The following is a 55664-nucleotide window of genomic DNA, read 5'->3' on the forward strand; positions in this document are numbered from 1 at the left end:
TCCATGATCCACATCTTCGCGATCAGGTGCTGGCTGAATTGAGTCCAGACCCTAGTGTCGCAAAATGCCCGACCTCAGACTTCAGGGGATATCGGGGCTTGTTTGCCGGGCATGGATAGTCTGCGTTGAACTTACTTACCCCTAACCTGCGGATATCACCTCGCTATTGTGACCGACAGCCGTATCGTCTGCATTCCGTTAAGTGTTTGGCTGGGATGGTAGGATTCGAACCTACGGTACACTGTACCAAAAACAGTTGCCTTACCACTTGGCTACATCCCAACGTGACGCGGTAATTAAGCCGCTCGGCGTCAACGTGCAAGACCCGTTTTTGACAAAAATCGCGCAACACGGCGACATTCGGGACTCGCGATCAAATATTCAATCGGCCAGCGCGCCCGAAATTATAACATATCCGCTGTCACATCCACCAGTATCGCGCCCGCGCGCGCGCCTGCTTGCACGGCTTCATGGGCCGCTGCTGTTTCAGGCAAGGTGAAAACCCTTTCGACTGGGCACTGAAGGGCGTTGTCGGCGAGTGCCGCATGAAGGTGGGTAATGGCGCTCTGCCGCTCAGCCGGCGACAAAAGGTATATCAGTACGATGTCGATTGTCACGGCTTTGAAGAGCAGGGGGTAAAAGGGCAGCTTAGGCGTCATGTTCAGCGCTGATCCATAAGCGGCAATGGTGCCGTTTGGCGCGATGACCGTCGTGTCCGTCTCGATATTGGACCCGAATTCGACCTCGACAATCCGGTCTACTGCCTGTCCTTGGTTCGCGGCCAATACCAGTTGGGCAAGATCGGCGGCGCTGTAGTCCAGAACGGCATCAGCACCGGCGGCCTCACACCTTGCAATGCCGTCACCGCGCGCGGTGGCGATGACGCGGGCACCCGCCCATTTGGCCAACTGGATGGCGAGATAGCCAACCGTACCCGCGCCGCCCTGGATCAAAAGTGTTTTGCCGGACACGTCTCCGCCCGCAAGGACCACATGCGCCGCCGTGAGGCCCGGAATGCCCAAGACGGCACCAGTCTCAAAGCTCGCGGTTCCGGGCAATCGCACCGCCTGGTGTTCCGGCAGCGTGATTTGCGTGGCCGCCGTGCCAAACGCGCGCTGCCACTGACCGTTCCAGATCCACACGCGGTCGCCGATGCGGGAGGGGTCCACCCCGGCCCCCACGGACGTGATGACGCCTGACCCATCGCTGTGCGGGATGATCTGCGGGTAGGCCGGCTTGGTGACGCCGGGGCGGGTACCTGCGCGGGCCTTGACGTCGGAAGGGTTCACACCAGAATAAACCAGATCCACACGGACTTCGCCCGCCGCGGGATCAGGGATGTCGAGTTCCGTCAATGTCAGCACATCTTGTGCCGCGCCAAAGCGGTCATAGGTGATTGCCTTCATCGTGAACTTCCTTTGTGTTTGTGGTGGATCGCGGCTACCCTACCGCGGCATCGCGGGATTTCCAGAGGCGATGCGTTCGGTCTTGCCGGGGGGAGACACCATGCGAGCATTGCGCACGCCAGATGCGAGGTTTGCCGACTTGTCGGATTTTCCGTTCGAACCCAGGTATCTCAGCATTGACGACACGTTGGGGGGGGCCTTGCGGATGCACTACCTCGATGAAGGCCCTGGAGGTGTCGGCCCCATCCTCGCACTGCACGGAGAGCCGACATGGAGCTATCTTTACCGCCATATGATCCCGGTTTTCACCGCTGCGGGCCACAGGGTGGTTGCACCCGATCTCATCGGGTTCGGCAGATCGGACAAACCGGCAGCACGGGAGGACTATACCTATCAGCGCCATGTTGAATGGATGTCGGACGCCCTTGAGCAGATGGATCTGCACGACGTCACAATGGTGTGCCAGGACTGGGGCGGGTTGATCGGATTGCGTGTGCTGGCCGCGATGCCACATCGGTTTTCAAGGATGGTCTTGGCAAACACGGCGCTGCCAACGGGTGATCACTCGATGGGGTCCGCCTTTGAAAACTGGCGTGAATACTCACAATCCGTGCCTGAATTCCGGGCCGGCAGAATCGTTCATGGCGGTACCGTGACAAAACTGACAGAGGCGGAAGTTGCCGCCTATGATGCACCGTTCCCTGACGAGACATATCAGGCAGGTGCGCGGGCGTTTCCGATGCTGGTGCCCGATCAGCCCGACGACCCGGCGTCAGCGGCGAACCGCGCCGCCTGGGAGATTTTGCGCGGGCTTGAGCTGCCCGTGCTGACAGTCTTCGGGGCCGAAGACAGAATCATGGCTGGTATAGACAAAGTCTTTCAAAAAGAGTTTCCCGGGGCTGCAGGGCAGCCGCATAAGGTGCTGCCGGGTGCGGGGCATTTCCTGCAAGAAGATGTGGGCCTGGAACTGGCGCAACTCGTCAATGAATTCATCGCACAATCCTAGGGGCGGTGCGCGACGGCCGGTGTCAGTCGCGTATTTCGTCGCCGGAAACACCCCATAGCCGCGATTTGGGCGCCCAGCCGCGATACCCGCCGGATTTCAACTGACACCATTCAGGGCCGCATTTACCAAGGCGCGCGATAACCCCGAGTTCCAGCGCCGCCGTGACCGGTGCTTCGGGATCAGGACGCATATGCAACGACAGCATGTCCTGCTCTACAATGACGGTGCGCACCCCTGACAGAAGCGAATAGTGAACCCATCCGCCCTGACCATCGCGATCCTGAACCCGCCGCCAGTGGCCGTGTTCGGCGGTGATCTGCAATGGCATATCGCGGTGTTTGAAAACCCAGTCGATCCGATGTGTCAGCGAGGGGCCGCGCCGAACGTTTCCCTCGGCGGCCTTCATCGACACGTACCGGGGCAGGGGCAGATGTGTGACAGGGCCCTTGTCGCGCGCAACACCCGTGACGGGTATCAACGCAAGAAAAATGGCACCGGCGAGGGCCGAAATAAGAAACTTTGTCATGACATCGCCTGTTACTCGTATTTTGCTCTTTTGAAGGCCCGAGGTTCTTGTGCCCCGTCGCCTTCTCCGCCACCATGCCACAAAACAGATCGTTGCGCCAAGTCCGGGGAGGCTCAAAATGTCAAAGCCAAAGCTGAGTGTTGTCGTTACGCGACGGTTACCCGAGGCCGTTGAAACCCGGTTGACCGAGCTCTTCAATGTCGCATTGCGCGCAGATGACACGCCGATGACCCGGGCTGAATTATCAGAGGCCATCAAGACGGCAGATGTGCTGGTTCCGACCCTGACCGATGACATCGATTCCGCGCTGATTGGTCAGGCCGGTGATCGATTGAAGCTTATCGCGAACTACGGCGCAGGGGTGGACCACATCGACGTGGCGACCGCCCGGCAGCGCGGCATTCTGGTCTCCAACACACCGGGGGTGCTGACCGATGACACGGCCGATATGACCATGGCCCTGTTGCTGGCGGTGCTGCGCCGTATCCCCGAAGGCTTGTCGGTGATGCAGAATGATACATGGGAGGGCTGGGCGCCAACGGCCCTTCTTGGCGGTCGAGTGGGTGGACGCAGGCTCGGCATTCTCGGGATGGGGCGCATCGGGCAGGCGGTCGCGCGACGGGCCGCGGCCTTCGGAATGCAGGTGCACTACCACAACAGGCGGCGGCTGCGGCCGGAAACCGAGGAAGAGCTTGAGGCCACCTACTGGGAGAGCCTCGACCAGATGGTCGCCCGGATGGACGTGATTTCCGTGAACTGCCCGGCAACCCCGTCGACCTTCCATCTGATGAACGCCCGGAGACTGAAGTTGATGAAACCCGAGGCGGTCATCGTGAACACATCGCGCGGCGAAGTGATTGATGAAAATGCGCTGACACGCATGCTTCGCGCAAACGAAATCGCCGGCGCGGGCCTTGATGTCTACGAACATGGCACTCAGGTAAACCCGCGGCTGCGGGAACTGAGCAATGTCGTTCTGCTGCCGCACATGGGGTCCGCCACGCGCGAAGGGCGTTTGGAAATGGGCGAGAAAGTCATCATTAATATCAAGACGTTCGACGACGGCCACAGGCCACCGGATCAGGTTGTTCCTTCTATGCTTTGACATCCCTCTCAACAGATCGGAGATAAAATGCGTATCTTTCTCACTGGACTGACTCTTCTGGCCGCCACGGCGGTTCACGCTCAACAAGCGGCCGACGCAGTAGCGCCCGAAGCCGCGACGCAGGGCGCCTTCGAGGCGATCTCGCCCGATGTTGCCGCTGCTCTGGCGGCCAAGTTCGCCGGTACACCGGTGCAGGCTCAAGACTGGATGGTCGCGGCGGCGAACCCCTGGGCGGTTCAGGCGGGCGCTGATGCGCTGGCAAGCGGCGGCTCCGCCGCTGATGCGCTTGTGGCTGTGCAGGCGATGCTGGGCTTGGTTGAACCGCAGTCTTCCGGGCTCGGCGGCGGGGCGTTTCTGGTCTATTATGATGCGGCCTCGGGCACGTTAACGACGCTGGACGGGCGGGAAACCGCACCGCTCGCCGCGACCCCGCGATTGTTTCAGGATGGTGAGGGAGAACCGCTGGGCTTTTTCGATGCTGTTGTCGGGGGTCTGTCGGTTGGCACGCCGGGCACGCCTGCCTTGATGGAAGATGCGCATATCCGGTGGGGGAAACTGCCGTGGCGCGACCTGCTGGCACCGGCCATCGAGCGGGCCGAGGCGGGCTTCGAGGTCTCGCCGCGTCTGGCGGGACTGATCGAAGCGGATGCGGAGCGTCTGGGGCGCTTTCCCGCGACCGCCGCGTATTTCATGCCCGGGGGCACGCCGCTTGCCGCTGGTGATTTGCTGACCAACCAACCTTATGCCGACACGCTTTCGATGATCGCCGAGCAGGGCGCGAATGCTTTTTACACCGGCGATATCGCGTCCGATATCGTTGCGACAGTCCGCGGGGCGGAGGGCAACCCGGGCGTACTGTCAACCGTTGACCTGAGCATTTACACCGTGAAGGAGCGCGCGCCCGTCTGCGTCCTCTACCGGGCGCATAATGTCTGCGGCATGGGGCCGCCATCGTCGGGGGCTTTGACGCTTGGCCAAATCCTGGGGAAGCTCGACAACTATGATCTGAGCGCCGGGCCAAATGACCCGGAGGTGCGTCGCCTGATCGGAGATGCCTCGCGCCTGGCCTTTGCTGATCGCGGGCGCTACATGGCCGACAGCGATTTTGTGCCTGTACCCACCAAGGGTCTTGTCGCCCCGGACTATCTGGCGGAACGCGCCAAGCTGCTGGCAGGCGATGATGCGTTGCCCGAGGTCGCGCCGGGCACGCCGGCCTTTGACCATGCGCTGATCTGGGCCGATGATCAGTCGATTGAACTGCCCTCAACGTCTCACTTCGTCATCGTGGATGCGCAAGGCAACGTGGCCTCCATGACCACGACCATCGAAAACGGGTTTGGCAGCCGCCTGATGGTGCGGGGTTTCCTGCTGAACAACGAATTGACCGATTTTTCCTTCCGCTCGCATGTGGATGGCGTGCCCGTTGCTAACCGGGTGGAACCGGGCAAGCGCCCGCGGTCGTCGATGGCGCCCAGCATCGTCATGAAGGACGGTGCGCCGGTGCTGGCGATCGGCAGCCCGGGCGGTAGCCGCATCATCGGCTATGTCGCACAGAGCATCATCGCCTATCTCGACTGGGGCATGGACGTCCAGCAGGCCGTATCCGTGCCGCATGCAGTGAACCGTTTCGGCACATACGATGTCGAAGAAGGCACGTCAGCAGAAGGTCTGACCGAGGCATTGACCGCGATGGGTTTCGAGGTGGGCAGCCGCGCGCTGACCTCGGGTCTGCACGCGATCTCCATCGGGGACAGCCTGACCGGCGGGGCAGACCCACGGCGGGAAGGTATTGCGCTCGGCAAATAGCTTGGCGCATTCGGGGAGAGAGCAGATGGTGAAACACGCAGGCCTGCCGCGCAACGAGACGGGCATTGAAACGGTTGTCGGCGTGCTGAAGCAGCAGTTCGGCGAAAGGTTCCAGACAGGTGCGGCCATCCGCGAGCAACACGGACACACCACGACCTGGATCGAAAACCAACCGCCCGACGCAGTTGTTTTCCCCGCATCCGCTCAGGAAGTTTCGGACATTGTGACGGTGTGTGCCCGGCACAATGTGCCGGTGATACCCTATGGCACCGGTACCTCGCTAGAAGGCCACGTGAATGCACCGGCCGGAGGCATCTGCGTGGACATCAGCCAAATGGATAAGGTGGTCGAGGTCAATCAGGGCGATCTTGATTGCCGCGTGCAGCCCGGGGTCACACGCGAAGCGCTGAACACGCATCTGCGCGATCAGGGCCTGTTCTTTCCGATTGACCCGGGTGCAAACGCGTCCCTCGGCGGTATGACGGCCACCAATGCCTCCGGCACCAACGCGGTGCGTTACGGCACGATGAAGGACAACGTTCTGGCAGTTGAGGCGGTGATGGCAGACGGCAGGATCATCCGCACCGGGACGCGCGCCCGGAAATCCTCGGCCGGGTATGATCTGACGCGGCTGTTGGTCGGATCCGAAGGTACGTTGTGCGTTCTCACCGAAATCACCCTGCAGCTTCAGGGCATACCCGAGGCGATCAGCTCCGCCAGTTGTTCCTTCCCCTCGGTCGATGCGGCCTGCCAGACAGTCATGTCCGTCATCCAGTACGGGCTGCCTGTGGCGCGTATTGAGCTTCTGGACGATACCACCGTCAAAGCGATAAACGCCTACTCGAAACTGAGCCTGCCGGAGACGCCGCTGTTGTTACTGGAGTTTCACGGCACCGACGCCAGCGTCCTTGAACAGGCGGAGATATTCGGCGCGCTGTCCGAGGAGCATGGCGGGATCGGCTATCAGGCCACATCGACCACCGAGGAACGCAATACGCTCTGGCAGGCGCGCCACGATGCCTATTGGGCCATGCTGCAATACCGGCCCGGGGCGCAGGGTATCGCCACCGATGTGTGCGTGCCCATTTCGCGGCTGGCGGATTGCGTCGGCGCGGCGCAGAAAAAGGCGGCGGAACTGGGCCTTGTCGCCCCGATCGTCGGGCACGCGGGGGACGGCAATTTCCATGTATCCCCGCTTGTTAATATGGCGGATCCGGAGGAAGTAACCAAGGCGGGCGCGTTCATCGGATGGCTGAACGATCTGGCGATTTCAATGGACGGTACCTGCACCGGAGAGCACGGAATTGGCCAGGGCAAGCGCCCTTACCTGGTCAGGGAACTGGGGGAGGCGACGACCGTCATGGCGGCGATCAAGGCTGCGCTGGACCCGCAAAACATCATGAACCCCGGCAAAATTCTCGAGTAACGGCGGACAGTCCCCACCCTTGACAGAACCGCGGGCCGGGCGCTCGGGTGGGGCAAGGATATGCGCCGCTTTGGCCTGGCCGGCAGGGTGGGTGTCAGACCACCCGCGCCAGTATGTCGCTTTCCCGCCATGACCGGTCGGGCGCGTTTTGCGCAGTCTGGCATCAGCGGCTAATGCTATCTCAACAGATCGTCACGGAGCCAGTGTCATGAAAACCCAAGTCAAAGCCCTCGTTGTCGGCGGTGGTGCCGTCGGGACCTCCATTGCCTATCACCTCGCACGGGCGGGCTGGGACGATGTGATGCTGCTGGAGCGTGACGAGCTGACCTCGGGCTCCACCTGGCATGCAGCCGGGTTGCTGCCCTATTTCAACATGTCTTATGCGACCACGCACATCCATGACTATTCCATCCGGTTCTACAAAACGCTGGAGGCGGAAACCGGCCTGAATGCCGGTTTCGCCGTGGTCGGCAACCTGCGCATGGCGCAGACCGATGAACGTATGGACGAATACATGCTCTATGCCTCCACGGCCGAGACATGCGGCGTGCCATATGAATGGATGACACCCGATGAGATCAAGGCCAAATGGCCATTGATCCGCACCGACGACCTTAAGGGCGCGCTCTATCACCAGACCGACGGCTACATTAACCCCGCCGATGTCACAATGGCGATGGCCAAGGGGGCACGGCAGCGTGGGGTGATGATCGAACGCAAATGGCAGGCGGATGCGTTCCACTGGAACGGCACTCACTGGGAAGTGACAGCCACCAAGATGGCGGAGAAAGGCGGCAACCTCGTGCCGACCGACGAGCAGGTCGTGATCACCGCGGAACATGTGGTGACTGCCTCGGGCAACCATGCGCAGCGCACCGCCCGTATGCTGGGGATCAAGATGCCCGCCATCCCGGTCGAACATCAGTTTATCGTGATGGATCAGGACCCCGAGTTGGTGAAGTTCCGCGCCGAGGGCAATGTGGAGCACCCCGTTGTGCGTGATGCCGATGCGCAATCCTACGTACGCGAGGAGCGCGGCGGCTGGATTCTCGGTGTCTATGAAAAAGGCGCGCCCGCGCGGTTCGAATACGGTGTGCCGGACAGTTTCCGCGCCGATCTCTTTCAGCTCGATCTGGAGCGGATCGAAGATCAATACATGGCGATGAACCACCGCATCCCGTCTTGTGAGGATTGCGGGCTGAAAGACGATTTCAACGGCCCGATCTGCTACACGCCGGACGGCAATCCGCTGGTGGGCCCGGCGCCGGGGCTGACAAATATGTGGCTGGCCGAAGGGTTCTCCTTCGGGATCACGGCGGCGGGGGGAACGGGGTATTACCTCGCGCAGATGATGGTTGAAGGCGAGGCGGAGATCGACATGGCCTCGCTCGACCCCAAGCGCTACGGCGACTGGATGACCACGGAGTTTGCCGCGCGCAAGAACGAGGAAGCCTATAACCACGTTTATATTCTGCACCACCCCGATGAAGAACGCCCGGCGTGCCGCCCCTTGCGAACATCGCCGGCCTATGACCGGCAGGCGGCCCGGGGCGCGCAGTTCGGCTGGGTGAACGGCTGGGAGCGTCCGAATTACTATGCACCGCAGGGCTTCAACGATCACGACAGCCGCTCTTTCCGTCGTGGCGGCTGGTGGCAATACGCTGTCGAAGAAGCACGGGCGATCCGCGAGGGCGTGGGCCTCATTGACGCCACTGCCTTCACTAAGCACCGGATCAGTGGACCCGGGGCGACGGCCTTTCTGGATTGGTTTACAACCAACAAGTTGCCAAAAGTCGGGCGCATCAATCTGACCTATGCGCTGACCAGCCACGGGACGACGCGAACGGAATACACCATCGTGCGGCGGGCCGAGGACGATTACTACCTCGTGTCCGCAGGTGCATGGCACGCCTATGATCAGGACTACCTTTTCAAAACCATCGTGGACAAGGAAGAGGAATTTGGCCGGATCAACGCGCAGGATGTGACGACGCAATGGGGCGTTTTTGCCATTGCCGGTCCGAAATCGCGCGATGTTCTGCAATCGGTGATCAAGGACGCAGACCCGGCCACGGCCCTGTCGAACAAGCGGTTCCCATGGCTGTCGGCCCGCCAGATCGAGCTGGGGATGTGTCCGGTAACCGCGATCCGCGTGGCTTATACCGGCGAATTGGGATGGGAGTTGCATCACCCGATCGAGATGCAGAACTATCTCTTTGATCTGCTGGAAAAGGCGGGTGAACCACATGGCATGAAGCTGGTGGGCGCGCGGGCGCAAAACTGGCTGCGGCAGGAGAAATCCTACCGCGCCTTCGGTACCGAGCTTGGCCGGGACGCGACGCCGCTCGAAGCCGATCTGCCGCGCTTTGTCGATCTGTCCAAGGAGTTTCACGGCAAAGACCGGATGCAGGCAACCGGCGTTCGGTCGCAATGCGTCACCCTGTTGATCGATGGGCCGGATGACGCCGATCCGTGGGGCCGCGAGGCGTTGTATGATGGCGATGCGCGTGTCGGGCGTCTGACCTCGGGCGGCTATTCCGTGGCCTTTGGCAAGAGCATCGGCATGGGGTACGTGACACCTGATCTGGCCGTTCCGGGTACGCCGCTAAAGGTCAAGATGTTTGATCAGCTCTGGGATGCGCAAGTTGTCGAAGACAGCCCCTATGATCCTAAAAACGAGCGCATCCGGGTGGATGGCCAGGGCACCTGAGCTAGGCCCGGGACGCTATCAAGGCGAGGTTATTGGCCGGCATCTCGATCCGTTCGATCAACTTGGCACCGGCCGATGCCAGCCAGTCGACGACCTCCTCGTCGTTCTTGTAGCCGATCTCCGGATCGGCCGCGCGCAGGTCCGCGTCAAACCGCATATCCCCCGGGCTGGTCAGGTCACCACTGCGTTTGAATGGTCCGTAGAGGATGACTCTGCCCCGTGGCACCAGCGCGCCAACGGCCTCTGCTATAAGGGTTTTTGCCGGCTCTGAGCCAATCAGATGCAGCAGGTTGACGAGGATTATCAGGTCCTTGCCTGACAGGCTGTCACGCCACCCGGCCTGCGTGGCATCCAGCATCCGAGCGGGGGCTACGTTTTGCAGTGCGGCGTCGCGCACGTAGGCATCGATGCTGGCAATCCGCGCCGGATCAACGTCGGTAGGCTGCCAGATCAGATCGGGCAGAGCCTGTGCAAACGCAGTGACATGTTGACCGGTACCGCTGGCTATTTCCAACGCATGGCCGGACCGGGGCGCATGGCTGCTGAGCAAACGGGTCAAGGCTTCGGCATTGCGTGCAGCTGCGGGGGCATGCAGTTTTACGCCATCGGCGGGCTGCGCGACGCTGGCGGTATCGGGAAGGCGCGTCGTCATCGCAACCGGTCGGGTGTCAGGGCAGCCACGACGCTGGCATCCACGTTCGGCGGGTTGCCCAGAACCAGATCCGCCACCAGCTGCGATGCGCCGGGGGCGGTCTGAAACCCGTATCCACCCTGACCCGCGCACCAGACAAACTCCGGCACCTCGGGATCACGTCCCAGAACCAGCGTTCTGTCGGGGGCAAAGCTGCGCAAGCCCGCCCAGCTCGATTGCAGCCGGGCCACGGGTTCTGTGACCATTTCTTCATAGAGAGCGAGGCCCTGCGCCAGTGTCAGGTCTTCGGCCCAGGCGTCATGAGGCTCCACCGGGTCTTCATCCGCCGGCGAGACAAGCAAAAACCCGGCGTCCGGCTTGGCATACCATGTTTCATTAACGCCAAAGAAAATCGGCCATGATCGGATGTCATGGGCGCCCGGTGCGGGAATGCGCGCGATGGAGCGCCGGTGCGGGACAATGCTCATGGGCCTGATGCCCGCCATGCCCGCGACGGTATCTGCCCATGCGCCAGCTGCATTGATGAGTGTGGGGGCATGAAACCGGCGATCGCCGCAGGTGACCTCCCATTCGCCGTCTGCGTGCGAAATCTGCTCAACGCGCTGCCCGGTCTCGACCGTGCCGCCGGAGGCCCGCACCATGCGCGCGAAATCCTGCAATAACCGGTCCGTGTCAATGTCGTGCGCGTCCGCGTGATAGGCGGCAAAGGCAAGCTTTTGTGGATCCAGAACAGGCACAAAATCCATGGCTTCCGCCGGCGTGATCGCCGTGGCGCCCAGCGTCGCCGTATCTCTCTCAAAATCTGCGCGTTCATGTGCCTGCGCGACGATCATCAAGCCGCGCGGACTGAGGTACCCACCATCCTGAAGGTAGCCGACGCTGGCGCGGTTCAGGGCTTGAACACTGGGCGCACCGTAGTTCTGTTCGATCAGCGCGGCAGAGCGTCCGGATGCGTGGTAGCCCAACGACGTCTCGGCCTCCAGAACCACGATGCGGGCGTGGTCTGACAGGCGCGCTGCGGCGGACAGACCGGCAATCCCGCCGCCAATGATGATGATGTCGGTCATGCCTGTTCTTCGATACGGTCCGTCGCCGGTGGAGGTGTCGGGCTCAGCGCAGACAGACGTGCATAGAGATCCGGGCTCATCTCGAAATCCTGTGCGGCGATCGAGGGGGCGAGTTGCTTTGCCGACCGGGCAGAGATGATCGGTGTCGGCCCCATCGGATGGGCGGCTACCCAGGCGACGGCCAGCGTCGCCGCATCAATGCCAAGCTCTGTCGCGACGACGCTCAGCCCTTCGGCTGCCGCATGCATCCAGTCCAGACCATACCGCGCTGCATAGCGGTCATCTTCTGTCAGCCGTCCGCCCTGTCCGGCAGCATATTTTCCGGTCAGCAGACCGCCACCCAACGGCGAATACGGCGCGCAGGCTACGTCCATATCCGCACACATCGGCAGAATTTCAACTTCTGCCTGACGTTTCACGAGGTTGTACATCGGCTGCAGGATATCAACTGTCATATCAAATTTCGCGGCTATACCGATGGCTTTAACCACTTGCCATGCCGCGAAATTCGACACCCCGATGTAGCGAATCCGGCCTTGCTGCTTCAACTCCGCCAGCGCCTCCATGCTTTCGTGCAGGTCGGTGTCCGGATCGAAACGGTGCATGTAGAGGATATCGACAACATCGAGGCCCAGACGTTGTTGTGATATCGCAAAGGACTCTTGAATATTCCGTTTGGAGCCGCCGCCGGTATAGGCCGCCTTTGTCGCGATGATCAGCCGGTCACGCTGGTCCTGCAGGAAAGACCCCAGCAGAGTTTCGGACGCGCCCTCATTGTAGACATAGGCAGTGTCGAAATGCGTGATCCCGCCTGCTATCGCGGCGTCAAACATCGCGCGCGAGGCCGTTTCATCGGCGCGCCCGCCAAATTGCATGGTGCCAAAAGCGAGGCGGCTTGCGGGGGTTCCATCCGGACTGGTCAGTATTCTGGTCATACCGTCAGAAGTGGCACGCAGCGCGACGCCATGCAATATTCAATACGGGGCGATAGAGGAAACGGGCTGACTATGATCATTGCAGACAAAACGGGACTGGTGGGAACGGCACGGGATGCATCCGGCCCAGGGTGGCGCAGCCTTCGATTGCTGGTCAAATCCGATGGCATGGGGTTTTCGATGACCGAAACCAAGGTGCTGCCCGGGGCTGTTCTGACACTGCAATACAAGAACCACATCGAGGCATGTTACTGCATCGGAGGGTCGGGTACGGTCACCGAACTGGACAATGGTGCTGTCCACCGGATCGTCCCCGGCGTGCTTTATGCACCGGATGCGCATGACCGCCACGAAGTCCGCAATGATGGCGTGGACCCGCTCCATCTGATCTGCGTGTTTTTGCCTGCGTTGCAGGGCGACGAAGTGCATGGGCCCGATGGCAGCTATGCCTCTGCGTGATGCCGCGTGGTTTCGGGTCTGACGTTCAAGACGAACCATATGACCTTGTCCCGGCTCATCTCGCAGGGGAAAAGGCGACCGCCGCGCGATAGCGCATAGTAATTGAAGCTGATGTAGTCAGCTCCGCCGAGTTCCTCGGCCACGAGCTTGGTTGACCTTCCACCGCTAAACCGGGTTTTTGTTACGATATAGGGTGAGCCGTTCAGATGCGCGCGAAACGTGCCCCACGGGAGATTGTCCAAGGCAGTGCCGAAATCCGCAAGCTCTGTTCGTGTCACGTCTTCTGGCCGATTTTCGGCTCGGTTCCGGCGCGTATCCGCGCGATATTGGTCTTGTGGCGCCAGAATATGATCAGGGTCAGCAAGGCGCCCAGAATCAGGGCATCCGAGGCGCCCAGAAGCAGCATCAGGAAGGTCGAAGCAGCCGCCGCGAACAGTGCGCCCATGGATGAAATGCGCGTCAGAAGCGCCCCGATGAGCCAGGCAATACAGCAGCCGACCCCAACCGGGAAACTCAGCGCCAGCACAATGCCGAGAAAGGTGGCCACTCCCTTGCCGCCGGCAAATCGCAGCCAGATCGGGTAGCAATGCCCCAGCATCGCCATCAGACCGGCGATCTGTGCGGTATCCTCACCGCCCATGGACCTCGCCAGCAAAACCGCCGCTGCCCCCTTGCCACCATCCAGCAGCAGTGTCAGCGCGGCGGCGGTTTTGTTTCCGGTGCGCAGAACATTCGTTGCGCCGATATTCCCCGAACCGATCTGGCGCAGGTTACCAAGGCCCATCACATGTGCGAGCACCATGCCGAAGGGAATGGACCCGAGAAGATAGCCAACCAGCCCCCAGAGGGCGAGCACGGCGGCGGAGTGTTCAATGATCGGCATCAGGTCCTCTCGTACACGCAGGTTCCGGCGACATATGTGGCCAGTACCTTGCCTTGCATGCGCGCCCCGTCAAAGGGTGTATTTCGGGATTTTGAGCATAGTGTGGCGCGGTCCATCAGGAAGGGGGCGTCCGGATCGAAAAGCACAAGATCGGCAGGGCTGCCGATCGTCAGGCGACCACTGTCCAGCCCGAGACGTTTCGCAGGGTTCAGGGACAAGGCACGCCAGATCGTGGGTAATTGGATCAGGCCCGCATGATAAAGCCGCATCGCTGCGGGCAGCAGGGTTTCAAGTGCCACGGCACCGGAGGCCGCTTCTTCGAAGGGCAGGCGCTTGCTCTCTTCATCCTGCGGCGTGTGCATCGACGAGATGATGTCAATAAGGCCGGATCGTACCGCCTCGGCCACGGCCAACCTGTCCTGTTCATCACGCAGCGGCGGCTTGAGCTTGAAAAACGTGCGGTAGTCGGCAATGTCCAGTGCGTTCAGCGTCAGATGGTGGATCGACGTCCCGGCGGTCACATCAAGCCCATTCGCCTTTGCCCGCTCCAGGGCGGGAAGCGCGCGGGCGCAGGTGATCTGATCCGCGTGGTAGCGCGCACCGGTCATTTCGATCAGGGCGATGTCACGATCCAGCGCCATCCGTTCGGCCATGGGCGATACGGACGGCAATCCGCGCAGCGAGGCGAATTTTCCCGACGTTGCAGCGGCCCCTTTGCTGAGGCCGGGATCCTGCGGGTGTGCAACAACCAATGCCCCAAGGCTGCGCGCATATGTCAGCGCACGCGAAAACACCTTGGTGTCGGTCACCACGCGGTCGCAATCGGTAAAGGCCACCGCGCCCGCATCCATGAGAAACCCGATCTCGGTCATTTCGCGGCCCTCCCGCCCCTTCGTCAGGGCGGCCATGGGCAGGACATTGACCGGGGCAACCTCGTTGGCGCGCCGGGTGACGAATTCCAGCGTCTCGGGGCTGTCGATGGCCGGTTCGGTGTCGGGACGCGTCACCATGGTTGTGATACCACCCGTTGCCGCGGCAAGACCGGCCGACCGGTAGCTCTCCTTATGCCGTTCGCCGGGTTCGCAGACCTTGACACCCAGATCGACGATGCCCGGCGCGAGATACTTGAGATGACAGTCGATCACCCGCCCGGATGTCAGCCGCGGCGCATCCTTTGGCAGGCGCTTGGTAATGCGCCCGTCTTCGACCACGAGGCCTCCGACCGCGATCTCATCCGTTTCGGGATCGACAAGGCGCGCATTCAGAAATGTCAGTTTCGTCATGGCCGCATGCTCCGCGCAAGAATTTCCGTCAGATCGCAAGGCACACAGAGAGCGTTCATGCGCCCACCCACAGCATCAGACCGACGACGCCAAAGGCCACGATCAATGCAATGAGTGCGATGCGCCCGGACATCCTGGGGTCTTTGGGGTCGTTCATGCTTTCAAAGCCTTATGGATCATGCCAGCAACCACCAAACGGCCAGCGCAACAAGACCGATCAGACCCAGTATGACCATCGCACTTCCGGCCGGACCGCGCGGTGGCACGGGTGGGTCTGATGCTGCCACGCCGCTGTAGGGTTTGGCGCTGTCCGCGGTGATCGGAGTGACATCATCGCTGGGTCTGGCCTCTGTATACGTGCCGATGAGTGTCAGCTCCGGGCTCGGGGTCAAGGTCGTTTCAGCGCCGGCGAAACTGTCGGAAAACAGCAAAAGGACGTATCCGTCCAACCCGTCGAGTTTGCCGCGGTCCGCCGCCAGTTGCTCGTCCCCGACAGCGTACCCCTCTCCCAGGTACCCGCTCAGGCCCACTCCGGTCAGGTCGGAGACGGGAAAGATTTCGGTGCTCGAGGTATTCAGGTGCGGGCTGTTCAAAAGCTGTCGGGCCACGTCGGGCTTTGGCTGTGTCTTGAGCGTGTCGGCAACTTCGCCGGGTGGCAGGTTTACGGCGAAAACGCGAATCTTACTGCGTTCGTTTGCCTTGATGATCACATCGCTCATGCAACTGTCTCCTGCGTTTGAGGCAGCCTGCCATCACCGGCGCGTTTTTCGGTATCCCCGCCAGATATGATGCGCAAGCCAGATGATCGGTTGCGGCCTCGCAGCCCGTGCCAGGCACCGCTCATGCCGCGCCTCGCGTCAGTCGCAGGTTCTGCGCCAGAAGATCCATCGCCGCCATCCGCACTGCAACACCCATTTCCACCTGATCCTGGATGACGCTGCGATTGATGTCATCGGCCAGCGTGCCGTCGATCTCAACACCGCGGTTCATCGGGCCCGGGTGCATGACAATGGCGTCGGGCTTGGCGGATCTGAGCTTGTCCTCATCAAGACCGTAGCGGTGGTAATACTCACGCTCCGAAGGGATGAAGCCGCCGTCCATACGCTCCTTTTGCAGGCGCAACATCATCACCACATCCACGTCTTTGAGACCCTCCTGCATATCGTCGAACACCTCCACGCCGAATTCGGCGATGCCGGCGGGCATCAGCGTGGGCGGCCCGATCAGGCGCAGACGGTTTTCCATTTTTCCCAGCAGCAGGATGTTCGACCGGGCCACGCGGCTATGCGCAATATCGCCGCAGATCGCGACCGAGAGCCTGTGCAACCGCCCCTTGGCGCGGCGAATCGTAAGCGCATCCAGAAGCGCCTGTGTTGGATGCTCGTGACGTCCGTCGCCCGCATTGAGAACCGCGCAATTGACCTTTTGCGCCAGCAGATCCACCGCGCCGGAATGTGGATGACGCACGACGAGCAGGTCGGGGTGCATGGCGTTGAGTGTCAGCGCCGTGTCGATCAGCGTTTCGCCTTTTTTCACGGAGCTGGCCTGCATCGCCATGTTCATGACATCCGCGCCCAGTCTCTTGCCGGCAATCTCAAAGCTTGCCTGCGTGCGCGTGGAATTCTCGAAGAACATGTTGATCTGCGTGAGCCCGACAAGCGCATCTGCGTGCTTGTCCGGCAATCTGTTCAGCGTGACATATTGATCCGCCAGATCCAGCAACGTCGTGATCTCGTCGGGGCGCAGTGCCTCGATACCAAGCAGGTGGCGGTGCGGGAACGTCATGGGCGGCAACCTATCGTGATTTCTCACCTTATAGGGAGGGGTTGCGGGACGGGCAAGCCGGGCGTTCATGCGCAACAGCTGTTCAGTTCCGGCAAACGGAGGCGTAAAGTGCCGCCATGGAATCAGCTCAGTATCATCAGGCGCTTGCGCTGCTGGACTGGCAGATCGAACTTGGCGCGACCGAGGCGATCTGCGACGCGCCCGTGAACTGCTATGATCTGCCCGATACGCTGGCCAAACCCAAACCGCCGGAGACGCGAAACGCACCCGCCGCGCAGACGACCCCTGCCGCACAGACTGACCCGGTTGCGGAGGCGGGCCGGCTGGCCGAAGCCGCGCAGGATCTTGATGGATTGCGCGCCGCTCTGGACGGGTTCGAGCACTGCGAGCTGAAACGGGGCGCACGCAATCTGGTGTTTTCAGACGGTTTTCCCGGAGCACCTGTGATGATCATCGGCGAAGCGCCGGGCCGGGACGAAGACCGCGAGGGCCGCCCTTTCGTCGGACGCGCCGGGCAGTTGCTGGACAAGATGCTGGCGGCCATCGACATGGGGCGCGACCGCGCAGATGCGCCCGTCTACATCACCAATGTCCTGCCATGGCGGCCCCCGCAGAACCGCGACCCTCACCCTGATGAGATTGCGATGATGCGCCCGTTTCTGGAGCGGCACATCGCGCTGGCCAATCCCCAAGCCATTGTGGTCATGGGTAATATCAGCGCGCAGGCACTGCTGGGCAAGCGCGGCATCACCCGGTTGCGAGGCACGTGGACCGAGTGTTTTGGACGGCCTGCGCTGCCGATGTTCCACCCGGCGTACCTGTTGCGGCAACCAGCGGCAAAACGGGAGGCATGGGCCGACCTGCTCAGCCTCAAGGCGCGGCTAAGCGATGGTTGATCCCATTGTCCTTGCGGCCTTCGTGCCCGCCGCGCTGGCCCTGAATTTCACGCCGGGGGCTGACATGATGTTCTGTCTGGGGCAGGGGGTCCGGTCGGGACCTCATGCAGCCTGGGCTGCCAGTGCGGGGATTTCGCTGGGCAGTATGATCCATGTGCTGATGGCGGGGGCGGGGTTGAGCGCGCTGGTTGCCTCCGTTCCCTTCGCTTTCGACGTCATCAGGTGGGTTGGTGTGGGCTACCTTCTTTGGCTTGCATTTCACGCAATGCGTGCATCCGGCAGGCCGCCGCGGGGCGATCCGGCGCCCCGAGGTCATGCGTTTCGTGCGGGCCTGTTGGTCAATCTGACAAATCCCAAGGTCATTCTTTTCGTCTTGGCCTTCGTGCCGCAATTCGTGGTGCCCGAGGCGGGTCCCGTCTGGGCGCAGTTTGCGATCTTCGGTGCAATTATCGCGGGCTGTGGGTTTATTGTGAACGGCGTCGTTGGCGTTTTCGCAGGCTCGATCGGTCCCAGACTGGCACGAGGCAGCAGGGTTCTGGATTGGTTGACCGCCGGAATTTTCGCAGCCCTTGCCGGTCGGCTGGCCCTATTGGAGAAAGCATAAAATGAGCCGCATCGACACGACGAAAGATTTTGTTCCCGTCCGCATCGCTATCCTGACGGTCTCGGACAGCCGGAGCCTGTCGGAGGATAAATCCGGCGATGTGCTGGTTGCGCGCCTGCTCGAAGCGGGTCACGAGCTGGCAGATCGCCGCCTTTTGCCGGATGAGCGAGATCAGATAGCCGACCAGCTGCGCACGTGGTGCGAGGATTCAGGGGTTGACGTTGTGATTTCCACGGGAGGTACCGGCCTGACCGGGCGTGACGTCACGGTCGAGGCGCATCGCGATGTGTACGAAAAGGAAATCGACGCCTTTGGCACTGTCTTCACCATGGTTTCCATGCAGAAAATCGGCACCAGCGCGGTGCAGAGCCGCGCAACCGGCGGCGTGGCCAATGGCACGTATCTGTTTGCGCTGCCGGGCAGTCCCGGTGCCTGCAAGGATGCGTGGGACGACATCCTGGCGCGGCAACTTGATTACCGGCACAGACCCTGCAATTTCGTCGAGATACTGCCGCGTTTGGATGAACATCAGCGACGGAAATAGCTTCGGGATGCGTAACACCCTTGTGGGTTGGTATTTTTTCCCGCCAGGCTAGGATATAGTCACCGGGTAACAAGCCTTTAGGATAAATGTGTAATGCGGTTCTTGCGGCAAAGCATGATCGGATTGTTTCTGGCAGCAGTCACGCTCGGCCTGCTGGTCTATGCCGGGCAACTGGTGGGCGTGGCGGTTCAGGACCGGCTGAACGCCGAAGCGGTTGTGCCGCCAGCCAGAGAGCGGGTGTTCGCGGTCAATGTCCGCATGGCCGAAGAACAGACGATCACGCCGCTGCTGGAGGTTTTTGGCGAGGTCGCATCGCGGCGGACGCTGGAACTGCGCGCAGCTGTCGGCGGGCGCGTGGTCGAGCTTGCCCCCAATTTCGAAGATGGCGGTGCAGTGCGCCGCGGTGATGTTCTTGTGCGCATCGATCCAGCGGATATGCAGTCTGCGCTGGACCGGCTGACGGCCGATCTGGCCGATGCAGAAGCCGAGGTTCGCGACGCCGCCAGAGCGCGTGATCTGGCCCGGGACGAAGAGGCGGCGGCCGAAGATCAGGTCGCCTTGCGCCAAAAAGCCTACCGGCGACAGGTGGATCTGGCTGCGCGCGGGGTGGGCACCGCTGCCGCAGTCGAGGTCTCCGAACTGGAAACCGCGGCAGCCCGCGCCACCGTTCTGGCGCGCAGGCAGGCCGTCACGCAGGCAGAGGCGCGTATTGATCAGGCCGCAACCCGCCTGTCCAGAGCACAGATCGCGCTGGCCGAGGCCCAACGCAATCTTGAGGATGCGACATTGGAAGCCCCGTTCGATGGCACGCTGAGCGAAACCGCGGTGGTCGAAGGGCGGTTGGTATCGGCGAACGAGCGTCTGGCGGATTTGATCGACCCCCATGATCTGGAAGTATCGTTCCGCCTGTCCACAGCGCAATATGCGCGATTGCTTGATGCGGGCGGCGACCTGATAAAGGCTCCGGTCACGGCGACGCTGGATGTCACGGGTGTTGATCTGGCGGCGACGGGAACGCTTAGCCGGGTCAGTGCTGCTGCGGGTGAAGGCCAGACCGGCCGCCTGGTTTTTGCCCGCCTGACGGACGCGCCGGGGTTTCGGCCCGGTGATTTCGTGACCGTGCAGGTGCGTGAACCGCCGCTGGAAAATGTGGTGCAACTGCCGGCCTCCTCTCTGGATGCCCAGGGCGAGGTTCTGCTGCTCACCGGCGACGACCGGCTGGAGGCACTCGATGTCACGCTGTTGCGGCGCCAGGGGGATGATGTTCTGGTGCGCGGCGACGGATTGGCGGGGCGGGAGGTTGTCACCACCAGAACCCCGCTGCTGGGTCCGGGCATCGCGGTGCGTCCGCTGCGGACCGAGCCGCAAAGCCGGGCGACGATCCCCGATATGCTTGAATTGAGCGAAGAACGCCGCGCGCGGCTGGTGGCCTTCGTGCAAAACAACGACCGGATGCCGGAAGACGCCAAGGAAAAGGTTCTGGCACAATTGGCCGAACGCGAAGTGCCGGCCAAAATGGTGGCACGCATCGAAAGCCGGATGGGAGGATAGCGGCAATGGCGCGGCGAATTCCCGGTGCGGCTGGCGGCGTTCTGTCCTATTTCACGCGCCATCGTACCATCGCCAATCTGCTGTTCGTGCTGCTGGTGATCGCCGGGGTCGCGGCGATCCCGAATATGCGGACCCAGTTTTTTCCCGATGTGATCCTCGATAGGGTGACCGTGACGACGGAATGGGACGAGGCCGGGCCGGAAGATGTTGACCGCGCCATCGTTCAGGTGCTGGAACCGGCCTTGCTGGTTGTGGAGGGTGTTGAAAGCTCTGCCTCCAATGCGCGCGAGGGCCGGGCCGTCATCACCCTGAATTTTGAGCCCAACTGGGACATGGCGCGTGCCGCCGATGATGTTCAGGACGCGGTCGACGCGATCACCGAATTGCCCGAAGGGGCGGACGAGCCGCGTGTGCGCCGGTCCGTATGGCGGGACCGGGTGACCGATGTGGTGATCACCGGCCCGGTGACGCCACAGCAATTGGCCCTGTTTGCCGATGAGTTCGTGACACGGCTGTTTGCGGCTGGCGTCACACGCACCAGAATTCGCGGTGTCGCAGCCCCCCGCACAGTGGTCGAGGTCTCATCCGCCCGGCTGATCGCCAATGATGTCAGCATGGCGGAGATCGCCGCTGCCATCGCCGCCGAAGCCGATACCGACCCCGCAGGGGATGTAACCGGGGCAAACGCAAGGGTGCGCACGGGCACGGAGAAACGCGAGCCCGATCAGATAGCCGGTATCGTCCTGCGGTCCGAACCCAATGGCGCGAAGCTGACCATTGGCGATCTGGCGGTCGTGACGCGGGAAGGGGCGGATCGCAACCGCAGTTACCTCGTGGGCGAAAACCCGGCGATTTCAATACGTGTCGACCGGTCTGTCAAAGGTGATGCAATCGGCATTCAGGAAACGGTTGAAGAGGTTGCCGCCGAGCTTCAGGCGACCCTGCCGGAAGGCGTTTCCGTCGAACTGATCCGAACGCGCGCGGCCGCGATCACCGGGCGGCTGGACATATTGATCGACAACGGCCTGATCGGCCTGGGGCTGGTTCTGAGTCTGCTCTTCCTGTTCCTGAATGCCCGGACGGCTTTCTGGGTGGCTGCTGGTATTCCTGCTGCGATGATGGGGGCGATTGCGTTGATGTACGCCGCCGGTCTCACCATCAACATGATATCCCTCTTCGGTCTCATCATCACCTTAGGCATCGTCGTGGATGATGCCATCGTGGTGGGCGAACACGCCGATCACCGGGCGCGCAGGTTCAATGAAACGCCCTACGTCGCGGCCGAAAATGCCGCGCGCCGCATGGCGATGCCGGTTTTCGCCGCCACCCTGACAACGGTGATCGCCTTTTTTGGCCTTGTGGCCATCGGCGGACGATTTGGATTGCTGATCCGGGATATTCCCCTGACCGTGATCGCCGTGCTGATCGCGTCACTCATTGAGTGTTTTCTCATTCTGCCCAATCACATGGCCCATGCGCTGGCCGCGCAGGCGAAGGAGCGGTGGTACGACTGGCCGAGCCGCCAGGTCAACCGGGGCTTCCGCTGGGTGCGTGAAAACCTGTTTCGGCCTCTCATGGCCGGTGTCATCACCGCCCGCTACGTCGTGCTGGCGGGCGTTGTCGTAATCCTGGCCAGTCAGATCGCCATCTTCGTGCGGGGCGACGTGCAATGGCGATTCTTCAATGCCCCGGAACGCGGCTCGGTCACGGGCAACTTTGCCATGGCTGAAGGTGCGTCGCGACAGGACACCCTGGAAATGACGCGTGAACTGCAACGCGCCACAGAAGCGCTCGCGGCGGAGTACGAGGCACGTTTCGGCACCAACCCGGTGGAATATGTTCTGTCGGAGATTGGCGGAAATGCCGGGCGCGGTCTGGACGGGGCGGACACCAAGGACAAGGATCTGCTCGGCGCCATCTCGATTGAACTGATCGACGCGGACCTGCGTCCCTATTCCAGTTTCGCCTTTGTCGGCGACCTGCGCGACAGTGTCGTCAACCATCCTCTGGCCGAGACGGTCTCTTTTCGCGGGTGGCGCTCAGGCCCGGGGGGCGATGCTTTGAGTGTTCAGCTTTACGGCGGTGATACCGACACCCTGAAGGCCGCGAGCATGGATTTGCAGGACGCGCTGCTGCTTTATCCCGAAGTATCCGCCGTGCAGGACAATCTGGCGTATGACAAGGAAGAGCTGATCCTGGATCTGACTGCGCAAGGTCAGGCTCTGGGGTTCACGATAGGTGAGCTGGGGCGTGTTTTAAGAAACCGGCTTGGTGGGATTGAGGCCGCGACGTACCCCGATGGCCCCCGCAGTGCGACAATCGACGTGGTCCTGCCCGAGGGCGAACTCACGGCTGATTTCCTGGACCGCACGCAGATGCGCACGCCGGAAGGAAACTACGTGCCGCTGGCCGATATCGTGAGCGTCAAGCGGCGCATCGGTTTCAGTACGGTGCGTCGTGAAAACGGCATCAGGACCATCACGGTCTCGGGCGACATTTCGGAAGACAATCCGGCGCGTGCAGCGGAGATTCAAAAGACGCTGGAAGAGGAGATATTGCCCCGCATCGCCAGTGAACGACAGGTGGAGTGGCGTTTGTCCGGCCTGTCGGAACAGGAGAGCACATTTCTGAATGACGCGATGACAGGCCTTGTTCTGTGTCTGACCGGTATTTACCTTGTGCTGGCATGGGTGTTCGGCAGTTGGACGCGCCCCATGGTGGTTATGGCGATCATTCCCTTTGGTCTGGTCGGCACCATCTACGGCCACGTGCTGTGGGACGTGCCGCTGAGCATGTTCACGGTGGTTGGATTGCTGGGCATGACCGGCATCATCATCAACGATTCCATCGTTCTGATCACCACAATCGACGAATACGCCGAAGAGCGCGGCCTGATCCCCTCCATCATCGATGGCACGTCCGACAGGTTGCGGCCTGTCATGCTGACCACGATGACGACCGTTCTGGGCATGGCGCCGCTTTTGTACGAAAGCAGCCGTCAGGCGCAGTTTCTGAAACCCACGGTGATCACGCTGGTCTACGGGCTTGCCTTTGGTATGATTCTGGTCCTCCTGGTGGTGCCGGCCCTAGTTGCCGCCCAGCATGATATCGCGCGCCAGATGGCGGCAATGCGCCGTGGCCTCAAAGCGCCGGTGCCCGGTGTCAGATGGGGCTTTGCCGGCCTGTGGGTGCTGATCCTCTCTTGGGGGCTGTTCACACTCGGGTGGGCGATATGGTTTGGCACTTTGCCGGACGCCCTTGCGACGATTTTCCCGATGGTGTCACAGGTGACCCCCACGCTGGCCGCCCTGATGTTGTTTATCGCCGGTGCAGGTGCCGTGGCTGCCATCGCGTATGCCATGGCCGCCAGTGCGCTTTACCTGCGCCGACGGAAAACGCTTGTTTAACCTGGTGTGCATCCCCGGATGTCAATCGCGTGGTTCTGTCCCAGCACGGTCAGCCGGATGGCCGAGCGGTCAAGCGCGATGGGGCCGCCATTGATGTGGACCATTTCGGACGTGGCGATCACCTCTTGCCCGGCGCGATGTGTCTGTGCTTCGCTCACCCAGATCTCGCCCGCGCCGGGTTCGATGATCATCACCTCGTTGCCCCCTGCCGAGGGCGCGGTCACCCGCGCCTCGATCCGCAGGCCGTCCTCGGTGGGTTCAACACGGCAGGTTGCCGCCGTCACGCCCGCCTCGCGGGCAGAATAGGGGCGCTGCGCCAGTGAGGCCGCAATTGCGGGGGTCGGCTTGGCGCTGCCGTCACCCAATAGCTCATCAAAGCTGACGCGATGCGGCACGCAGATGTCTGCGCAGATGCCGATATCCAGTACAAGTCTGAGGCGCACCGGCTGATCCGGGGTCTTTGGGGCCAGTGTCAGTGGAATGACAAGCTCGTTCGCATATCCGATGGATCGCATGCCGTTTTGATCAAAGATGGAGGGCGTCGGCCAGGATATGGCGACAGAATGGAGGTTTCTGGAACCGGACCAGTCGAACCTTGGCGGGATACCGGCGTCGCCGGGCGCGCGCCAGTACGTCTTCCAGCCCGGTTCCAGCGTGAGCCGCACCGCGGCGACACGCGATCCGTCGGCCTGAACCCAGCCCGGCAACAGCTCGGCGGTTACCGGCACGTCAAAGGCGTCCCGTGCCAGACCCGGCAGGGAGAAGATGAGAACGAAGGCGATAGCAAGAACAGCACGTATCATACCCTTTGATATGAGTGAGTGCAGGTGAAATGCCAAGTCACGATCAGGTCAGCCATGTTTCGCTAGAACAGTCGTCATGCCCCTTGCGCCGGAAGTTGCACCACGCCATTCTAAGGCTATGACACCTGCATCTTCCGATACCGGAACCTATGATTTGAATGGCAAATTGCTGGTGGCAATGCCGTCGATGGGTGATGCGCGGTTCGAACGCGCGGTCATTCTGCTGTGTGCATATTCCGACAAGGGCGCAATGGGTCTGATCCTGAACAAGCCGAGCGTTGATGTGCGCATGAGCGACGTTTTGGATCAGCTGGAAATCCAGCCATCCGAAAGTGCAGCCGCGATGCCGGTGCATTTCGGCGGACCGGTTGAGACCGGTCGCGGGTTCGTCCTGCATTCCAGCGACTACGAATCCAGCCTGCACACGCTGTCGGTGCCCGGCGGGTTCGGTATGACGGCGACATTGGACATTCTCGAAGAAATAGCCTGTGACAAGGGGCCTGATTGTGCACTGATGATGCTGGGCTACGCGGGCTGGGGGCCCGGACAACTTGAAAACGAGATCGTCAAGAACGGGTGGCTGACGACGGATGCAAATCCCAAGCTGGTGTTTTCCACACCCGCAAAATCCAAATGGTCCGAAGCCGTCCGCAGTCTGGGCATCGACCCGTTGGGCCTGTCCCCCACGGCCGGGCACGCCTGAGCGGAAGCAATAGCGCGTAATGCGCTCCTTACGACGTCGCCGAACTGCCGCGGGGGGCCGCGGCGCGAGCCAGCCTGTCATTGATCGCGCGGCCCAGTCCCGTTGTGGGAATGGGGGCAACTGCAATGGGCAGGCCTTTGGCATCCAGCACATGAAGGCAGCCGAAAAGCCGCGCCGCCGCCTCATGCAGATCTGCGGTGGCGGACAGGTTAAGATCACATGCCATCGCGCCAAAACCCAGAAAGGACTCTCCGGGAAGCGCGGTTTCGGCATTCATGCGCAACGCCGCCCTGGGCGCATAGTGGGAGGCCAGCTGACCCGGTGCCGTGACGGTATCCGGATCACCGGTGGGTGTCGCTGCTGTTGCAAGACGCGTGCCAAGGGCCGCTTCGATGGCTTCGACGGGCAGCCCCCCGGCCCTGAGCAGGGTGGGGGTGTCCGCCAAACCGATGATCGTGCTTTCAAGTCCGACTGAACAGGGCCCGTCGTCCAGCACCGCGGCAACCTGCGCGCCCAAACCGTCGATGACATGGCGGGCGATTGTCGGGCTGATCCGGCCCGACGGGTTTGCTGAGGGCGCGGCCACGGGCCCTCCGAAAGCTTCCAGCAACGCCTGTGCCGAGGCGTGCGCCGGAACCCGCAGGGCGACGGTCGCCAGTCCCGCCGTGACCAGTGACGAAAGACCATGACCGGTTCGCAGGGGCAGGACCAACGTCATCGGGCCGGGCCAGAAAGCCTGCGCCAGACGGTCCGCAGTGTCCGACCAGATGACATAGCGCTGCGCCATGTCGACAGAGGGCACATGCACGATCAGCGGGTTGAAACTGGGGCGGCCCTTGGCTGTATAAATCGCGGCGACAGCTTGACCATTGCAGGCGTCGGCACCAAGCCCGTATACAGTTTCGGTAGGAAAGGCGACGAGCCGACCCTCGGCCAGCAGCGCGGCGGCTTTCGCAATGCCCACGGTGTCGGGGGACAGGATCAATGGGGCAGTCAACGCATCGCACTCCGTGACGCCGCGTTTCGATTGCCGGGCGCGGCGATGCGGCTCATGAATAAGAAGGTAGACCCTTATAGGGTGCTGCCGGTATTGCCAAGGCGACGACCGCCTCGTTGGAGACCAAACGATGACCTATCACGCGCCCGTAGATGATTTTGCCTTCCTGTTTGACCATGTTGTCGATTTTGCCCAATTGCGTGGGACATCGCGGTTTGAAGACGCCACCGACGATGTCACACGCGCGATCCTGACGGAGGCGGGCAAGCTTTGCGACGAGGTGATGGCACCCTTACAACGCCCCGGCGATCTGCATCCCGCCCATCTGGAAAACGGCGTTGTGCGTACCTCACCCGGGTATGATGCGGGTTTCAAGGCGATTGCGGAAGGCGGCTGGATCGGCATGTCTGCCGATCCCGAGTACGGTGGCATGGGGCTGCCCATGACGCTGACATCGGCTGTCAACGAGATGATGAGCGGTGCGTGCCTGTCGCTGCAACTGGCGCCGCTGATGAGCCAGGGGCAGATCGAAGCACTGGAACATCACGCCAGCGATACCATCAAGGCGTTGTACCTGCCCAAGCTGATCTCGGGCGATTGGACCGGCACGATGAACCTGACCGAGCCGCAGGCCGGATCGGACGTGGGGGCATTGTCGTCGAAAGCCGAGGATAATGGCGACGGTACCTATGCCGTGTCCGGTCAGAAGATCTACATCAGCTGGGGGGATCATGACCTGGCCGAGAACGTGTGCCACCTCGTTCTGGCGCGCCTTCCCGGAGCGCCCGCCGGGACAAAGGGCATCAGCCTGTTCCTGGTGCCGAAGTTCCTGCCAAACGCGGATGGAACGCTTGGCGCGGCCAACGGGGTGAAAGTGGTCAGCCTGGAACACAAGATGGGCCTGCACGGGTCTCCGACCGCGGTGATGCAATACGACAGGGCGACCGGCTGGCTGGTTGGGGCCGAGCAAGGCGGCATGGCGGCAATGTTCACGATGATGAACAACGCGCGCCTTGGGGTCGGCGGGCAGGGGATCGGCGTTGCCGAAGCCGCCTATCAGCATGCGTTGGCATATGCGCAGGACCGCAAACAGGGGCGCACGGCACTGCAGAACGGCACCGGCACAATTCTGGATCATGCAGATGTACGGCGGATGCTGATGACGATGAAGGCGGATACATTCGCGGCGCGCGCCATCGCCCTGAGCTGCGCGATGGCCATCGACATGGCGCGGGCGAGCGGCAATGACGAGTGGCGCGCAAGGGCCGCTTTCCTGACCCCGATCGCCAAGGCTTTCGGCACCGACACCGGCATCGCAACGGCGGAGATGGGCATCCAGGTTCACGGCGGGATGGGGTTCATCGAAGAAACCGGTGCTGCGCAATTCAGCAGGGATGTCCGTGTTACCGCGATCTACGAAGGCACCAACGGTATTCAGGCGATGGACCTTGTGGCGCGTAAAATGATGGATGGCGGCGAGGCCGCCGCGCGTCTGCTGGATGAAATCGAGACACTCGCGGAATCGGCGCGGGGCACTCTGCCCGATCTGGCGGAACCCGTTTGGCAAGCCTCCGAAAGCCTGCGCGAAGTCACCGAATGGCTGACCGCGCAACCCGATATGAACGATCGTTTTTCAGGAGCGGTGCCCTACCTGCGTGCCTTTGCGCGCGTATTGGGCGGATACATGCATCTCAAGGCAGCCTTGTCGGATCAAGACGGGGCGCGAGAGAAGCTTGCACGGTTTTACATAAAGAGGCTGCTGCCGGAGCATGTCGGGCTCTTGGCGCATGCACAGGCCGGGGCCGAAGACCTGTTTGCCCTGAGCGCCGGGGAAATGGTTTCCTGATGAAGGATCAACCGCCAGAGGGCCTGCGATATCCCTGGGAAGATCCTCCGCGGGAAGGGCAGGGCATCGAAGTCGCCCCCGGCGTGTGGTGGTTCCGGTTGCCGCTGCCGATGAAGCTGGATCACGTCAATGTCTACGCGCTGGACGATGGCGACAGCTGGACGGTCGTGGATACCGGTTTCGCCTCCAAACGCAGCAGGGCGATCTGGGAAAAGCTGATTGCCGGACCCTTGGAGGGCAAGCCCATTGGCCGGGTCGTTGTGACCCACCACCATCCCGACCACATCGGTTTGGCCGGCTGGTTGCAGACAGAGCATGACGCGGAATTGGTGACCACGCGGACCGCGTGGCTGACCGCGCGCATGCTGACACTGGACGAGCAGGAGGTTCCGCCCGCGGAAAGTCTCGCCTTCTATCGCAGCGCTGGCATGGATGCCGCCGTTTACGACAAGCGGGCGCAGGAACGCCCCTTCAACTTTGCCGACATCGTGGCACCGATGCCGCTTGGCTACACCAGAGTAAAACAGGGTGACAGCATCACCATGGGCGGTCGGATGTGGGATATCCATATCGGCAACGGGCATGCCCCGGAACACGCGACATTCTGGAGCCGCGATGACAATCTGGTGCTCGCGGGGGATCAGATACTGCCATCGATCAGCCCGAACATCGGTGTCTATCCGACCGAACCCATGGCCGACCCGATCGCCGACTGGCTCGAAGCCTGCGAGCGTCTGGCGACGCTGGCTCGCCCGGATCACCTCGTTCTGGGGGGGCACAAGCTGCCTTTTACCGGGCTGCCCACGCGCATGCGCCAATTGATCGACAATCACCACGGCGCCCTGCAACGCTTGCTCGACTACATCGACGCGCCAAAAGCCGCCTCGGAATGCTTTGCCCCGCTCTTCAAGCGCAAGATTGGTGAGGCGGAATACGGGCTGGCGCTGGTGGAGGCTGTCGCACATTTGAGCCACCTGTACCAAGAGGGCCTTGCCACCCGCGAGAGACGCGCGGATGATGCCTGGGTGTATCAGCGCAAAGGATGAGCCATGGGCGACAAGATCGAGACGGCGGCAGAAGCAGCGGAGGCGCAGGCCCTGCCGCGCCGGCATGAAGTGCACTGCGATCCCGAAACGCCTGCGCCCGAAACGCCTGACGTCCCCAGGGCGATTGCCTCGCAACCGACAACGCAAAAATCGCCTGCGCAATGGGCGTATGAGCGGATCATCATCTACCTGAAGAATTTCGAAGAGCAGCTCGACAACGCGCATGAAGTGGCCATGGGGTTCACCGGCGGTGATGCTGGTGTTCTGAGGATCGAGGGCATGGGGTATTTTGACCCCGATATCGTCACGTTTTACGGCAGCGATGGAGCCGGTGGCAAAACTCAGCTCATCCAGCATGTCAGCCAGCTGAATGTCATGTTGCGCGCGTTGCCAAAACCCTCAGAGACGGCGGAAGCGCGGCGCATTGGTTTCCGGCTGGCGCAGGACATTGAAGAGAACGCCTGACCCTATAGGGTACCGGGCAGCATCGATGAGGCCCCGGTGCCTCACAACCGGCAAGGGAGCTGCAATTCGACACAGGCGTCACGCTGGCGGGTGACATGGCCGGAAGAATCCATTACGGCTGTGAACAAACGGAAACAGAAGGGCTGCGACAATGGCAGATCACAAACACGGTGAAATGGAAATCACCACTCAGGAAAAAACCTTTGACGGGTTCATGCGGTTCACGACCAAAAGCGTCATCGTGATCCTGTTGCTTCTTGTTGGCATGGCGATCTTTATTACCTGATCAGGTCAGATCAGACCGGACATGCGGGAGTACAGGATGCGCATATTAATAGTTCTCGCCGCTGTGACCCTGCTGACGGGCTGCGCCATCTCGTCACCGTTCGAGGCGTCCCCCGAGGAAATCGCGGCGAAGGTCTATGTGCCTGAGGGGCCTCCCAAGCTGACAATTTTCACAATGGTGAACAACAGCTCCGGCAGCGGCGGGCACACGTCGTTGATGGTCAGCGGATCTCAGCAGGTGATTTTTGACCCGGCCGGGTCTTTCGTACATGCGCAGGTCGCCGAACGGGGCGATGTTCTTTACGGCATGTCCCCCGCATGGGTACAGGCATATAAGAGCGCGCATGCACGCAGCACGCACCACGTCGTTACTCAGGAAATCGAGGTGACCCCGGCGCAGGCCGAGCGCGCGTTGCAGCTGGTGCAGGCCAGTGGTGCCATTCCCGGGGCGTTCTGCACGAATGCGACGTCAGATATTCTCAGGAAGATTCCGGGGTTCGAAGACATATCGGTAACGTTTTTTCCCATCAACCTGATGAACCAGATCGCGCAGCGGCCGGGTGTGAAAACCGACAAGTACTACGAAAACGACGAAGGCGACGTGCGCGACGGCATCGAAGCGGCACAGAGCTGACCGGCTTTGGTCACGCCCCGAGAAGAAAGAGCATGCCAAACAGCGTCGCAGCACCCGAGAAAATCGCCGCAAGCACGTTTTTTGTCGCCAATCCAACGCACAGCGTGACAACTGCCGCCGTCATCCGGGGCAGGTCGGCCTCACCGCCAGTTGCGGCGGGCCAGACGACAAGCGGGGCCACCATCGCCGGCAGCATCGCGACGGCCGTGTAGCGCAGATGCCGCAGCAGCCATGAGGGCATCGGACGGTCGCCGACGATCCCGAGAAAGGCAAAGCGCAGAAAGTAACTGCCAATGCCGAGGCCGATGATAACGACCCACAGCGTGCCCTGATCAATCATGTTGCAGCCTCCTGCGCTGGAAAAAGACTTCTGCCTGCGCTCCGGCCATCATGCCGCAGGTGCCAGCGATGATCAGACCAAGTGAGTAGGGCACGCCTGCCGTCAACAGGCTCACGATGATGGCGACGCAAGCGGCGATCACATGGGCTGCCGTGCGCAGCATTGGCGCGACCATCGCCAGAAAGGCGATCGGCAGGGCGAAATCCAGGGCCCAGCTGTCCGGTACCTGCGTGCCGACCGCAGCACCCAGCAATGTGCAGATGTACCACATCGGAACAATCGGGCTTAACACGCCGGAAAAATACGCCATGCGCTGAGGGACGGTCATTTGCGGCTCTTTTTCGAACTGCGCGACAGAGCATGCATAGGACTGGTCCACGGTGAAATAGGCGGCAATCGCGCGCTGCCACAGCGGGGCCGCACCGATCCATGGTGTGAGCGATGCGGAATACATCGCAACACGCAGGTTTACCGCCAGGGCAGAGGCCAGCACGATTAATGTGGGTGCGTTTTCCTGCATCAACTGAAGCGCGGTAAACTGTGCTGCCCCCGCAAAGACCACTGCCGAAAAAACAAGTGTTTCCAGAATATTGAGGCCGGCCTCGGTGGCCAGTACTCCAAAGAGCGTCGCAAAGGGGGCGACGACCAGCAGGAACGGTGCACCGTCGGCTGCGCCTTTCCAGTAGGCTGACGCTCTTGTGCGCGATTTCGGTGTGGTGGAGGGCATGAGATGTTTCTAATGTTGTGGCCAAGAGGTAGCGTAGCCGCGAGGGGGATGCAATTGGCCAAGATCGATGACACCAGCGATTACCTGATCGCACCGGACCCGACGGCTGCCCGCCTGACGCGCCGTGTCGATGGCATCGATCAGGAGGGCAATCTGGTCACCACGAATGTGGTCGAGGAACGCCCCCTGACGATATTTCTGAACGGACAGGAGATCGTAACGGCGATGACGATCGGGGATTACCCCGACTACCTTGCGCTTGGGTTCCTGCGCAATCAGGGCATGCTGCGCGCGGAAGATGACATCACGGGTGTGGATTTTGACGAAGAGTTGGAAACCGTGGTGGTGCGCACTGCGCGCAAGACAGACTATGAAGAGAAGATGCGCAAGAAAACGCGGACCAGCGGCTGCGCCGTGGGCACCGTCTTCGGGGATATGATGGCCGGTCTGGAGGGGGTCCGCCTGCCGCCGACACCGGTGAAGACGTCCTGGCTCTATGCGCTGAGCGCGCGAATAAACCGTACGCCATCGCTGTATCTTGAGGCCGGTGCGATACATGGCACGGTCTTATGCTGCCAGGATAAGCCTCTGGTTTATATGGAGGACGTCGGGCGTCATAATGCGGTGGACAAAATCGCAGGTTGGATGCTGGCGCAGAACGTGCCTGCGGAGGACAAGATCCTGTATACAACGGGGCGGCTGACCTCGGAGATGGTCATCAAAACCGCGATGATGGGCATTCCGGTGCTGGCATCGCGGTCCGGTTTTACCGCCTGGGGCGTAGAGATCGCGCGGGAAGTCGGGTTGACCCTGATCGGGCGGATGAAGGGCAAACGGTTCACGTGCCTGTCCGGCGAAGACCGCCTGACCCGGGACGCTGACCTGCGCGACGTCGCGGATGAGCCACGCCACGCCGGACGCAAGGGGGCGGTATGAAGCAACCTCTGGGCGTGATCCTCGCGGGTGGACTGGCCACGCGCATGGGCGGTGGCGACAAGGGATTGTTGCAACTGGGCGGACAATGCCTGCTGGCACGCGTGATTGATCGCCTTGCCCCGCAGGTGGCGGGGCTTGCGCTGAATGCCAACGGCGATCCGTCGCGGTTTGACGCCTTTGGAGTGCCCGTCCTGGCCGACAGCATCGGTGGTTTCGCGGGGCCTCTTGCCGGAGTTCTGGCCGGGATGGACTGGGCCGCGGGGCAGGGCGCGGAAACGATTGTCACGGCGGCGGCCGACACGCCGTTCTTTCCCGCCGATCTGGTGCCGCAACTGCTGCTGGCCAGCGAAGGGATGGCGCAGCCGCTTGTCCTTGCCGCCACACCGGACCCGACGCGCAAGCAGGTGAGACATCCGACATTCGGCCTGTGGCCCGTTTCCCTGCGGGAGGACCTGCGCGCCGCCCTTGAAGACGGCCTGCGCAAAGTCGTGCTGTGGACGGATGAACACCAGGGGCGCGAAGCGCTCTTTCCGGTGAGCGGAATTGACCCGTTTTTCAACGTCAACACGCCGGAAGATCTGGCCAGAGCTGAGGCGATGTTATGAAGGTTTATGGCGTCGTAGGATGGAAAAACGCCGGGAAAACCGGGCTCATGGAACGGTTGGTGGCAGACATCTGCGGTCGCGGTTTTTCCGTTTCCACGGTCAAACACGCCCATCATGTGTTCGATGTGGACCACCCCGGAAAAGACAGCTACCGCCACCGGCAGGCGGGCGCGTCGGAGGTGCTTCTGGCATCGCGGAACCGGTTTGCCCTGATGCATGAATTGCGCGGCGCGCCGGAACCGTCTTTGGACGTTCTGCTGGGCAAGCTCGCTCCTGTCGATCTGGTCCTGATCGAAGGTTACAAGCGTGACACGCACCGCAAGATCGAAGCGCATAGGGCCGAAACCGGCGCGCCCCTGATCGCCCGGGACGACAGTACCGTGCGCGCAATCGCCAGCGACACCGGTGTGGAGATTGATCGCCCGGTGTTCGATCTGGACGACACGGCAGCGATTGCGGATTTCATTCTGGCCGAGGTCGGGCTGTGACTGAATTCGACACCTTCGTGATGGTGGATTGGTCGGGTGGAAACGACACCGGAAAATCGCCCCGGCAAGACGCGATCTGGGCCTGTGTCGCCCGTCTGGGACGCGCCGAAGATCCCTTCTACCTGCGCAACCGCAGGGCGGCAGAACACTGGCTTGCGCAGCTGTTCGCCGCGGAAACCCAAGCCGGTCGTCGCGTGTTGGCCGGGTTTGATTTCCCCTTTGGCTACCCTGCCGGATTTGCCCAAGCGCTTACCGGCCACCAAGATCCCTTCGCACTCTGGGACTGGCTGGAAGAGAGAATTGAAGACAGTCCGACAGGTAACAACCGCTTCGATGTCGCAGCCGACGTCAATCAAAGGTTTGGTGGGCACGGACCCTTCTGGTTCAACGGCCTGAAGCGGGAGATCGCCGGGCTGCCGCGCCGCAAGGCAACTTATGAGAACCCGTTCGAGGAAAAGCGCCGGGCCGAACATCTGGCCAGGGGCGCTTTCTCCTGCTGGCAATTGGGGGGCACGGGGGCCGTGGGGTCGCAGGTTCTGATGGGATTGCCGGTCCTGTCGCGGCTCCGGCGCAAGTTCGATGCGGCGGTCTGGCCATTCGACACCTTGGACAAGGCCATTGCATTCGTCGAGATCTGGCCATCGCTGACCCTTGGACCGGCGCCGCCGGATCAGATCAAGGATGCCTGGCAGGTGCGCGAGGTTGCGCGAACGATCTCCTCTTTGATGCCACGGCAACTGGAAACGCTTCTGGATGTCGCCGCACCGGAGGAAGGCTGGATTTTCGGGGTGGGGTTCGAGGATGTCTTGCGGCAGGCAGCAAGGCAGCCGCCGCACCTGACCAACGACTGTTTCGCCTTGCCGCCGGGCGTGCACTGGACGCCGGTTCAGGACGCGCTGGAGGCTTTGAAAGAGCGGCTCACCCCTGTTGTCGGCATCGAAAACCGTTCGGTCACCGAGGCAACCGGGCGTGTGCTGGCGGCGGATGCGGTGGCCCGGCGCGCAAATCCGCCTTTGCCGAACACCGCCGTTGACGGGTACGGCTTTGCCGGCGGCAGGGACGCGGGCGTGCACCACCTGCCACTGGCAGCGGAGCGTGCCGCGGCGGGCGACGCGCCGGGCCGTCTGCCGGATGGTCACGCCATGCGCATACTGACGGGGGCCGCCTTGCCCGCCGGGGTCGACACGGTGGTTCTGCAGGAGGATGTGACTGTCTCAGACGGACAGATTGCATTCCGCGGTCCCGTCAGACCGGGGGCCAATACCCGTCAGGCGGGCGAGGACATGCAGGAAGGCGCCGTAGCCGTGGCGCAGGGGGTGCGTGTAGGTCCTGCCGAGGCGGCACTTCTCGCGGCCGTCGGGGCCCGCGATGTGGCGGTTTACAAACCGTTGCGGGTCGCCATTCTGTCAACGGGCGCCGAGTTGGTCGAGGCTGGTGATCATGCGGCACCCGGGCAGATTTACGACGCCAACCGGCCCATGCTGCTTGAGATGGTCCGGCAATTCGGCCATCATCCCGTGGATATGGGGCGCGTTCTTGACGATCGCGGAGCGTTACGCGACCGGCTGGATCAGGCAGCCGCGCAAGCCGATGTCATTCTCACCAGCGGTGGCGCCTCGGCAGGTGACGAAGATCACGTCTCCGCCGTGTTGCGGGAGGCGGGCGCATTGACCCTGTGGCGCATCGCCGTCAAGCCGGGCCGCCCGTTGGCCCTGGGCTTTTGGTCAGGCGTGCCGGTCTTTGGTCTACCGGGGAACCCGGTCGCGGCAATGGTCTGTGCCCTGATCTTCGCACGTCCGGCGATGGCGCGGCTGGCGGGGCAAGACTGGCTGGAACCGCAAGGCTTTGGCGTGCCCGCGGCCTTTTCAAAGAACAAGAAAGCCGGGCGCAGCGAATTCCTGCGCGCACGTATGAAGGACGGTCGGGTCGAGGTGTTTCCCTCTGAAGGATCGGGGCGTATCTCGGGGCTGAGCTGGGCAGAAGGGCTGGTCGAACTGCCTCCTGAAGCCGCCCAGATCGTCCCCGGGAGCCTCGTGCGCTACATCCCCTTTGGCAGCTTCGGGTTACGCTGACACTCCTGAGCGGGCAGGCGGGTTGAATGCTCGGTGCGCCACGATCAATGGATTTGCCGCTTCTGCCTAGCGCATTCGGGATCTGAAAATGGCGTGATCTGAGAGTACCGCCTGTGTCGTCCTTGCGCCGCCGTTGGTTATGTCCCCCCGTCCCAACGGCAATCACGGTCGGGAAATATCCGGGCGCGGCATATCTGTTCCGGATCGGGCGCACGCCACTCCGCATTGCGGTGAAAGGCGATCTGACGCGCTGGCGCAGCTTGCTCAGTCGAAGGTGCCTGCCACGCGACCCAGCAGCATAAAGGCCCGTGCAGTACGGGTTTCGGCAAGGGCGGAGATGTCGCTGTCTGTTGCGGTTCTTTCGAATTCAGCGAAGGTCTTGTCGAACCGACGCAGAAAGTGGTGTGCAGCATCCCGGAAGATCGGATCCTGCTTCATGCGCCCGGCTGTCAGCGCAAGGGACGAGCGGTCCCGGACACCGCCAAGCGCCGCGATAGGACGTCCACGCGCGCCCTGGCCGAATTGCCGCCACACTTCGGGTCGCGCCCGGTCCGGCCGGAGATCGTCCATGTAGATGCCGTCCTGGCTGAGCAGCGTCAGAACATCCTGTGATGCCTGAACAAGCTGTGCGGCCGAGCGGTCTTTCAGGGCGCGGCGCAGCGCCGAGAAACCGGCCTCGTCTTCGGCAGTTTCAGGGAAGTTCAGCGCCCGGATGAAGTCTTCGACGGCGAGTGGCGGCGCCAGATCCTCGGCGGAGGTGCCAAGGGCCAGTGCCGGTTGATCGTCGGGCTGCGGATCAGGTTCGCTATGTGCAACCGGTGCCGGGGTTCGGTCCCCTTCTCGACGCGAGGTAAAGGTTGCCAGAACCGTTTCGGTCTTGCGCGTCGCGGCGGCGATTTCATCCAACTTGCGGGCCACCGAGGCGGGTTCCGGTCCGACGACGCCGCTCTGGGTCTGCGCGATATACGTCTGGCGGATGGCGTCGATCGACGCCTGCAGGCGCTGGCTTTCCTCGCGCATCACCCGGTTGGACCGCGCCGCCGTTGCGGCCACCCAGATCATGCCGACCGGCATGAAAACAGTCAGCATCGTCATCAGGAACCGAACGCCATCCAGATTTTCGCTCAGATCATTCGGCAGAACGACGAAAAACACGACCGCGCCCAGCAGCCAAAGGCAGGATAACGCCGTTGCGGCCAGTTCAATTGTCGTCACACCCTCGGTTTTCGGGCGGTCGTAGATACCAAGCGGCGTCGGGCGTGCCCGTGCTTCGGGTGCTTCAGTTGGTTCTTGCGTGTCACTCATGTCGGCGGACCCCGTCACGCATAGACGATCTTGAGCACCTCGTAGGACTTTTCGCCTCCCGGGGTGCGCACCTCTACACTGTCGCCTTCGTCCTTGCCAATCAAGGCGCGTGCAATGGGGGATTTGATGTTGAGCAGGCCTTTTTCGATGTTGGCTTCGTGTTCGCCGACGATCTGCCAGGTCTTCTCTTCATCGGTGTCCTCATCCACCAATGTCACGGTCGCACCAAACTTGATGGTTCCGGACATTTTCGACGGGTCTATGACCTCCGCAAGCCCCAGAACGCCTTCAAGTTCCTTGATCCGGCCTTCGATGAACGACTGTTTTTCGCGCGCGGAATGATACTCCGCATTCTCTGACAGATCGCCATGTTCGCGCGCCTCCGCAATGGCCTTGATGATGGCAGGCCGCTCAACAGATTTCAGCTGCTTGAGTTCAGCTTCCAGATCTGTGTGGCCCTTGCGGGTCATGGGGATTTTGTCCATCGGTGTCGTCCACGAAATGATGCGGCCCGCCGGGCAAAGCCGGGGGCCGCAGGTGAGAGTTGGCAACTACCTGACCCAAAGGCGAGGTAAAATGCAAGAGGCGCGTGTCAGATTGGCATGCTCCGGCCTAGTCGTATTGCACCACTTCGTATTCGATGTTGTCGTGATCATGAAAGTAAAACCGGCGTCCCGGTTCGTAATCGGCGTGGTTGCCGGTTTTGAAACCGGCACCGATCACCGCCTTTTCCATCGCGTCGATGTCATCCACGACAACGGCGATATGGTTGAGCCCGCCGCGCGTGTGGTAGCTGTTCGGCTTCTCGGACGTCTGCTTGCCGGGGGTGTAAAGCGCGAGATACTGCGATTGAGTGCCCACGTGAATGGATTGTCCGCCATCCAGTGAAGGGCCTTTCCAGCGAATGTGCCAGTCAAACAGGTCGCACATCCAAGCGGCTGTCGCATCCCCGTCCGAAACGGTGTAGTTGGCGTGTTCGAGTGTTGCAGGCATGATTGTCTCCTTTGAATTTCTCTTGATTGCGCATATCGTAATTTCTAAACCTAACTTGAGGTCAAGGGATTTTTTTATGGCGTTGAATGAAGGTCTGTCCATCGGTGCTCTGGCGGAACGCACAGGGCTCGCGGTGTCGGCGATCCGCTATTACGAGGCGCAGGGTCTGATCAAACCATGGCGCAACGCAGGCGGCCAGCGCCGGTTCGAACGATCCGACCTGCGGCGCCTGAGTTTTGTCATGATCGCCCAGCAGTTTGGCTTTACCCTGCCGCAGATTCGCGCGGAACTGGACAGGCTGCCCGGCGGGCGCACTCCGACAAAGGCGGATTGGGCCAAGATCAGCGCCGGGTTTCGCGCCGTCCTGGACCAGAAAATCGAAACCCTGACCCGCCTGAGGGACAGTCTGGACGGCTGCATCGGCTGCGGCTGCCTCAGCCTGCCCAATTGTGCGCTTTACAATCCAACCGACCGGATTGCGGAAAAGGGGCCGGGACCGCGCTTTTTGATGGGCGACACACCTGACATGTGATCAAAATCGTGAGCGTTGCCCTTATTTCGGGGCATTATCCGCTTCGTGACGCCCAGTTGCGATTGCAATGCCGAAAGACGTGGTTTAGCCAATCGCGAAAGATTGTTGCGCGGTTGCGGCCGTGACCCGTAGGAAAATAAGGGAGCCGGGATATGTCAGAGATTGAACGCGAAGCGATGGAATATGACGTCGTGATCGTTGGCGCGGGTCCTGCTGGCCTGTCTGCGGCGATCCGGCTGAAGCAGTTGAACGCGGATTGCAACGTGGTGGTGCTGGAGAAAGGATCCGAAGTGGGCGCGCATATCCTGTCGGGCGCGGTGCTTGACCCGGTTGGCCTTGATGCGCTGATCCCCGACTGGAAGGAAAAGGGTGCGCCGCTGAACGTGCCGGTCCGCGAAGACAACTTCTTCATGCTGGGAGAAGAGGGCAAACTGCGCATCCCGAATGCGCCCATGCCGCCTCTGATGAACAATCACGGCAACTACATCGTGTCGATGGGCAACGTGTGTCGCTGGATGGCGGAGCAGGCCGAGGAACTGGGCGTCGAGATCTTTCCGGGCATGTCCTGCTCGGAACTGGTCTATGGCGAAAACGGGGAAGTCAAAGGCGTGGTCGCGGGCGAATTCGGAAAGAATGCCGATGGCAGTCACGGCGACAGCTACGAGCCGGGCATGGAACTGCACGGAAAATACGTCTTTCTCTGCGAAGGCGTGCGCGGCAGCCTCAGCAAGCAGGTGATCGAAAAGTACACTCTCAGCGACGGGCATGAGCCACAGAAGTTTGGCCTCGGCATGAAAGAGATCTGGGAGATTGATCCCGCCAAGCACCGCGAAGGCACTGTCACCCATACGATGGGATGGCCCCTCAGTCGCAACGCAGGTGGCGGGTCGTTTATCTACCACCTTGAGAACAATCAGGTTTACGTCGGATTCGTGGTGCACCTGAACTACAAGAACCCGCATCTGTTCCCCTACATGGAATTCCAGCGCTTCAAGCACCATCCGATGGTGGCCGACCTGCTCGAAGGGGGAAAGCGCGTGGCCTATGGCGCCCGGGCCATCTCCGAAGGCGGCTTTCAGTCGATGCCGAAGATGGTGGCACCCGGTGTTGCGCTGCTGGGCTGTTCGGTGGGCATGGTCAATGTCCCGCGTATCAAGGGTAACCACAACGCCATGCTTTCCGGCATGGCCGCTGCCGAGGCCGCAATCGAGGCGATGTCCGCTGACCGTGCGGGCGATGAGCTGACAGCCTATGAAACCGAAGTGCGCACTGGAAAGATCGGTCAGGACCTGCGCAAGGTGCGCAACGTCAAGCCGCTCTGGTCCAAGTACGGTCTGACGGCGAGCCTCGTACTGGGCGGGTTCGATATGTGGACAAATACCCTCGGGTTCTCCCTGCTGGGTACCCTGGGGCACGGGAAATCGGATGCGGAGGCAACGGAAGAAGCCGCAAAGCATACGCCGATCGATTATCCCAAGCCCGATGGCAAACTGTCTTTCGACAGGCTGACCAACGTGGCCTTCTCTTTCACCAATCATGAGGAAAGCCAGCCTGCGCACCTCACCCTCAAAGATGCCGACGTGCCCGTGAGCAGCAACCTGCCGAAATATGCAGGTCCTTCCGCGCGGTATTGTCCGGCCGGGGTCTACGAATTTGTCGAGGAAGAGGGGAAGGACACTCGGTTTGTGATCAACTTCCAGAACTGCGTGCATTGCAAAACCTGCGACATCAAGGATCCGGCACAAAACATCGTCTGGACAACGCCGCAGGGCGGTGATGGGCCGAACTATCCCAACATGTGATCTGGTCACACCCCTGGCCGGACCGCCCAGGGGTGTGGCGCATATTCCCGCCTACCGGCTGGAGAGGTTTCCGCCTCACCGGGGCGACCCATTGCGATTGCGCATGAACCTGCTACCCTATCGGAAAAGCCCTTATTCATGTGAGGTCGAGCGCACGTGTTCCACAATCTGATGACAACCGCGGCGGCCATTGCCATCGCCTCTGCAATGGCAATCCCGGTACAGGCCCAATCCGTTGCGGGCCCGTATCTTGCGGCCCGTTCCGCCGCGATGCAAAGCGATTTCGAGCAGGCGGCCTCCTATTTCACGCAGGCGCTGACGCGGGATCCGGGGAATGCCCAACTGATGGAAAGCACGGTCGTGTCGCAACTGGCTTTGGGGCGCATTGACCGCGCTGAACCGGTAGCCACCGCGCTTGTCGCATCCGGACAGGAAAGCCAGATAGCCGAGCTGGTTCTGACAGCAAGTGCGATCCTGGACGATGATTACGAGGCTTTGATTGCCAAAGTGCCCGAGGGCCAGGGTATCGGTCCTTTGGTGGATGGTCTGGTACAGGCCTGGGGTATGATGGGTGCGGGCAACGTCAGCGACGCGCTCAGCGCGTTCGATGGTTTGGCACAGGAACCGGGTTTGCAGGGCTTTGCCCTTTATCACAAGGCCATGGCGCTTGCATCTGTGGGAGACTACGAAGGGGCCGAGAATATCTTTGGGGCCGATACATCCGGCTCCATCATGCAGACACGCCGCGGCGTTCTGGCCCGCGCTGAAATCCTGTCGCAACTGGACCGCAACAGCGAAGCGCTCGAACTTCTGCAGCGGATGTTCAGCGGTGCCACGGACCCGGAAATTGATCAGATCATCGCGGCATTGAATGCAAACGAACCCGTGCCGTTCAGACATGTGACATCTGTCCGTGACGGGTTTGCGGAAGTATTTTATTCCGTCGCCGCTGCTCTGCGCAGCGAGGCAGGCCCTGAGTATACCATCCTCTATGCCCAGGTTGCCCGGGCCTTGCGCCCCGATCACGTGGACGCCCTGCTTCTGACGGCCGAGCTTTTTGAAACGCTGGGGCAACACGGTCTGGCCATCGGTGTCTACAAAGGGGTGCCATCTGATCACCCGGCCTATCACGCAGCTGAACTGGGCCGTGCCGCAGCCATGCGGCGGTCCGGGAAACCGGAGGCTGCGATCGAGGTGTTGGAGCAACTGGCCCGCACCCACGGTGGCCTCGTGTCCGTGCAGGCGGCCTTGGGCGATGCGCTGCGTCAGGAAGACCGTTTTGCCGAGGCCGTGGCAGCATATGACCGGGCGGTGACGCTGTCGGAGGACAATGGCGGAGCAAGTTGGTTCCTGCTCTATGCCCGGGCGATTGCGAACGAGCGGCAGGGGAACTGGGAGGCCGCCGAAGCGGGCTTCAGATCGGCGTTGGAAGTCAATCCGGGTCAACCGCAGGTGCTGAACTATCTGGGCTACTCACTGGTCGAAAAACAGGAAAATCTGGATGAGGCGCTGGACATGATCGAACGCGCTGTCGCGGCCAGCCCCGACAGCGGCTACATCATTGATTCACTGGGGTGGGCGCTATACCGGCTGGGCCGGTATGATGAAGCGGTGCCGCATATGGAACGCGCCGTGGAACTGATGGCCGTTGATCCGGTGGTGAATGACCATCTGGGCGATGTCTACTGGGCCGTGGGCCGCAAGCGCGAGGCCGAATTCCAATGGGCACGCGCGCTGTCTTTCGTTGATGAAGAAGATCCGTTGAGCGAGGCAAAGCCAGACCGAATTCGCCGCAAGCTCGAGATCGGGCTGGATGCGGTTCTGGCGGAAGAGGGCGCAGAACCATTGGAAGTCGCGCGAGATTGACCCTGCGCGGACCGCTACAGGTCCGGGTTTTTGCCCCGGCCAAGATCAATCTGACATTGCACGTCACGGGCCAAAAACCCAACGGATACCACCTGCTCGATACGCTGGTCGCCTTTGCCGACGTGGGCGATACGCTCGATCTGTCTGTTGGCAATGCCCCGTTCACGGTCTCTGGCCCCGAAGCCGCGAACGTTCCCGACGCCAAGGGCAACCTTGTGACGCAGGTCGCCCACCTGTTTCCGGACTTGCCGCACGTTTCCCTGTCGCTTCACAAAACCCTGCCCGTGGCCGCTGGTATCGGCGGCGGATCAGCAGATGCAGCCGCCGCGTTCCGGGGGATGCTGGCCCTGAGGTCCGTCATGCCGGAGCAGCAGGGCGAAGAGCAGCCGTATGATGAGTTGCTGAAACTGGGTGCTGATATTCCAATGTGCGTGGCCTCGTCGGTTGCCCGGGTGCAGGGCATCGGCGACGTGGTTCGCGCATTGCCGCAGTTTCCGGCCGTGCACGCAGTGCTGGTGAACCCGCGCGTACCCCTGTCCACTCCGGATGTTTTCAACGCCTTGAAATGCAGGGCCAACGAGGCGATGCCCGAGGAAATCCCGACTTTGTCAGACGCCGGGGAAGTCGTGGACTGGCTGGCGGGACAGCGAAATGATTTGGAAGCGCCGGCCCTGTCCCTGCAGCCGTCGATCAGCGATGTTTTGTCCGTTTTGCGGGCTCAGCCAGCCTGTCTCTTGGCGCGCATGTCAGGCTCTGGCGCTACCTGTTTTGGCGTGTTTGGGGGTGAAAATGCCGCGCGGGACGCTGCACGTGCGGTCATGGCCCAACGCCCCGACTGGTGGGTTCAAGCCACGAGTTTGGGAGATCAGGCAAGGCGCGCGATGCCGCAGGTCAGGTGATGCGTTCGACAACGTAATCCGCCAGATCGCTGAGCATACCCTTGATCTTGTGGTCGGGTAACGGGGCAAGCGCCGATTTTGCCCGTGCCGCCCAGTCGCGCGCTTGCGCCGCCGTGTCACGCAGGGCGCCATGTTTATGCAGCAGGTCGAGCGCGGTATCCAGATCGCCCTCAGACTGCCTGCCCTTTTCAATGGTACGCATCCAGAAGGCGCGTTCTTCCGTATCCGCCCTGGCGACGGCCTTGATCAGCGGCATGGTCAGCTTGCGTTCCCGGAAATCGTCACCAATGTTTTTGCCGATTGCGCCCGCATCCCCCTGAAAATCCAGAAGATCGTCGACAATCTGGAAAGCTATCCCAAGTGCGTCGCCATAGTCATAGAGAGCCTGCACATGCGCGACCGGGGCCTCTGCGATCACGCCGCCCACCTCCGTGGCTGCGGAAAACAGGGCAGCGGTCTTCCCCCGCACAACCTGCAGGTAAATCGCCTCGGTCGTTGCGAGGTCCTGGCTGGCGGTCAGTTGCAGTACCTCACCTTCCGCGATCGTCGCGGAGGCATTGGACAGGATGTCGAGCACGCGAAGCGATCCGGTTTCCACCATCAATTGAAAGCTGCGGGAAAACAGGTAGTCACCGACGAGAACAGAAGATTTGTTGTCCCACAGCAGGTTCGCTGTCGGGCGTCCGCGCCGCTGGCCGCTTTCGTCGACGACATCATCATGCAGGAGCGTGGCGGTGTGAATGAATTCCACGGTTGCCGCGAGATGGATGTGATAGCCGCCCTCGTATCCGCACAGATGCGCCGCCGCCAAGGTCAGCATCGGGCGCAGGCGTTTGCCACCTGCTTCCACCAGATGTGCGGTGACCTCCGGAATCCGCGGCGCGTGTTCAGACGCCATTCTTGTGCGGATCAGATCATTCACAGCCTGCAAGTCCTCGGCCAGATAAGCCGCCATGCGATCATGCGGTTTTTGCGAATTCTCGGTCTTTAGCATCAACTTCCCGTCTGCAAGGCTCGACATATTGGCCGGCTTGCCCTTACATCCCTGATATGAAGGAACTTTTGCGCAGCACCGACCCGACGATCATCGCCTTTGCCACGGCCCTTCTTCAGGGGGAGGATATAGCTTGCTTCGAGCAGGACGTAAATATGAGCGTGCTTGAAGGTGGCATCGGCATTTTCCCGCGCAGGTTGATGGTGCGCGCGGATGATCACAGGGCGGCTACCAAGGTCCTTGAGGATAATGACATTCCGCTGGGCCTGTGACAGGCGCATTGACACGAGACGCGTTTCTTGGCGGGCGCGTGCGGCTTTACCAGCCCCGTGTCGGGTATCGCGCGGGCGTTGATCCGGTTTTGCTGGCGGCCAGCGTGCCCGCGGTTGCGGGGCAAACCGTGCTTGACCTTGGCTGCGGCGTGGGGGCAGCGATTTTATGCCTTGGCGCGCGGGTGCCGGGCCTGACGCTGACGGGCGTCGAAGTGCAGCCGGATTATGCGGAGCTCGCGCGCCGCAACGGCGGGGATCTGCTGGAGGTCATCACCGCTGATCTGAAGGATCTGCCGCTCGACCTTCGGCAACGCCAATTCGACCATGTCATTGCAAACCCACCATATTTCGACAGGTCCGCCGGTCGTGCAGCCCGGGATGGTGGACGTGAGACAGCCCTTGGGGAAACAGCGCCCCTGAAGCTCTGGGTGAAAACGGCGGCCAAACGAACCCGGCCGAAAGGGTATGTGCACGTGATCCATCGTGCGGAGCGCTTGCCGGAACTCCTGACAGCGTTGCCGTCGTACATGGGCAGCTTTGAAGTCCTGCCGCTGACGCCTCGTGTCGGGCGTTTGGCGGAGCTGGTCATCATACGCGCACGCAAGAACGGGCGGGCGGCTTTCAGGCTTCATCCTCCCTTGATCATGCACGAGGGCGCGCATCACGGTGCCGATGGCGACAGCTACGTTCCGGCGATCCGCGCCGTGCTGCGTGAGGGAGCAGCACTTCAATTCTGACGGCTGTTAACACAATTTTAACGGGTATTGAGCTCATGCTGCGGATGCGGCGTGACTTGAATCGCATCTTGTGGTCAACTCTACCCGTACCGTTGCAAACAGGAGGAATGAATGAGCGTTACTGCACATGTCGACCAGCTGAAGAAGAAACATCAGTCCCTGAGCGAAGCCGTTGAAGAGGCGCAACGCTCCCCCGGTATCGATGATCTCGCAATCGCCGACCTGAAAAAGCAGAAACTACGCCTGAAAGAAGAAATTACACGACTGTCGAGTTAACGCTCGGACGACAGGCTGGCGCGGGCCGCAACAAGCGCCCCGCCGGTAATCAGGAGGGCCGCCACGCCCAGGGTCATCGACAAGGGTGTGACGCCAGCCCACACGAGCACAAGGGTAGACAGCAAGGGCGCTGCATAGGATGCAACGCCAAGGAGTTGTATGTCGCCATGCTTTACCCCCACATCCCATACGAAGAACGCCAGCCCGACCGGCCCAAGCCCCAGCAAAACCGTTGAAAGCCAAGCTGTTGCGGTTATCGGGAACACAGTCTGTTCGAACAGCAGGTGTAGCGGAAGCGACAAGGCTGCAGACCCCAGACAGAATACTGTGACAGATTGCGTGGGCGCGTGTCCGATGCGGCGGGACAGGACGGAATAGCCGGACCATGTCAACGCACAGATCAGCGCCAGCCCGTAGCCGGGCAGGTGTAGCGGGCTGAAGCCATGCCCACCCCCCGAGATAATCAGCGCCGCCCCGGCAAAGCCAATAAGTGCGCCCAGCATATGCCCCTTGCGTACATGTTCGCCCGGCAACAGGCCGGACAGGATCACGATCAGCAAGGGCCATAAATAGGCAATCAGCCCGGCTTCCGCCGCTGGTGCAAGCCGCAGGGCGGAGAAATACAGCGCGTGATAGCCAAACAGTCCCAATGTGCCAAACGCGTAAATCTTCAACGGCACCGCGCGCAGCTGTGCCAGGCCGCCGGAGAAATACGTCCAGATCAGCCCGCAACTGCCCCCGATCGCAAAGCAGATCGTGTTCAGGAGCAAAGGTGGCGTTGGGGCGGAACCCACGGTCAGCAAGGCCAGTAAGGCCCATAGCACAACGGCGGCAAACCCAGTCAAAGTTGCGCGGTTCTTTGTCAACGGGGTGTCTCCACAGGGTCCCTGACGTCGAGGGCATCGGTAATATGCGCGGTTTTGTTGATTTCCCGCAGCATCCAGTCCCGGAAAGCTTTGACCTGCGGGCGATTTTCACTGCCTTCCGGAGACAAGAACCGGAACCTTGCCCCGGTGGACAAGGCGGTTCCGTAAGGGATGACCAATCTGCCCTCGTCGATGTCCTTTACGACCAGTGCGCGCCTGCCCAATACCACGCCGACACCGGCAAGAGCGGCATCCACGGCGTGATCTGCCTGACTGAACCTCGGGCCGTGGTCCGGGTCGAAGTCGATACCCATGACGGCGAACCACGCCTGCCAGTCACATCGGGGTTTCAGGAAATCGATGGAATCGTCAAAGATCAAAGGTGCAGAGGTCAGGCTTTTCGCATCCGGGTACTGTTCGGCAAGGTTAGGGGTCATAACCGGCGCAACCCATTCTTTCGCCAAGGGGAGCGAATAAAGGCCCTCGTCCGGACCATGCCCGAACCGGATTGCCACATCGATTGCGTCCCGCCCGAAATCCATGATTTTCAACGCGGCGGAGAAGCGCAGCTCGATCTCTGGGTGCGCTTGCGCAAATTCGTAAAGCCGCGGCGCAAGCCATTTGGCCGTGAAGGCCGGGCCGGCGGTGACAGTGAGCGTCTGATGGTCCTGCAACCGCTGCGTGGCGCGCCAGGCATTGCCCAACGTCTGAAATCCCTCCGCCGCGCCCGGGGCCAGGGCAGCACCTGCCTCGGTCAATTCAACCGCGCGGTTCAGCCTGCGGAAGAGGGGCGCGCCGAGATGTTCCTCAAGTGACTTGATTTGAAAGCTCAATGCGGCCGGCGTGACGGACAACTCATCTGCCGCCTTTGCAAATGACATGTGGCGCGCGGCGGCATCGAAAGCGCGCAAGGCCGTGAGAGGGGGCAGACGATCACTCATGCTCACTTAAGTATAACTTAACTGATGAAAGAAAAAGTCTCGTTTGTCGCTTTTATTTTCAAGTGACATATTGGGTTCAGGTCAGAAACACTGAGTTAAAGGATTAGAACATGTTGGAAGCCCCCACCACCAACGCTACCCGAAACGCCATGCAACGTGCACATGAGGAGCGCGCCCAGGCCATGCGCGATGCCTGGCACTGGCTTTTTGCCTCTTTCCGCTGATCTGCTGCGGCGCACGTTGGGAACGACAAAGGGCCGGTTGCAGTAACCGGCCCTTCATGTCGCATGAAAGCACACTTCAGACGAAGAATTGCGCACCGTTCGCAGAGATCGTCGACCCGTTGATGAAGCCCGAGTCGTCCGATGCAAGGAAAACAACGCAGCGCGCGATTTCTTCCGGCTCGCCGAGACGCCCCGCCGGGATTTGAGCAATAATCGACTCGCGTACTTTCTCTGGCACCGCCATGACCATTTCCGTTGCAATGTACCCGGGGCAGATCGCATTGGCGGTGATGCCGGCGCGCGCACCTTCCTGCGCCAGCGATTTCACGATGCCCAGATCTCCTGCCTTGGTTGCCGCGTAGTTGACCTGCGCAAACTGTCCCTTCTGACCATTGATCGAGCTGATCACGATGACCCGTCCGAACTTGCGTTCGCGCATGCCCGGCCAGATCGGGTGGATGGTGTTGAAGACACCTGTGAGGTTCGTGTCGATGACCTCGTGCCATTGTTGCGGAGACATCTTGTGGAAGGGGGCGTCACGGGTGATGCCGGCGTTCGCGACAACAACGTCAATCGGGCCCAGATCCGATTCAACCTGCGCCAGACCCGCTTTGCTGGCCTCATAGTCCGCGACGTTCCACTTGTACGTTTTGATGCCGGTCTCATCGGTGAATTTCGCCGCGGCTTCGTCGTTGCCCGCATAGGTGGCTGCGACGGAATAGCCTGCGTCTTTCAAGGCGTTGGAAATTGCGGCACCGATTCCTCGGCTGCCTCCAGTGACAAGTGCGACACGGGACATAGTCGGATTCTCCTTAAGTTATCTGATAATGTTGTTACGCATCAATTCCATTTCGCGCAACATTATTACGCGCGGAACTGCGACTTTGACCTGAAAATAAAACGGGCGGCAGGGTCATCCGCCGCCCGCGGGGCGCTTACGGACGCTCGAGGCACATGGCGACGCCCATGCCGCCGCCGATGCACAGCGTGGCGAGGCCCTTTTTCGCATCGCGCCGCTTCATCTCGAAGAGCAGGGTGTTGAGGATGCGCGCACCGGACGCGCCGATCGGGTGACCGATGGCGATTGCGCCGCCATTCACATTCACGATCTCCGGGTTCCAGCCCATATCCTTGTTCACCGCGCAGGCCTGTGCCGCGAAGGCTTCGTTGGCTTCGACCAAATCAAGATCTTCCGCCTTCCAGCCTGCTTTTTCAAGCGCCTTGCGACTTGCATAGATCGGACCGGCCCCCATGATAGAAGGGTCGAGGCCCACGGTGGCGTAGCTGGCGATGCGCGCCAGCGGCTCGATCCCGCGCTTCTCCGCCTCGTCCGCGGACATCATCAGCGCGGCCGCCGCACCATCGTTCAGGCCCGAGGCATTGGCCGCGGTGACCGAACCATCCTTGGTAAAGGCGGGGCGCAGCTTCTGCATCGCCTCAATGGTTGCGCCATGGCGGATGTATTCGTCCTGATCGACGACAGTGTCGCCCTTGCGGCCTTTGACGGTGAAGGCCATGATTTCATCGGCAAACTTGCCCGCCTTCTGGGCCGCCTCTGCCTTGTTCTGCGAGGCCACGGCGAATTCATCCTGCTGTTCGCGGTTGATCTGCCACTTCTCGGCAACGTTTTCAGCGGTTTGACCCATGTGATAGCCGTTGAAGGCATCCCAAAGGCCATCGCGGATCATCGTGTCGATGTACTTCATGTCACCCATCTTGTGACCGGCACGCAGCGAGGCCGCATGGGGCGACAGTGTCATGTTTTCCTGCCCACCCGCGGCGACGATGTCGGCGTCGCCCAGTTGAATGTGTTGCGCCGCGAGTGCGACGGCGCGCAGGCCAGAACCACAAACCTGGTTGATCGTCCATGCGGCGCTTTCTTGCGGCAGGCCTGCATTGATGTGGGCCTGACGGGCCGGGTTCTGGCCCTGCGCCGCTGTCAAAACCTGCCCAAGAATGGTTTCGGACACCTCTGCCGCGTCCACGCCGGCGCGCGAGACAACTTCTTTCAAAACGGCCGCCCCCAGATCATGGGCAGGCGTGGTTGCAAAAGAGCCGCCGAAACTGCCGACAGCAGTTCGTGCAGCGGATGCGATAACGACATTCGTCATAAGATTGGTCCTTTGCCAGTTTTTGGCGGGGACACTCTGATCGGGCCTTCAAATCAAGGCTCGGGTCCCCCACCACTCATTGGCGAACCCATAGCGCATTCACTTGTGCTCAGCAACCAACTGGCCGCCGCGTCAAGCCCGCATGCGCTTGCATCGTGATGTATTACACGGCTTTTTGAGGGGTAGCGTCGCGAAGCCAGTGCGGACGCGTCGTTGCGGCCGCAAAATGAAAGCCCTGCAAGCAGTCGACACCGATGTTGATCAGCGTGTCCGCGTCTTCCTTGTTTTCGACGAATTCGGCGACAGTGAGCATATCGAAATGTCGGGCGATAGAGACAAGCGCAGATGTCATGGCCTGATTGTCCGGATCATTCGCGATACCCTGAATGAACTGACCGTCAATCTTGAGAATGTCGAAAAAGAAGTCTTTGAAATAGCGCAGGGCGGTATATCCGGCGCCAAAATCATCCATCGCAAAACAAATGCCTTCAATTTGCAGGCGGTCCATGAAATCCACCACCAGTTCCGGGACCATCATGGCGGAACTTTCGGTAATTTCCAGAATCAACCGTTCGGCGATCTGATCGTTGCGTGTCAGCCATCGGTCCAGCGTCCGGTTCCACTGCCGGTATCCGATGGAGCGCGCCGACATATTGATGGAGAGCCGTAACCCCGGGTTGTCATTCAAGGCCCGCAGCCCAAGGCCAAGCGCAAGCGTGTCGAGTTGCCGGCCCAGTTCCGTGTTTTCAATCGTTTCCATGAAGTCGCTGGCGGGAATGACACGTCCGGTGGAATCGAGAACCCTGATCAACCCTTCATAGAAGGCGACCTTGCCTTCGGCACGCGCCTGCATAACGGGCTGGAACGCCAGTAACACCTGCTTGTTCTTGATGGCCTCGGCCACCATGACAAGGGTCGATTGATCGCGTTTGGAAACGGCAAAGCTCAGTGGGCTGTCAGCACCGGGCGGCACATCCGCAAACTTCAATTTCCTGGGTCCGGGCATTGCTATCCTCGCACTGATCTGATGGCGTCACCTTGCAGACAAATTTGCTAAATCCGGGTTAATATTCCTATTTTGTTCTAATTTGACTTATGCTTTAATGCTTTGAAAAATATGGTAAACAAATGGAAAATGCGATGGATCGTTGCGGTTGGGCCGGGCCGGAGAAAATTTATCTCGACTACCATGATACGGATTGGGGCGTGCCGGAATACGATAGCCGGGCGCTGTGGGAAAAATTGGTGCTGGATGGGTTTCAGGCCGGGTTGAGTTGGCTCACCATATTGAAAAAAAGAGAAAACTTTCGCGCGGCTTTCGCCGGGTTCGAGCCCGACGTCGTGGCCCAATGGGGGGCTGAGGAGGTGGAGGGGCTGTTACAAAACAGCGGCATCATCAGGCATCGCGGCAAGATCGAAGCGACGATCACCAATGCCCGCGTCTGGCAAAAGCTCGAAGCGCGCGGCGGGTTTGACCGGTTTTTGTGGCGCTACGTGGATGGCACGCCTGTTCAAAACGCATGGGAAACTTTGGCGGATGTGCCCGCCTTTACCCCCTTGTCCACGCGGATTTCCAAAGATCTGAAGGCGGAAGGCTTCCGATTCTGCGGCCCGACGATCGTATATGCTTTCATGCAGGCGGTCGGCATGGTCAACGATCATCTCGTAGGCTGTCACAGGCATGCCGACGTGGCGCTGATGGCGCGAAAATGAGCCGTTGACTCCGTGCAATGGCCCAGTATAAGCGCGGCTTCATTGGTGTTGGTGGCCCCCGCAAGGGACAGCCTGTCAGGTGTAAGCCAGAGGACAACGCCCTTCATTGCCCGCTCGGGCTCAAAGAGAAGGAGATCAGCCGTGACAAAACGCACGTCTGCCAAGTACAAAATCGACCGCCGCATGGGCGAAAACATCTGGGGCCGTCCGAAATCCCCGGTGAACCGTCGCGAATACGGCCCCGGCCAGCACGGTCAGCGCCGCAAGGGCAAGCTTTCCGATTTCGGTATTCAGCTGCGCGCCAAGCAGAAGCTCAAGGGCTACTACGGTGACCTGACCGAGAAACAGTTCCGCCGCATCTACGCCGAAGCTGAGCGTGTCAAAGGTGATACAGGTGAAAACCTGATCGGCCTGCTGGAGCGTCGTCTGGACGCGGTTGTCTACCGTGCGAAATTCGTCGCCACCGTTTTTGCAGCCCGCCAGTTCGTGAACCATGGCCACGTGAAAGTGAACGGCAAAAAGGTCAACATTCCCTCCTACCGCGTGCAGGAAGGCGACGTGATCGAAGTGCGTGACCGGTCCAAGCAACTGGCCGTTCTGCTCGAAGCGACACAACTGCCAGAGCGCGACGTGCCTGACTACGTGGAAGCGGACCATTCCAAAATGACAGCAAAATTCGTGCGCACCCCGTCGCTGGGCGACGTGCCGTACCCTGTCATAATGGAACCGAACCTCGTCGTGGAATTCTACGCGAAGAACTAAGGTTCCTCGCAATTATTGCTTTGGGGCCGCGCCGGATCATGCCAGCGCGGCCCTTTTTTGTTTCTTGGGGGACGACTTGACCAACTATCCTAATTACGGCCGCATCGACGGTCCAATTGTCATCATCGGGTTCGGGTCCATCGGGCGCGGTACGCTGCCGTTGATAGAACGGCATTTCGACTATGACGCGGATCAGCTGGTGGTCATCGAACCAAGCGAAGCGGTGAAGGGCTTTCTGGCAGAGCGCGGCATCCGCCATCTGCAGACCCGGATCACGCGCGACAACTACCGCAACGTTCTAGGGCGGCTCTTTGCCAATGGTCAGGGCTTTTGCGTCAACCTGAGCGTCGATACCTCCTCGCTCGACATCATGAAACTCTGCCGCGACCTGGGCGTCCTCTACATCGACACCGTGGTGGAACCCTGGGAAGGGTTTTACTTCGAGACCACGGAGAATGCGGAGCGCACAAATTATGCGCTGCGCCAGAAAGTCCGCGACGAGAAAGCGGCCAATCCCGGTGGCACAACGGCTGTCTCCTGCTGCGGTGCCAACCCGGGAATGGTCAGCTGGTTCGTCAAGGAAGCCCTGCTGACCCTGGCCCGGGACACAGGCCACGACATCGACACACCGGCGGACCGGGCCGGATGGGGCGCGCTCATGCAATCGCTGGGCGTCAGGGGCGTGCACATTGCCGAGCGGGACACACAGGCCCGCCGCGCCCCGCGCCCGCGGGGGACATTCGTAAACACGTGGTCAGTCGAAGGGTTCATCTCCGAAGGGTTCCAGCCCGCGGAACTGGGCTGGGGCACACATGAGACATGGATGCCGGAAAACGCGCACAGCCATGACAGCGGATGCCAGTCTGCAATCTGGTTGGAACGTCCGGGCGCGATCACCCGGGTTCACACATGGTGCCCGACGCCGGGGCCGCAGTTCGGTTTTCTGGTCACGCATAACGAGGCGGTCTCGATATCGGATTACTACACTGTGGGTCCGGCAGATGCGCCGACCTTCCGCCCGACGTGCCACTACGCGTATCACCCCTGCGATGACGCGGTGCTATCCCTGCACGAGATGTTCGGGTCCGGCAGGCAGCAGACGATACATCATATCCTAGAAGAAGATGAAATCGTCGAGGGGATCGATGAGTTGGGCGTGCTGCTCTACGGGCACGAGAAAAACGCGCTCTGGTACGGCTCCCGTTTGTCGAACGAGGAGACCAAAAGCCTCGCACCCTACCAGAACGCGACCGGCCTGCAGGTGACCTCTGCCGTGCTTGCAGGGATGGTCTGGGCTCTGGAGAATCCGAAGGCAGGCATCGTGGAGACCGACGAGATGGACCACGCGCGCTGCCTTGCGGTGCAAATGCCGTATCTTGGCCCGGTGGAAGCCCATTACACCGACTGGACGCCGCTTCAGGACCGATGGGAACTGTTCCCCGAAGATACTGATGACAGCGACCCCTGGCTGTTTCGCAATGTTCTGGCCAGTTGAGCCGCGCCCGCAGTTGGCGGTGGCAGACCGGGCGGCACCCCGCTAAGGTCCGCCGGACAGGAGAAGACCCGATGACTACAGCACTGCGTCCGCAACCCGGTATCATGGACATCGCTCTTTATCAGGGCGGTGCCTCAAGGATCGAGGGGCAGAGAGATCCGCTCAAGCTGAGCTCGAACGAAAACCCCTTTGGCGCCAGCCCAAAGGCCATGGCGGCGGTGACCGAAGCGGCCACAGGGTTGCATCGTTACCCGTCGACGGACCATGCAAAGCTGCGGCAGGTGATTGCAGAGGTGCATGGTCTGGACGCCGACCGGATCATCTGCGGCGTCGGCTCGGATGAGATCCTCACGTTGCTTGCCATGGCCTACGCCGGTCCGGGCGACGAGGTGCTTTACACCGAGCACGGGTTTTCCCTTTACAGGGTGTTCGCGCTCTCTGCCGGGGCGACGCCTGTTGTCGCCGAGGAAACCGACCGCTGCGTGGACGTGGACAAACTCATAGCCGGGATCACCCCCGCCACGCGGATCATCTACATCGCGAACCCTGCCAATCCGACGGGCACAGCGCTGGGATCTGATGAGCTGGCGCGCCTTGCAGACGCGGTGCCACCCGAATGCCTGCTGGTGCTTGACGGGGCCTATGCGGAATTCTTTGACGGCTACGATGGCGGCGCATCGCTGGCGCGCGCGCACGGTAACGTCGTGATGACCCGCACCTTTTCCAAGCTCTACGGTCTGGGCGGCCTGCGGGTTGGCTGGGGCTATGCCGCGCAGGAGGTTATTGATGTGCTGAACCGCATCCGCGGCCCCTTCAACATGTCGACCGTCGCCCTTGCAGGTGCCGAGGGCGCGATGCGTGACCGCGCATTTGTCGACCGATGTCTGCGCGAGAATGCCGAACAGCGCGTGCGTCTGACGGGCGGTCTGAGGCAACTCGGTATCGCCTGTGACGAGAGCCACGCCAATTTCGTACTGGCGCGGTTCGAGGATGAGGCGGAGGCCATCGCCGCCGATGCCCATCTGAAGACGGTCGGCATTCTGGTGCGGCTGGTCAAGGGCTACGGGTTCCCCGACGCGCTGCGCATTACCGTCGGGCGGGCCGAGGATGTTACCCGCGTGCTGGAGGCGCTGGCATCCTTCAAGGGGGCAGAATGAGCGTTATCTACAACCGCGTGGCTCTCATCGGGCTGGGGCTGATCGCGTCATCCATCTTTTGGGCGATTAAACGCAACGGATTGGCTGCCGAGGTTACCGGCTATGCGCGCAGTGCTGAAACACGCGACACTGCGCGGCGCATCGGCCTGTGCGATCGCGTTTGCGACAGCGCGGCAGAGGCGGCGGCAGATGCCGATCTCGTGGTTTTGTGCGTACCGGTTGGCGCGATGGCGGCAGTGGCGGCTGAGATCGGACCGGTTCTGAAGCCGGGCGCAACCGTGACCGACGTCGGTTCCGTCAAGCGGGACGTGATTGAAAGCGTGTCACCGCATGTACCGGAGGGTGTGCATTTCATTCCCAGCCACCCCCTTGCCGGGACGGAGCATTCAGGCCCCGAGGCAGGTTTCGCTGAACTCTTTGATAACCGATGGTGGCTGCTGGTGCCGGCCGAGGGATCGGATCGGCAAGCTGTCGCACGCCTGCGTGCGCTCTGGGAAGGCGTCGGCAGCAATGTCGACGAGATGGACGCAGATCACCACGACTTGGTCCTAGCGGTCACGAGCCACGCGCCGCACCTGATTGCCTACACGATGGTCGGGGTCGCGGACGACTTGCGCCGGGTGACGGACAGCGAGGTGATCAAGTACTCTGCCGCCGGTTTCCGGGATTTCACCCGGATCGCGGCCAGCGACCCCACGATGTGGCGGGATGTCTTTTTGAC

Annotated in this window: 56 protein-coding genes and 1 tRNA gene (1 of these 57 running past the window's edge); 33 read left to right on the forward strand and 24 right to left on the reverse strand. The window is 61.4% G+C overall.

Going from position 1 to position 55664, the window contains the following annotated elements; genetic code table 11:
* Positions 1-207: 207 nt before the first annotated feature.
* Both KX928_RS22325 and KX928_RS22330 read right to left on the reverse strand, forming a co-directional pair.
* Positions 208-282 (reverse strand) — tRNA-Gln (locus KX928_RS22325).
* 122 nt (positions 283-404) lie between these two features.
* Positions 405-1406 (reverse strand): NADPH:quinone reductase, encoded by a 1002-nt coding sequence (locus KX928_RS22330; RefSeq protein ID WP_219507241.1) that lies wholly within the window; start codon positions 1404-1406, stop codon positions 405-407.
* 100 nt (positions 1407-1506) lie between these two features.
* Between KX928_RS22330 and KX928_RS22335 the strand changes: the two genes are divergently transcribed.
* Positions 1507-2412 (forward strand): haloalkane dehalogenase, encoded by a 906-nt coding sequence (locus KX928_RS22335; RefSeq protein WP_219507244.1) that lies wholly within the window; start codon positions 1507-1509, stop codon positions 2410-2412.
* A 22-nt stretch (positions 2413-2434) separates the two neighbouring features.
* Here the strand turns inward: KX928_RS22335 and KX928_RS22340 are convergent, their stop codons facing one another.
* A complete protein-coding gene (locus KX928_RS22340; protein WP_219507246.1) occupies positions 2435-2938 on the reverse strand; it encodes an SH3 domain-containing protein in 504 nt (167 codons plus the stop codon).
* Between the two features lie 118 nt (positions 2939-3056).
* Between KX928_RS22340 and KX928_RS22345 the strand changes: the two genes are divergently transcribed.
* From KX928_RS22345 to KX928_RS22360, 4 genes are all read left to right on the forward strand, one after another.
* A complete protein-coding gene (locus KX928_RS22345; protein WP_219507249.1) occupies positions 3057-4043 on the forward strand; it encodes a 2-hydroxyacid dehydrogenase in 987 nt (328 codons plus the stop codon).
* 27 nt (positions 4044-4070) lie between these two features.
* Positions 4071-5849 (forward strand): gamma-glutamyltransferase, encoded by a 1779-nt coding sequence (ggt, locus tag KX928_RS22350; RefSeq protein WP_219507261.1) that lies wholly within the window; start codon positions 4071-4073, stop codon positions 5847-5849.
* Between the two features lie 25 nt (positions 5850-5874).
* Positions 5875-7275 (forward strand): FAD-binding oxidoreductase, encoded by a 1401-nt coding sequence (locus KX928_RS22355; protein WP_219507270.1) that lies wholly within the window; start codon positions 5875-5877, stop codon positions 7273-7275.
* Between the two features lie 208 nt (positions 7276-7483).
* The gene (locus KX928_RS22360; protein ID WP_219507272.1) at positions 7484-9985 is read left to right on the forward strand and encodes a GcvT family protein; all 2502 of its coding nucleotides are present in this window, start codon (positions 7484-7486) and stop codon (positions 9983-9985) included.
* A gap of 1 nt (position 9986) precedes the next feature.
* Here KX928_RS22360 and KX928_RS22365 read toward each other — a convergent pair whose 3' ends face one another.
* From KX928_RS22365 to KX928_RS22375, 3 genes are read right to left on the reverse strand one after another with little or no spacing between them, the layout of a single operon-like run.
* Entirely contained in the window at positions 9987-10637 is a 651-nt protein-coding gene (locus KX928_RS22365) for a DUF938 domain-containing protein (protein ID WP_219507274.1), read from the reverse strand.
* The gene (locus tag KX928_RS22370; protein ID WP_219507276.1) at positions 10634-11704 is read right to left on the reverse strand and encodes an NAD(P)/FAD-dependent oxidoreductase; all 1071 of its coding nucleotides are present in this window, start codon (positions 11702-11704) and stop codon (positions 10634-10636) included. Before KX928_RS22370 ends, KX928_RS22365 begins: the two co-directional genes overlap by 4 nt.
* On the reverse strand, positions 11701-12639 hold the full coding sequence (locus KX928_RS22375) for an aldo/keto reductase (RefSeq protein ID WP_219507280.1): 939 nt from the start codon (positions 12637-12639) through the stop codon (positions 11701-11703). Before KX928_RS22375 ends, KX928_RS22370 begins: the two co-directional genes overlap by 4 nt.
* 72 nt (positions 12640-12711) lie before the next feature.
* Here KX928_RS22375 and KX928_RS22380 point away from each other — a divergent pair, with 72 nt between their 5' ends.
* Complete coding sequence (locus KX928_RS22380; protein ID WP_219507283.1) at positions 12712-13098, forward strand: ectoine synthase; 387 nt, start codon at positions 12712-12714, stop codon at positions 13096-13098.
* On the opposite strand, the gene KX928_RS22385 is transcribed toward KX928_RS22380, so the two are convergent.
* The 5 genes from KX928_RS22385 to KX928_RS22405 form a co-directional block, all read right to left on the reverse strand.
* Positions 13083-13376: a hypothetical protein gene (locus tag KX928_RS22385; protein ID WP_308342426.1), complete on the reverse strand. Its 294-nt coding sequence runs from the start codon at positions 13374-13376 to the stop codon at positions 13083-13085. The genes KX928_RS22380 and KX928_RS22385 overlap by 16 nt on opposite strands.
* The gene (gene plsY, locus KX928_RS22390) at positions 13373-13981 is read right to left on the reverse strand and encodes a glycerol-3-phosphate 1-O-acyltransferase PlsY (RefSeq protein ID WP_219507285.1); all 609 of its coding nucleotides are present in this window, start codon (positions 13979-13981) and stop codon (positions 13373-13375) included. The genes KX928_RS22385 and plsY overlap by 4 nt, the downstream gene beginning before the upstream one ends.
* Positions 13981-15264: a dihydroorotase gene (pyrC, locus tag KX928_RS22395; protein WP_219507288.1), complete on the reverse strand. Its 1284-nt coding sequence runs from the start codon at positions 15262-15264 to the stop codon at positions 13981-13983. The genes plsY and pyrC overlap by 1 nt, the downstream gene beginning before the upstream one ends.
* 176 nt (positions 15265-15440) lie before the next feature.
* Positions 15441-15983: a hypothetical protein gene (locus tag KX928_RS22400; protein ID WP_219507291.1), complete on the reverse strand. Its 543-nt coding sequence runs from the start codon at positions 15981-15983 to the stop codon at positions 15441-15443.
* A 121-nt stretch (positions 15984-16104) separates the two neighbouring features.
* Positions 16105-17049, reverse strand: coding sequence for an aspartate carbamoyltransferase catalytic subunit (locus KX928_RS22405; RefSeq protein ID WP_219507294.1), 945 nt, complete (start codon positions 17047-17049; stop codon positions 16105-16107).
* A 116-nt stretch (positions 17050-17165) separates the two neighbouring features.
* On the opposite strand from KX928_RS22405, the gene KX928_RS22410 reads away from it, so the two are divergent.
* The 5 genes from KX928_RS22410 (at position 17166) to KX928_RS22430 (ending at position 24051) form a co-directional block, all read left to right on the forward strand.
* On the forward strand, positions 17166-17945 hold the full coding sequence (locus KX928_RS22410; RefSeq protein ID WP_219507296.1) for a uracil-DNA glycosylase: 780 nt from the start codon (positions 17166-17168) through the stop codon (positions 17943-17945).
* On the forward strand, positions 17938-18549 hold the full coding sequence (locus KX928_RS22415) for a LysE family translocator (protein ID WP_219507298.1): 612 nt from the start codon (positions 17938-17940) through the stop codon (positions 18547-18549). The genes KX928_RS22410 and KX928_RS22415 overlap by 8 nt, the downstream gene beginning before the upstream one ends.
* 1 nt (position 18550) lies before the next feature.
* The gene (moaB, locus tag KX928_RS22420) at positions 18551-19093 is read left to right on the forward strand and encodes a molybdenum cofactor biosynthesis protein B (protein WP_219507300.1); all 543 of its coding nucleotides are present in this window, start codon (positions 18551-18553) and stop codon (positions 19091-19093) included.
* A gap of 93 nt (positions 19094-19186) precedes the next feature.
* A complete protein-coding gene (locus KX928_RS22425) occupies positions 19187-20644 on the forward strand; it encodes an efflux RND transporter periplasmic adaptor subunit (protein WP_219507303.1) in 1458 nt (485 codons plus the stop codon).
* A 5-nt stretch (positions 20645-20649) separates the two neighbouring features.
* Positions 20650-24051, forward strand: coding sequence for an efflux RND transporter permease subunit (locus tag KX928_RS22430; RefSeq protein WP_219507305.1), 3402 nt, complete (start codon positions 20650-20652; stop codon positions 24049-24051).
* Here KX928_RS22430 and KX928_RS22435 read toward each other — a convergent pair.
* Positions 24048-24854 (reverse strand): protein-disulfide reductase DsbD domain-containing protein, encoded by an 807-nt coding sequence (locus KX928_RS22435; RefSeq protein ID WP_219507309.1) that lies wholly within the window; start codon positions 24852-24854, stop codon positions 24048-24050. The two genes, KX928_RS22430 and KX928_RS22435, sit on opposite strands and share 4 nt — an antisense overlap.
* Positions 24855-24972: 118 nt before the next feature.
* Here KX928_RS22435 and KX928_RS22440 point away from each other — a divergent pair, with 118 nt between their 5' ends.
* Positions 24973-25557 carry a YqgE/AlgH family protein gene (locus KX928_RS22440; RefSeq protein ID WP_219507312.1) on the forward strand — a complete coding sequence of 195 codons (585 nt, stop codon included), beginning with the start codon at positions 24973-24975 and terminating at the stop codon, positions 25555-25557.
* A gap of 28 nt (positions 25558-25585) precedes the next feature.
* On the opposite strand, the gene KX928_RS22445 is transcribed toward KX928_RS22440, so the two are convergent.
* Positions 25586-26554: an L-threonylcarbamoyladenylate synthase gene (locus KX928_RS22445; RefSeq protein ID WP_219507324.1), complete on the reverse strand. Its 969-nt coding sequence runs from the start codon at positions 26552-26554 to the stop codon at positions 25586-25588.
* A 130-nt stretch (positions 26555-26684) separates the two neighbouring features.
* Here KX928_RS22445 and KX928_RS22450 point away from each other — a divergent pair, with 130 nt between their 5' ends.
* The 5 genes from KX928_RS22450 to KX928_RS22470 all read left to right on the forward strand — a co-directional run bounded on the left by KX928_RS22450 (position 26685) and on the right by KX928_RS22470 (position 30830).
* Entirely contained in the window at positions 26685-28400 is a 1716-nt protein-coding gene (locus KX928_RS22450) for an acyl-CoA dehydrogenase (protein ID WP_219507326.1), read from the forward strand.
* Entirely contained in the window at positions 28400-29446 is a 1047-nt protein-coding gene (locus KX928_RS22455; RefSeq protein ID WP_219507329.1) for an MBL fold metallo-hydrolase, read from the forward strand. The genes KX928_RS22450 and KX928_RS22455 overlap by 1 nt, the downstream gene beginning before the upstream one ends.
* A 3-nt stretch (positions 29447-29449) precedes the next feature.
* On the forward strand, positions 29450-29911 hold the full coding sequence (locus tag KX928_RS22460) for a DUF6173 family protein (protein WP_219507332.1): 462 nt from the start codon (positions 29450-29452) through the stop codon (positions 29909-29911).
* A 151-nt stretch (positions 29912-30062) separates the two neighbouring features.
* On the forward strand, positions 30063-30197 hold the full coding sequence (locus KX928_RS22465; RefSeq protein ID WP_219507336.1) for an aa3-type cytochrome c oxidase subunit IV: 135 nt from the start codon (positions 30063-30065) through the stop codon (positions 30195-30197).
* Between the two features lie 36 nt (positions 30198-30233).
* Positions 30234-30830, forward strand: coding sequence for a hypothetical protein (locus KX928_RS22470; protein WP_219507338.1), 597 nt, complete (start codon positions 30234-30236; stop codon positions 30828-30830).
* Positions 30831-30840: 10 nt separating this feature from the next.
* Here KX928_RS22470 and KX928_RS22475 read toward each other — a convergent pair whose 3' ends face one another.
* Positions 30841-31170: an AzlD domain-containing protein gene (locus KX928_RS22475; protein ID WP_219507342.1), complete on the reverse strand. Its 330-nt coding sequence runs from the start codon at positions 31168-31170 to the stop codon at positions 30841-30843.
* Positions 31163-31897: an AzlC family ABC transporter permease gene (locus KX928_RS22480; protein WP_219507344.1), complete on the reverse strand. Its 735-nt coding sequence runs from the start codon at positions 31895-31897 to the stop codon at positions 31163-31165. Before KX928_RS22480 ends, KX928_RS22475 begins: the two co-directional genes overlap by 8 nt.
* Before the next feature lie 48 nt (positions 31898-31945).
* On the opposite strand from KX928_RS22480, the gene fdhD reads away from it, so the two are divergent.
* The 4 genes from fdhD to KX928_RS22500 are packed head-to-tail and all read left to right on the forward strand — an operon-like array spanning position 31946 to position 35998.
* Positions 31946-32833: a formate dehydrogenase accessory sulfurtransferase FdhD gene (gene fdhD, locus KX928_RS22485; RefSeq protein ID WP_219507347.1), complete on the forward strand. Its 888-nt coding sequence runs from the start codon at positions 31946-31948 to the stop codon at positions 32831-32833.
* The gene (gene mobA / locus KX928_RS22490; RefSeq protein WP_219507355.1) at positions 32830-33438 is read left to right on the forward strand and encodes a molybdenum cofactor guanylyltransferase MobA; all 609 of its coding nucleotides are present in this window, start codon (positions 32830-32832) and stop codon (positions 33436-33438) included. Before fdhD ends, mobA begins: the two co-directional genes overlap by 4 nt.
* On the forward strand, positions 33435-33926 hold the full coding sequence (gene mobB / locus KX928_RS22495) for a molybdopterin-guanine dinucleotide biosynthesis protein B (RefSeq protein WP_219507357.1): 492 nt from the start codon (positions 33435-33437) through the stop codon (positions 33924-33926). Before mobA ends, mobB begins: the two co-directional genes overlap by 4 nt.
* 20 nt (positions 33927-33946) lie before the next feature.
* A complete protein-coding gene (locus KX928_RS22500; protein ID WP_219507654.1) occupies positions 33947-35998 on the forward strand; it encodes a molybdopterin-binding protein in 2052 nt (683 codons plus the stop codon).
* Positions 35999-36262: 264 nt separating this feature from the next.
* Here the strand turns inward: KX928_RS22500 and KX928_RS22505 are convergent, their stop codons facing one another.
* The 3 genes from KX928_RS22505 to KX928_RS22515 form a co-directional block, all read right to left on the reverse strand.
* Complete coding sequence (locus KX928_RS22505; protein WP_219507359.1) at positions 36263-37303, reverse strand: hypothetical protein; 1041 nt, start codon at positions 37301-37303, stop codon at positions 36263-36265.
* 14 nt (positions 37304-37317) lie between these two features.
* Positions 37318-37788, reverse strand: a complete 471-nt coding sequence (gene greA / locus KX928_RS22510) for a transcription elongation factor GreA (RefSeq protein WP_219507366.1) — start codon at positions 37786-37788, stop codon at positions 37318-37320.
* A gap of 127 nt (positions 37789-37915) precedes the next feature.
* Positions 37916-38296 carry a VOC family protein gene (locus KX928_RS22515; protein ID WP_219507368.1) on the reverse strand — a complete coding sequence of 127 codons (381 nt, stop codon included), beginning with the start codon at positions 38294-38296 and terminating at the stop codon, positions 37916-37918.
* Positions 38297-38372: 76 nt separating this feature from the next.
* On the opposite strand from KX928_RS22515, the gene soxR reads away from it, so the two are divergent.
* From soxR to KX928_RS22535, 4 genes are all read left to right on the forward strand, one after another.
* Positions 38373-38828 carry a redox-sensitive transcriptional activator SoxR gene (soxR, locus tag KX928_RS22520; RefSeq protein ID WP_219507371.1) on the forward strand — a complete coding sequence of 152 codons (456 nt, stop codon included), beginning with the start codon at positions 38373-38375 and terminating at the stop codon, positions 38826-38828.
* Positions 38829-38980: 152 nt separating this feature from the next.
* Positions 38981-40630, forward strand: coding sequence for an electron transfer flavoprotein-ubiquinone oxidoreductase (locus KX928_RS22525; protein ID WP_219507373.1), 1650 nt, complete (start codon positions 38981-38983; stop codon positions 40628-40630).
* 171 nt (positions 40631-40801) lie between these two features.
* Positions 40802-42496: a tetratricopeptide repeat protein gene (locus KX928_RS22530; RefSeq protein WP_219507656.1), complete on the forward strand. Its 1695-nt coding sequence runs from the start codon at positions 40802-40804 to the stop codon at positions 42494-42496.
* Entirely contained in the window at positions 42493-43395 is a 903-nt protein-coding gene (locus KX928_RS22535) for a 4-(cytidine 5'-diphospho)-2-C-methyl-D-erythritol kinase (RefSeq protein WP_219507375.1), read from the forward strand. Before KX928_RS22530 ends, KX928_RS22535 begins: the two co-directional genes overlap by 4 nt.
* Here the strand turns inward: KX928_RS22535 and KX928_RS22540 are convergent.
* On the reverse strand, positions 43388-44389 hold the full coding sequence (locus KX928_RS22540) for a polyprenyl synthetase family protein (protein WP_219507658.1): 1002 nt from the start codon (positions 44387-44389) through the stop codon (positions 43388-43390). The genes KX928_RS22535 and KX928_RS22540 overlap by 8 nt on opposite strands.
* A 56-nt stretch (positions 44390-44445) precedes the next feature.
* Here KX928_RS22540 and KX928_RS22545 point away from each other — a divergent pair, with 56 nt between their 5' ends.
* The 3 genes from KX928_RS22545 to KX928_RS22555 all read left to right on the forward strand — a co-directional run bounded on the left by KX928_RS22545 (position 44446) and on the right by KX928_RS22555 (position 45674).
* Complete coding sequence (locus KX928_RS22545; protein ID WP_219507385.1) at positions 44446-44661, forward strand: putative signal transducing protein; 216 nt, start codon at positions 44446-44448, stop codon at positions 44659-44661.
* Between the two features lie 8 nt (positions 44662-44669).
* Entirely contained in the window at positions 44670-45398 is a 729-nt protein-coding gene (locus tag KX928_RS22550; RefSeq protein ID WP_257884037.1) for a tRNA1(Val) (adenine(37)-N6)-methyltransferase, read from the forward strand.
* A gap of 111 nt (positions 45399-45509) precedes the next feature.
* A complete protein-coding gene (locus KX928_RS22555) occupies positions 45510-45674 on the forward strand; it encodes a YdcH family protein (protein ID WP_219507390.1) in 165 nt (54 codons plus the stop codon).
* Here the strand turns inward: KX928_RS22555 and yddG are convergent.
* The 5 genes from yddG to KX928_RS22580 all read right to left on the reverse strand — a co-directional run bounded on the left by yddG (position 45671) and on the right by KX928_RS22580 (position 50822).
* On the reverse strand, positions 45671-46540 hold the full coding sequence (gene yddG, locus KX928_RS22560; RefSeq protein ID WP_219507392.1) for an aromatic amino acid exporter YddG: 870 nt from the start codon (positions 46538-46540) through the stop codon (positions 45671-45673). The two genes, KX928_RS22555 and yddG, sit on opposite strands and share 4 nt — an antisense overlap.
* Entirely contained in the window at positions 46537-47481 is a 945-nt protein-coding gene (locus KX928_RS22565) for a transcriptional regulator GcvA (protein WP_219507395.1), read from the reverse strand. Before KX928_RS22565 ends, yddG begins: the two co-directional genes overlap by 4 nt.
* A gap of 300 nt (positions 47482-47781) precedes the next feature.
* Entirely contained in the window at positions 47782-48504 is a 723-nt protein-coding gene (gene phbB / locus KX928_RS22570; RefSeq protein ID WP_219507398.1) for an acetoacetyl-CoA reductase, read from the reverse strand.
* Positions 48505-48640: 136 nt separating this feature from the next.
* Positions 48641-49816 carry an acetyl-CoA C-acetyltransferase gene (locus KX928_RS22575; protein ID WP_219507401.1) on the reverse strand — a complete coding sequence of 392 codons (1176 nt, stop codon included), beginning with the start codon at positions 49814-49816 and terminating at the stop codon, positions 48641-48643.
* 163 nt (positions 49817-49979) lie between these two features.
* Positions 49980-50822: an EAL domain-containing protein gene (locus KX928_RS22580; protein WP_219507403.1), complete on the reverse strand. Its 843-nt coding sequence runs from the start codon at positions 50820-50822 to the stop codon at positions 49980-49982.
* Positions 50823-50956: 134 nt separating this feature from the next.
* On the opposite strand from KX928_RS22580, the gene KX928_RS22585 reads away from it, so the two are divergent.
* The 5 genes from KX928_RS22585 to KX928_RS22605 all read left to right on the forward strand — a co-directional run.
* The gene (locus KX928_RS22585; RefSeq protein ID WP_219507405.1) at positions 50957-51529 is read left to right on the forward strand and encodes a DNA-3-methyladenine glycosylase I; all 573 of its coding nucleotides are present in this window, start codon (positions 50957-50959) and stop codon (positions 51527-51529) included.
* Between the two features lie 141 nt (positions 51530-51670).
* Positions 51671-52291, forward strand: coding sequence for a 30S ribosomal protein S4 (gene rpsD / locus KX928_RS22590; RefSeq protein WP_219507415.1), 621 nt, complete (start codon positions 51671-51673; stop codon positions 52289-52291).
* A gap of 76 nt (positions 52292-52367) precedes the next feature.
* Positions 52368-53786: a homospermidine synthase gene (locus KX928_RS22595; protein ID WP_219507420.1), complete on the forward strand. Its 1419-nt coding sequence runs from the start codon at positions 52368-52370 to the stop codon at positions 53784-53786.
* A 71-nt stretch (positions 53787-53857) separates the two neighbouring features.
* A complete protein-coding gene (gene hisC, locus KX928_RS22600; RefSeq protein ID WP_219507422.1) occupies positions 53858-54943 on the forward strand; it encodes a histidinol-phosphate transaminase in 1086 nt (361 codons plus the stop codon).
* Positions 54940-55664: the 5' portion of a prephenate/arogenate dehydrogenase family protein gene (locus tag KX928_RS22605; RefSeq protein WP_219507425.1), read on the forward strand. It continues 196 nt past the right edge of the window; 725 of the gene's 921 nt are visible here — the first part of the coding sequence; the start codon lies at positions 54940-54942; its stop codon lies off the right edge, out of view. Before hisC ends, KX928_RS22605 begins: the two co-directional genes overlap by 4 nt.

Origin of the sequence: Roseobacter insulae, from assembly GCF_019375555.1 — a bacterium.
GTDB lineage: Bacteria > Pseudomonadota > Alphaproteobacteria > Rhodobacterales > Rhodobacteraceae > Roseobacter > Roseobacter insulae.

Excerpts from the sequence above, each read along its gene's own strand:
- KX928_RS22330 (WP_219507241.1), bottom strand. The coding sequence starts at position 1,406 with ATGAAGGCAATCACCTATGACCGCTTTGGCGCGGCACAAGATGTGCTG.
- KX928_RS22335 (WP_219507244.1), top strand. The coding sequence starts at position 1,507 with ATGCGAGCATTGCGCACGCCAGATGCGAGGTTTGCCGACTTGTCGGAT.
- KX928_RS22340 (WP_219507246.1), bottom strand. The coding sequence starts at position 2,938 with ATGACAAAGTTTCTTATTTCGGCCCTCGCCGGTGCCATTTTTCTTGCG.
- KX928_RS22345 (WP_219507249.1), top strand. The coding sequence starts at position 3,057 with ATGTCAAAGCCAAAGCTGAGTGTTGTCGTTACGCGACGGTTACCCGAG.
- ggt (WP_219507261.1), top strand. The coding sequence starts at position 4,071 with ATGCGTATCTTTCTCACTGGACTGACTCTTCTGGCCGCCACGGCGGTT.
- KX928_RS22355 (WP_219507270.1), top strand. The coding sequence starts at position 5,875 with ATGGTGAAACACGCAGGCCTGCCGCGCAACGAGACGGGCATTGAAACG.
- KX928_RS22360 (WP_219507272.1), top strand. The coding sequence starts at position 7,484 with ATGAAAACCCAAGTCAAAGCCCTCGTTGTCGGCGGTGGTGCCGTCGGG.
- KX928_RS22365 (WP_219507274.1), bottom strand. The coding sequence starts at position 10,637 with ATGACGACGCGCCTTCCCGATACCGCCAGCGTCGCGCAGCCCGCCGAT.
- KX928_RS22370 (WP_219507276.1), bottom strand. The coding sequence starts at position 11,704 with ATGACCGACATCATCATCATTGGCGGCGGGATTGCCGGTCTGTCCGCC.
- KX928_RS22375 (WP_219507280.1), bottom strand. The coding sequence starts at position 12,639 with ATGACCAGAATACTGACCAGTCCGGATGGAACCCCCGCAAGCCGCCTC.
- KX928_RS22380 (WP_219507283.1), top strand. The coding sequence starts at position 12,712 with ATGATCATTGCAGACAAAACGGGACTGGTGGGAACGGCACGGGATGCA.
- plsY (WP_219507285.1), bottom strand. The coding sequence starts at position 13,981 with ATGCCGATCATTGAACACTCCGCCGCCGTGCTCGCCCTCTGGGGGCTG.
- pyrC (WP_219507288.1), bottom strand. The coding sequence starts at position 15,264 with ATGACGAAACTGACATTTCTGAATGCGCGCCTTGTCGATCCCGAAACG.
- KX928_RS22400 (WP_219507291.1), bottom strand. The coding sequence starts at position 15,983 with ATGAGCGATGTGATCATCAAGGCAAACGAACGCAGTAAGATTCGCGTT.
- KX928_RS22405 (WP_219507294.1), bottom strand. The coding sequence starts at position 17,049 with ATGACGTTCCCGCACCGCCACCTGCTTGGTATCGAGGCACTGCGCCCC.
- KX928_RS22410 (WP_219507296.1), top strand. The coding sequence starts at position 17,166 with ATGGAATCAGCTCAGTATCATCAGGCGCTTGCGCTGCTGGACTGGCAG.
- KX928_RS22415 (WP_219507298.1), top strand. The coding sequence starts at position 17,938 with ATGGTTGATCCCATTGTCCTTGCGGCCTTCGTGCCCGCCGCGCTGGCC.
- moaB (WP_219507300.1), top strand. The coding sequence starts at position 18,551 with ATGAGCCGCATCGACACGACGAAAGATTTTGTTCCCGTCCGCATCGCT.
- KX928_RS22425 (WP_219507303.1), top strand. The coding sequence starts at position 19,187 with ATGCGGTTCTTGCGGCAAAGCATGATCGGATTGTTTCTGGCAGCAGTC.
- KX928_RS22430 (WP_219507305.1), top strand. The coding sequence starts at position 20,650 with ATGGCGCGGCGAATTCCCGGTGCGGCTGGCGGCGTTCTGTCCTATTTC.
- KX928_RS22435 (WP_219507309.1), bottom strand. The coding sequence starts at position 24,854 with ATGATACGTGCTGTTCTTGCTATCGCCTTCGTTCTCATCTTCTCCCTG.
- KX928_RS22440 (WP_219507312.1), top strand. The coding sequence starts at position 24,973 with ATGACACCTGCATCTTCCGATACCGGAACCTATGATTTGAATGGCAAA.
- KX928_RS22450 (WP_219507326.1), top strand. The coding sequence starts at position 26,685 with ATGACCTATCACGCGCCCGTAGATGATTTTGCCTTCCTGTTTGACCAT.
- KX928_RS22455 (WP_219507329.1), top strand. The coding sequence starts at position 28,400 with ATGAAGGATCAACCGCCAGAGGGCCTGCGATATCCCTGGGAAGATCCT.
- KX928_RS22460 (WP_219507332.1), top strand. The coding sequence starts at position 29,450 with ATGGGCGACAAGATCGAGACGGCGGCAGAAGCAGCGGAGGCGCAGGCC.
- KX928_RS22465 (WP_219507336.1), top strand. The coding sequence starts at position 30,063 with ATGGCAGATCACAAACACGGTGAAATGGAAATCACCACTCAGGAAAAA.
- KX928_RS22470 (WP_219507338.1), top strand. The coding sequence starts at position 30,234 with ATGCGCATATTAATAGTTCTCGCCGCTGTGACCCTGCTGACGGGCTGC.
- KX928_RS22475 (WP_219507342.1), bottom strand. The coding sequence starts at position 31,170 with ATGATTGATCAGGGCACGCTGTGGGTCGTTATCATCGGCCTCGGCATT.
- KX928_RS22480 (WP_219507344.1), bottom strand. The coding sequence starts at position 31,897 with ATGCCCTCCACCACACCGAAATCGCGCACAAGAGCGTCAGCCTACTGG.
- fdhD (WP_219507347.1), top strand. The coding sequence starts at position 31,946 with ATGCAATTGGCCAAGATCGATGACACCAGCGATTACCTGATCGCACCG.
- mobA (WP_219507355.1), top strand. The coding sequence starts at position 32,830 with ATGAAGCAACCTCTGGGCGTGATCCTCGCGGGTGGACTGGCCACGCGC.
- mobB (WP_219507357.1), top strand. The coding sequence starts at position 33,435 with ATGAAGGTTTATGGCGTCGTAGGATGGAAAAACGCCGGGAAAACCGGG.
- KX928_RS22500 (WP_219507654.1), top strand. The coding sequence starts at position 33,947 with ATGGTGGATTGGTCGGGTGGAAACGACACCGGAAAATCGCCCCGGCAA.
- KX928_RS22505 (WP_219507359.1), bottom strand. The coding sequence starts at position 37,303 with ATGAGTGACACGCAAGAACCAACTGAAGCACCCGAAGCACGGGCACGC.
- greA (WP_219507366.1), bottom strand. The coding sequence starts at position 37,788 with ATGGACAAAATCCCCATGACCCGCAAGGGCCACACAGATCTGGAAGCT.
- KX928_RS22515 (WP_219507368.1), bottom strand. The coding sequence starts at position 38,296 with ATGCCTGCAACACTCGAACACGCCAACTACACCGTTTCGGACGGGGAT.
- soxR (WP_219507371.1), top strand. The coding sequence starts at position 38,373 with ATGGCGTTGAATGAAGGTCTGTCCATCGGTGCTCTGGCGGAACGCACA.
- KX928_RS22525 (WP_219507373.1), top strand. The coding sequence starts at position 38,981 with ATGTCAGAGATTGAACGCGAAGCGATGGAATATGACGTCGTGATCGTT.
- KX928_RS22530 (WP_219507656.1), top strand. The coding sequence starts at position 40,802 with ATGACAACCGCGGCGGCCATTGCCATCGCCTCTGCAATGGCAATCCCG.
- KX928_RS22540 (WP_219507658.1), bottom strand. The coding sequence starts at position 44,389 with ATGCTAAAGACCGAGAATTCGCAAAAACCGCATGATCGCATGGCGGCT.
- KX928_RS22545 (WP_219507385.1), top strand. The coding sequence starts at position 44,446 with ATGAAGGAACTTTTGCGCAGCACCGACCCGACGATCATCGCCTTTGCC.
- KX928_RS22555 (WP_219507390.1), top strand. The coding sequence starts at position 45,510 with ATGAGCGTTACTGCACATGTCGACCAGCTGAAGAAGAAACATCAGTCC.
- KX928_RS22565 (WP_219507395.1), bottom strand. The coding sequence starts at position 47,481 with ATGAGTGATCGTCTGCCCCCTCTCACGGCCTTGCGCGCTTTCGATGCC.
- phbB (WP_219507398.1), bottom strand. The coding sequence starts at position 48,504 with ATGTCCCGTGTCGCACTTGTCACTGGAGGCAGCCGAGGAATCGGTGCC.
- KX928_RS22575 (WP_219507401.1), bottom strand. The coding sequence starts at position 49,816 with ATGACGAATGTCGTTATCGCATCCGCTGCACGAACTGCTGTCGGCAGT.
- KX928_RS22580 (WP_219507403.1), bottom strand. The coding sequence starts at position 50,822 with ATGCCCGGACCCAGGAAATTGAAGTTTGCGGATGTGCCGCCCGGTGCT.
- KX928_RS22585 (WP_219507405.1), top strand. The coding sequence starts at position 50,957 with ATGGATCGTTGCGGTTGGGCCGGGCCGGAGAAAATTTATCTCGACTAC.
- hisC (WP_219507422.1), top strand. The coding sequence starts at position 53,858 with ATGACTACAGCACTGCGTCCGCAACCCGGTATCATGGACATCGCTCTT.